The organism is Williamsia sp. Y844, from assembly GCF_056786475.1.
Genome location: NZ_JBXCJB010000006.1, coordinates 172,393 through 230,063 on the forward strand (window position 1 = coordinate 172,393; position 57,671 = coordinate 230,063).

The window sequence follows — 57,671 nt, forward strand, 5'->3', positions numbered from 1 at the left end:
GACCCTCAACAACACCGCCACGTTCCTCGAGGCCAACACCAACACCCTCGGTGGTGCGATGGGCCGGCTGGCCGGACTGATCAGCAACCTGAGCGATTATTCGCGCCAACTGGTCGACACCATCGATGTTGCGCCGTTGGCCTTCGAGAACCTGGCGAACTCCGTGTCGACGGAGCAACGGGCTTGGCGCGCACAGGTTCTGGTGGACAAGTCGCTGCTCGACAACGAGCTCCTCTCGACATTCTGTGAGGCGATCAATTTGCATGCTGACGGTTGCCGGACCGGCAAGTTGACCGGCTTCGGCTCGGACCTCGGTGTGTTCTCGGCGCTGGTGGAGTTGAGCAGATGAGGAATGTGCAGCGCACCGGGCAGAAGTGGACCGGACAGAAGTGGACCGGACATCGACTGCGGGCGACCGTGATCGCCGGCCTGGCAGCAATGATGTTGTTGTCGGGTTGTGGTGCGATCCCGGGGCTGACCATCGAACAGCTCCCGATGCCCGCACCGGGTGGCGTCGGAGACGGCTATGAGATCAAGGGATCCTTCGGCAACGCGCTCAACCTGCCGTCGCGGGCCAAGGTGAAGCTCAACGGCAACGACGTCGGACTCGTGGAGACGATCACCGCCAACAACTACCGGGCAGATGTCACCATGCGCGTTCGCAAGGACATCGAGCTGCCTGTCGGTACCGGCGCACAGCTGCGCCAGGCCACTCCGCTCGGCGACGTTTTCGTCGCGTTGCTCCCGCCGGCCGAGGCCACGTCGGCGGCGTTGATGGCGTCGGGCGACACACTGACCGGTGAGATGACCGAGGCCGCAACGGTGGAGGATTTGCTGGTGACCGCGACCGCGTTTGTCGACGGTGGTGCCATCAAGAATCTGACCGAGATCATCAACGAACTCTCTGATGCGATCGGCGGCAAGTCGGAGGATCTGACCGGTGTGATCCAGGGGCTGACCACCGGTGTCAGCCGTCTTGCGATGAACACCGAGGAGATCGACACCTCGCTCGCGTCGCTGAACGCGGTGACCACCGACCTGGCCGACGGCCGGAATCAGTTGGTGGCGTCGCTCGGCACGGTTGGCCCGGCATTGGACGTCGTCAACGGCCAGATCCCGTCGATCGTGACGACGATGAACAAGACCAAGGCGGTCACCGATGCGCTCAACGACTTCCTGGACAGCCAGAGTCAGAACACGGTCGAGCTGACGAACAATCTCGCCGTCGATGTCGAGGCCTTCGGTCGCGCCGCCGGTGAACTCGGTCCGCTGGCCGACAGGCTCAAGGTGCTGACCCCCAAGTGGGTCGATGCGACACCCGGTAGCGCGGCCACCGTGTCCGCGAGGGTCTGGTACCTGTCGCCGGGATTCGGATTCGATTCGCGCAGCAGGCTTCCCGAGATGGAGGATCTCACCAATGGTGTCAACAGCCTGGAACAGACTCTGACCAGGGTGCTGGCCCGGCTGACCGGTACCCGCGGATGTTGTGGGTGAGGGGACAGCGATGACAGCGTGGTTGCTGAAACACAAGATATTGCTCTCGAACCTTGCCCTGGTGCTCGTGATGTTCGTCGGCCTCGGCTATCTGAGTTTGGGGGTGCTGCGCTGGCGGCCGCTGGATGACACGTACGAGCTGACCGTGGAGTTCGCCAATTCCGGTGGCGTGCAGAGCACATCGGACGTGACGTTGCGCGGGGCCAGGGTCGGTGCGGTCGACCAGATCCGGACCACTCCGACCTCGGTCGAGGTGAAGGTCGTGATCGACTCCAAATACAAGATCAGCAAGGATTCGCACGTCGCCGCGCTCGGTTTGTCCGCCGTCGGTGAACAATACGTCGACTTCCAGCCGAGTACCGCTGACGGACCGTACTTTTCGAATGGTGACAAGATCTCGACCACACAGACGTCGTCGACGGTCGCATTCCCGAAACTGCTCGAGTCGTCGCTCGACGTGGTGCGGCAGATCGATGCAGAGAAGCTGCGCATCACCATCGACGAGCTCGACGTCGCGCTCGACAGCGGTGGTAAGAATCAGTTGCGTGCGCTGTTCAACAGCGGCGGCGTGATCTTTGCCGATCTCTATCGGGTACTCCCGGAAACGGTCACGTTGATCCAGAACACCGGAACGATCCTGGAGACGACGGCCGATATCCAGCCGGATCTGGGAACACTGACCACCGGGATGAGCGAACTGATCGATGCCCTGGCTGCCTCGGATGAGGAGTTGCGTACCTTCCTCGGCCGGGCGCCTGCGCAGCTGACAACCCTGGGCGGATCGCTCAACCAGCTGACCGATCCGTTGTCGGGTGTGCTCACGCAGTTCCTCGACATCGCCGAGCAGGGCGCGTTGCGTGCTCCGGCCCTGGTGAATCTGTTCCCGGCGATCCGCGACGGGGCGATCACCGCGCAGTCGATGTTCCACGACGGCGCCTGGTGGGCTTACGGGTCGATCTATCCACGTCCGTACTGCGACTACCCGGTGTTGCCGGAACCGCCGACCGAAATCCTCGAGGCCTCGGTACCGGTCAACCTGTACTGCGTGACCGAGGATCAGACACAACAGATACGCGGGGCATCCAACGCGCCACGTCCGCCCGGTGATGACACCGCCGGTCCGCCACCGAATTTCGATCCGAATGCGCGTACCGCCCCGTTGGGCTGAGCTGCGAGAGCACCACGCGCCACCGTCCGACAATTGTTATGAGGTAGAAACGCCGTATGGCCGAGAACAACAAACCTGAAACCGAAGGCGAGCCCACCGAGGGTGTCTCGGTGAGCAAGAAGCCGACCGGGAAGCCGCGACGCAAAGCAGCAGGCTCCGAGGCCGACGTCCCGACAGTCGAAGCCGCGGTGCCGGGCCGCGTCGTGAGCGACTCGAATACCAAGGGCGGCAAGCAGATCACCATCAGCGTTGCGGTCGTCGGAAAAATTCTGGCAGGCGCGGTGGTTGTTGCCTTGTTGGGTGCCGTGATCTTCTTCGGCGTCAACTGGAAGTCGGACAAGGCCAAGCTCGATGCGGCATCGGATGCGAAGGCGGCGTCCAACTACTTCGTCACCCAACTGCTCGATTCGATGAACACCACCACCGCCGGTGAGTACGTCAATCGGATGTCGCCGTTGACCACCGGTGCATTCCGGGACAACCTGCTCAACGAGCGGGAGAAGACCCAGACCGACATCGCGTCGATGCAGCTGAAGATCACACCTGAGATCTGGTCGTCGGGTGTGGTGTCCAATACGACCGACACGGCAACCACTCTGGTGGTCGCCGAGATCACCGGCACCAGCAGTGTGGCGACCACCCCGGTCACCAACCTGGGCATGTTCCAGCTGACGCTGGAGAAGCACGACGGGAAATGGCTGGTATCCCAGATGGATCCGGGTCCGTCGAGCACCGGTGTTGATCCGAACGCCACCGCGCCCGCACCGACCACCGCGCCCGCTCCGGCCACCGCGCCCGCTCCCGCCGGCTGACCGGGAAGTACCCCCGAGAGTCAGATTCGTTCGAGGATCGCGACGGCGGTTCCGAAGCGCGCGATCTGCACGGTTCCGGACATGTCGCTGCCGGTGAGCAACTCTCGCCAGGTGCCGGGCGGAAGGTCGAGTGTTGTCTGCTTCCACAGGTGTTCGTCGAGACGCGCGGTCCAGCGGCATCCGACCATGATCACCGAGACGTCCGCGCCGGGCTCACTGCGTCCGAATGCGATGGCGTGTTCAGCTGCCGGGCCGTGCGCAGGCAGCGGGTGATAGTCGCCTGCGGTGAACACCTCGGGGCGTCGACGGCGCAATTGTGCTGCGGTGCGCACGATTGCGACTTTGGGGTGGTCAACGGATCGGCTGTAGTCGATCTGCCGTCGGTTGTCGGGATCAACCAGCGAATCGTCGAACCATTCGGTGCCCTGGTAGACGTCGGGGACTCCCGGCGTCAACATGGCCAGGGCCTTCTGCAGGAGAGCGTCGGATTCGGCATGCGAGCCGACCTCGCCGGTCAGGTCGGTCAGGTCTTTGGCACAGGGCCCGTCGAAGATGTTGTCGATCCACCCATGCACTGCCGACTCGAAGGTGGTGTTGACCTGGGTCCAGGTGGTGCCGACCGCACCTTCGCGGATGGCCTTTGTCGCGTAGTCATGGAAGCGGCCCCGCAGGTCATCGGTGATCACCCCGTCAATCGGCCAGATACCGAAAAGGTTCTGCCGCAGGAACAGTCCGGTGACTCCGTCGGGCGCCGGGTTGCGCGTCTGCGATCGATCCACCAATTCGGTCCAGCGCAGGGGGATCTGGGACAGCACGCCGATGCGGGCGCGGACGTCCTCGCTGCGTTTGGTGTCGTGTGTCGAGAGTGTGGTCAGCGCTCGGGGCCAGGCGGCGGCCCGTTCGACGTTGATGCGGTGGAACTCTTCGGTCGAATCGGCGAATGTCCCCGGATCGCCGCCGACCTCTTGCAGGGCCACCAGTCGGGCGGTTCGGTAGAAGAGGCAGTCCTCAACGCTTTTGGCGGTGACGGCGCCACAGACCTGCGCCAGACGTGCTCTCGCCTCGGCGTCGGAGTCGACGGCCGCACCGATGAGGTCGAACGCTGCACTCAACGCAGGTAGCCGTTGTTTTTTGGTGGCCAGTACAGACTCCAGTGTTCCGGCCAGGACCGGATAGTCGCTGCGGTACACGCCGAGGGAAGCGATGACCGCGCCGATCGCGGAGTCGAGGTCTTCAGCGGAGACCTCTGGGGTGACGGGTGATGTGGCGGCCGCGAACGCCAGGAGTGTGCGCCGGAGTCGGGCGCGTTCGGCGGGGAAGGTGTCGGACAGGATCGACAACTTCAGATGCCGTTCGGCGGCCTCGAGCCACCGGTGATCGCCGCGGTCGCCCGCGTACCGCTGATGGAGATCACCCAGTGGCTCTTCGCCATTCGGGTCGATGAGAACGGCTCCGACGGAACGCAACATCTCGTACCCGGTGGTGCCATCCACCGGCAACGACGGGTCGAGGGGTTCACCTTTGGAGAGGATCTTCTCGACCAGCAGGATGCGGTCCGGTCCGAGGTCGTCACGAAGGTTGCGCAGATACCCTTGCGGGTCTGCCAGACCGTCGGGATGATCAACCCGGATCCCGTCGACCAGGTCTTCGTCGATGAGTTGGCGGACCAGGGTGTGGGTGGCCGCATACACGGACGGATCTTCTTGCCGCAGTCCGGCGAGGCCGTTCACCGAGAAGAAGCGGCGATAGCCGATGACACCGATGTTCCACGGCACCAACCGATATGGCTGTTTGTCGTGCACCGCGACCGCTGATTCCGGCGCCTGTGGGTCGTAAGTTTCCGGAGCGAGTGGAAAGCGGTGTTCGTAGAACGCGAGTTCGGGCTCCGGGCCGGAGGCGTCGATCTCCAGGGCGTCGAGGTCGTCGGGTGAACCCAGAACCGGCAGAGCGATTTTGCCGTCGGCCCCGTTCTCCGACGACCAATCGATGTCGAAGTAGGACGCGTACTGCGAGTTCGCGCCCAGTTGTAGTACGTCCCACCACCACGGGTTCTGCCGCGGGTCCTCGACGCCGGTGTGGTTGGGCACGATATCGATGATCAACCCGATGCCGCGTCCGGCAGCGGCGCGACGCAAATCCCGCAGACCGTCGATGCCGCCGAGGGTGGGGGAGACCTCGGGAGGCGGCACCCAGTCGTAACCGTGCTCGGATCCCTCCTGGGCGGTCTGCACCGGCGACAGGTACAGATGGCTGATCCCCAGTGCCGCATAGTGATCGAGGTTTCCGGCGGCGTCGGCGAATGTGAAACCACTATTCAGCTGGAGACGGTAGGTGGCGGTGGGAGGCAGGATCATCAGTTCACCTTGCGCAGGACCAGCAACGACCTTCCGGTGACCAGGACGGGGGTTCCGGCCTTGGCGATGACGGCGCTGTCACCGAGGGGATGCGCGGTGTCGAGTACGCCCTCCCACTCGTTGGCGTAGAAGGTTGTGGGCAATCCGAACGCGATCGGCTCGTAGTGCGCGTTGAAGCACATCAGGAAGTCGTTGTCCTGGACGACGCGTCCACGAATGTCCTTCTCTCCGATGGCCGATCCGTTCAGGAACACCGCGAGGGACTTTCCGAAACCGCTGTCCCAATCCTCTTCGGTCATCTCGTGGCCCGATGGGGTGAGCCATGCGATGTCGCGAGGTTCGTCGCCGGAGCGGATGGGACGTCCGGCGAAGAACCTCCGACGACGGAACACCGGATGCTCTTTGCGGAGGTCGATCACCCGGGCAGTGAAATCGAGAAGCTCGGAATTCTTCTCTGCCAGAGCCCAATCCATCCAGGCCAGAGGATTGTCTTGGCAGTAGACGTTGTTGTTGCCCTGTTGCGTCCGGCCGATCTCATCGCCATGGGCGATCATCGGGGTGCCCTGACTGAGCATCAGGGTGGCCAGGATGTTCCGCTGCTGGCGAGCCCGCAGGGTTTCGATGACCGGATCATCGGTGGGACCTTCGACCCCACAGTTCCACGACCGGTTGTGACTCTCGCCGTCCCGGTTGTCCTCACCGTTGGCCTCGTTGTGTTTCTCGTTGTACGACACCAGATCACGCAACGTGAATCCGTCGTGTGCGGTGACGAAGTTGATGCTGGCGCTGGGGCGACGTCCGGTCGCCTCGTAGAGATCAGAGGAACCGGTGAGCCGGGACGCGAACTCGCCAAGGGTCGCCGGTTCGCCACGCCAGTAGTCGCGCACGGTGTCGCGGTACTTGCCGTTCCATTCGGTCCACAGGCCGGGGAAGTTACCGACCTGGTAGCCACCTTCGCCGATATCCCACGGCTCGGCGATGAGTTTGACCTGGCTGACCACCGGATCCTGTTGCACGAGATCAAAGAATGCCGACAACCTGTCCACATCGTGCAGTTCCCGGGCCAGGGTCGATGCGAGGTCGAAACGGAATCCGTCGACATGCATTTCGAGAACCCAGTACCGAAGGGAATCCATGATGAGCTGCAGGGTGTGTGGATGCCGGACATTGAGACTGTTACCTGTCCCGGTGTAATCCATGTAGGCCCAGGGCTCGTCGTCGACGATCCGATAGTAGGCGGCATTGTCGATGCCGCGGAAGGCGATGGTCGGTCCCATGTGATTGCCTTCGGCGGTGTGGTTGTAGACCACATCGAGGATGACCTCGATACCCGCGTCGTGGAATGCCCGGACCATCGCCTTGAACTCGGGCACTGCGGCGCCGGCCCGCTTGTTCGACGCGTAGTCGGCGTGGGGAGCCAAGAACCCGAAACTGTTGTAGCCCCAGTAGTTTCGCAGGCCCTGATCAAGTAGCGTCTGGTCCTGCAGGAACTGATGCACCGGCATCAGTTCGATGGCCGTGACACCGAGCTTCGTCAGGTGGTCGATGATCGCCGGATGCGCCAGCCCCGCATAGGTTCCGCGGAGTTGTTCCGGGACCTCGGGATGCGTGGCGGTCATGCCCTTGACATGGGCCTCGTAGATGACGGTCTCGTAGTACGGACGGTTGGGCGCGCGGTCATGCTGCCAGTCGAAGAATGGGTTGATCACGACCGAGGTCATGGTGTGTCCCAACGAATCCAGGCGCGGAGGTTCTCCGAACAATGGGTCGGGCTGCTCGGGATCCGCTTCTGCCTCGGGCTCGGCCCCGGCGTCCTCCGCTTCGGTCTCGGTGACCGTGGTTGCCACCACCGCGACGTCGGTGAGATCGTCGGATTCGCTCGAGAGTTCGGCCGCGGTGTCGGCGACCGGGACCTCGACCTCACTGGCGGCCATTGCCTCGGCGACGGATTCATCTGTTGCCGAAGTGGTTTCGTCGCCTGTCGACTCCCCGGACGATGGTTCGGAAACAGCCGGATCGGAAGCAGGCGGTTCGGGAGCAGGGGGATCGAGAGCGATCGGATACGAGTACAGCGACGCATCGCCGTCGAACTCTCCGTGAAACGACTTGCCGTAGGGGTCGACGAGGAGCTTCGACGGGTCACATCGCAAACCCTGCCGGGGATCGTAAGGTCCGTGGATGCGGTAACCGTATCGCTGTCCGGGAGAGATCGTGGCCAGGTATGCGTGCCAGACGTAGCCGTCGACCTCTTCGAGTTCGATGCGCGTCTCCGTGCCGTCTTTGCTGATCAGACACAGCTCGACCTTGGTCGCCACCTCGGAGAACAGTGAGAAGTTCGTTCCGGTGCCGTCGAACGTGGCGCCGAGCGGGTAGGCCGTACCCGGCCACACCATGAGTTCTTCGACCTCTTCGGTCACGGCGGCGCTGCTCTGCGCCGGCACCGCAGTCGGCGTGTCCGATTCTGGCGTACTCACCTCGGTGGGTACTTCGTCACCGGCGTCCTCCGTGAGCGCACCACCGTCAGGCGTCGTCATCTGCACTCTCGATTACTCATGTCCAAGACCCTACTGGGACGCGGGCCGGGCGGCATTCGGAGCGGGGCGTGGCACCGTGGCCGCAATCTGCTGGTTACGTCCAGGGTAGTGCGGCCTGCATCTGACGCTGCAATTCCGGGATCAGGCTACGGATGAAGGTGGCACTGAGGTGGTGCCAATCCTTGTAGACGGTGATGTTTCCGACAACGGCGGGACATGTTGTGTCGTCGCACAATCCCGCGGTGATATCGAGCGGATGCAGATTCGGGTAGTCGGGCACCACGTCAAGCGCCGGATCGGTAGGCGCCAATGCCCACGTGCGGGACGTACTGCAGTCGTCGTTGGAGCTCTTCGACAGGCAGTCCGGGGTGTTGATGGCTCCGTCATCGTTGTGCGGCCAGGGGGTGTCGCGGATGCCCAGGACCGGGATGTCGGCGGCGGCGAACTGGGCGAAGATCGGCAGGTAGTCGTCGGGGACCCAGTCGCCGGGATCGTTGTCTTTGGGTCGGGTCGAGTTTGTGAACACCGCATCGGGTCGGTCGGCGATGATCATCGGCATCACCTTGTCCACCCACGCGCGGCACTGCGGGTAGGGGACTCCGGACTGCTTCGGTTCTGCTTCGGCCGTCAGCGGGCAGCCCATCTTCAGGTATGTCCTGACCTTGAAATGGTTCTGCTTGCCGAGGATGTCGAGCGCGGTGATCCACATCTCGGCATGGGAACCGCCTGCCAGTGCAATTGTTTTGGTGGCCTGCAGATCTCCGTACTCACCGATGTGGACATCGCCGTCGTCGAAGTCGCTGATGTCGCCGTTGAACGAGGTTGCGGGTAAGTCCATCACCACTGCCAGTGGCGAGGGCTGCGGGTCCACGTGGGGTACCGGGACACCGTCGAGGAGCGCACCGGCGCCGGGGTAGACGCGAGGATCGAGGTTGGTGGTGTCGACGGTCAGATTGGTGGCGTGGCTCTCCCACGCCTTGAACCCGGTAGTCATCACGATGGCGCCGACCAGAAGGAGGCTGCCGGTAATCGTCGAATAGTTCAGCAGGCGTCCACGCCACGGGCGCACGGGCGTGGCATGGGCCGGCTGATGGTGCCGCGACGCCGTCCCTTCGTGCAATGGGCCGTCTTTATCAACACCTTGGCCGGCTCCGGCCCCGCGTACGGGTCCGTGAGCGGACACCGAACGTGGTGCCCGCAGGGGTTCTTCGATATACCGCTTTGTCAGCCAGGCCAACGCGATCGAGAGCGCTATCAAGACGGTGCCCTCGACGATCGATGCGTCGTTCTTGTCGCGCCAGGTCAGATAGAAGATGAGCAGCGGCCAGTGCCACAGGTACAGCGCGTACGAGATCGAGCCGAGCCAGACCATCTGCCTGCCGGCCAGTGCATTGCTGACCGCGGGCCGTTCGACCGATGAGCCACGTCTGACGGCGTTGTTGCCGGACCAGATGATCGCCAGAGTGGACAGCACCGGAACCAGGGCCCACGGTCCGGGATACTGCTCGACACCGACGATCCACCAGCCGCAGCTGATGATCAGGCCGAGCGCGACGATCGCCACCAGGTTGCGGATCGCGTTGGGGACACGCCACTTCGGCATCCACACGGCGAGCAGGCCACCGGCCAGCGGCTCCCAGGCGCGCGAGATGGTGTCGTAGTAGTTGAACTGCTGGTTCACGCCCATCCGCATGTGTGCCCAGTAGAACGACACCGCGGCGACGCCGAGGATCGCCAGACCGATGACCACCCGGATCACCGTCGGGTCGGCAAGCTTCTTGAACCCGGACCGCACCAGCAACTTGATGGCACCGGCAAATGCGAGCGCGGTGAGCATCGTGACCACGAAGAACTGACCCTGCACCGACATCGACCACAGGTGCTGCAACGGACTGTTGGCCGAGCTTGCCGCGGTGTAGTCCTGGGAATTGAAGGCCAGGAACCAGTTCTGGTAGTAGAACAGGCTCGCGATGACCTCGCGTCCGGTGGCGAGCCACCGGGTTTCCGGGAAGATCAGCAGCGTCCCGAGGCTGATGACGATCAGGATCGCCACCAGAGCGGGCAGGAGCCGCCGGGCCAGGCGCGTCAGACGTTGGACCGGATTGACGGTCTTCCACAACGTGGTCCGCTCGTCCTGGCTGACGATGGTGTGCCGCAGCAGCGAGCCGACGAAGAAATAGCCCGAGAGGGTCAGGAAGACGTCGACGCCACCGGAGACCCGGCCGAACCAGATGTGAAAGCAGGCCACGAGGACGATCGCGAGGCCACGGAGTCCGTCGAGGTCGGTCCGGTAGATCGGCACCGTGTCGGGGGGAACCGTGGAGGTCCGCGTGTCAACGCTGGGCGTGGCAGTCAATGGTCTGGTGTCTCATTTGTTCGGGGTCTGCCGCGTGATCGGTCGGATCGCAGCAATTCGTTGGGCTGTCCAGCCACGTAATGTACCTGCCTTAGATCAGAATCCCGGGCTCAGATCCACCGCGCGCCCTCACTAGTGTGGATCCGTGCCCACGTTTCCTGAAGCTTCGAACGAATCGGCTGCGCGCTCCGCAGCGGAGATCAGCAGGCTCGATTCCGAACTGATCTGGCATCCGTACGGCACGATGCCGCATCCGGAGCCGGTCCCGCGGGTGGTGCGCTCGGCGGAAGGCGTGCGTTTGACGTTCGCCGACGGGACCACGGTGGTCGACGGGATGAGTTCGTGGTGGGCGGCCATCCACGGCTACCGCAATCCGGTGCTCGACAACGCTGCGCGCACTCAACTCGACTCGATGGCGCACGTGATGTTCGGCGGTCTGACGCATGAGCCCGCGGCCCGGTTGGCCGAGCTGCTGGTGGAGATGACCCCCGAAACATTGCGCACCGTGTTCTTCTCGGATTCGGGATCGGTATCCGTCGAGGTCGCCGTGAAGATGGCCCTGCAGTACTGGCGGGCTCGGGGCACAACAGGTCGAAACAGGCTCCTGACCTGGCGCGGCGGCTATCACGGCGACACGTTCACACCGATGAGCGTCTGCGATCCCGAAGGTGGGATGCATTCGCTGTGGACTGACGTCCTGACCCGGCAGGTCTTTGCGCCTGCGCCGCCGGTCGATTACGAGGCCGACTACGTCGGTGAGTTCGAAGAGCTGGTGATCGCGCATCGGGACGAGCTGGCCGCGGTCATCGTGGAACCGGTGGTGCAAGGTGCCGGGGGGATGCGTTTCCACGACCCCCGATACCTCGTCGAGCTCCGCCGAATCTGCGACGAGCAGGGGGTGCTGCTCATCTTCGATGAGATCGCCACCGGATTCGGGCGGACCGGAGAACTGTTCGCCGCCGACCACGTGGGTGTCTCGCCCGACATCATGTGCGTCGGGAAAGCGCTGACGGGCGGCTATGTGTCGATGGCAGCAACTCTGTGCACACGTGAGATTGCCGACACCATCTCGGGTTCGGCCGTCGGAGTGCTCGCGCACGGCCCGACATTCATGGCCAATCCGTTGGCGTCGGCCATTGCGGTCGCCTCGACCGAACTGTTGCTCGAATCGCCATGGCGCGATCGGGTCGCCCGGATATCGGCGGCTCTGGCAACCGGGCTGGCGCCGCTGTCGGAGCTGCCAGGGGTGCGGGAAGTACGCGTCCTCGGGGCCATCGGGGTGGTGCAACTCGACGACCCGGTCGACATGGCCGTTGCGACGGATGCTGCCGTGGATGCGGGCGTCTGGCTGCGACCTTTCCGCGACCTCGTCTACACGATGCCTCCATATATCTGCACCGAAGCGGACATCGACACACTGATCGGTGGTGTGAGTGCGTCCGTACGTGCCGCGGTGGCGGGCCATGCCACCACTTCCGGCTCTATGAGAGGCTTCTCACAGTGAAACCGATGACGCCGAACGTGGCCGACACCGACACCGCGCTGGACTGGCTCCATGAGGCCGCCGAGGTTCGCGCGGCAGAGGGTTTGCACCGGACGTTGGTGCCGCGTGGGACCGACGACCGGTTGCTGAACCTGGCGTCCAACGACTACCTGGGATTGTCCCGCCATCCCGACGTCGTGGCCGCCGCACACGAGGCGCTCGATCTGTGGGGTGCCGGATCGACGTCGTCGCGGCTGGTCACCGGTACCACCGAGATCCACGAATCGCTCGAGAACGACCTCGCTGATTTCCTCGGTTATGAAGCGGCCCTGGTGTTCTCGTCAGGCTATGTCGGCAACATCGCGGCCGTGTCGGCACTGATGGGTCGCGGTGATCTGATCGTCTCCGACGGGGGTTCGCACGCATCATTGATCGACGGGTGCCGTCTGTCGCGGGCCCGGGTGGTGGTCGTCGATCGCGGTGACCACGCGGCGGTACGACGAGAATTGGAAGGGCGCAGCGAGCAGCGGGCGATGGTGGTCACGGACTCCGTGTACTCCATCGACGGTGCGATCGCCCCGGTTGCCGAGTTGTATGCCGCGGCCCGCGCCAACGGTGCGGTACTGCTGGTCGATGAAGCCCATGCCTTCGGCGTTCGGGGCACCGGCGGTCGCGGGGTTCTGGACGAAGCCGGACTGGCCGGCGCCCCCGACCTCGTCACCACGGCGGTTCTCTCGAAATCGCTTGGCTCGCAAGGCGGTGTGGTCCTCGGATCGGCGATGGTCCGTGATCATCTGATCGATCGCGCCCGCACATTCATCTTCGACACCGGTCTGGCACCCGCCGCAGCCGGCGCCGCGCAGGCTGCGTTGCGGGTTCTGCGCGCGCAGCCGGACCTGGCAACTCGGGTGCGTGCCAACGCTGCCCGGCTCGCGAGTCTGTGTGGCGGCACGGAGTCGGAGGCGGCGGTTGTCTCGATCATCATCGGCGATCCGGCCCAGGCGTTTGCGGCCGCGCAACGTTGTCGCGACCGCGGAGTGCTTGCCGGGTGTTTCCGTCCGCCGTCGGTGCCGCCGGGTACCTCGCGGCTGCGCCTGACCGTTCGCGCAGATCTGTCCGACGACGAGATCGCCCGGGTGGCAGAGGTTGTCACGGCCGTACTCGCCGAGATCTGAGGGCGCGCTGTGAGACTCGTGATCACCGGGACCTCGACCGAGGTCGGTAAGACGGTGGCAACCGCCGCGGTGGCAGCTGCGGTCATGGCTGCGGGGGCGAGCGTGGCCGTGTGCAAACCGGCACAGACCGGGGTCGGGCCGGGCGAACCCGGCGATGTCGACGAGGTGATCCGGCTTGCAGGTGTCACCGCTACGTCCGAGCTCTACCGTTTTCGTGATCCGCTGGCACCGTCTCGGGCGGCCGTTCGTGAAGGTGCCACACCGGTGGATCTGCATGTGATCATCGACGGCATCCGCGGGTTGGATTCGCACCATCTCACGCTGGTGGAGGGCGCCGGTGGGGTGCTGGTGCGATTGGCGCCCGACATCACCATGCTCGACGTCGCGGCCGGAATCGGTGCGCCGCTACTGGTTGTCGCCGCGGCCGGACTCGGCACGCTCAATCACACCGAGCTCACCACGTCGGCGATCAAAGCCGCAGGCCTCGAGTGCTCCGGCATCGTCATCGGCTCGTGGCCATCGCAGCCGGGTCTGGCCGAACTGTGCAACCTCGACGACCTGCCGGCCCTGACGGGAGTCCCGGTGGTCGGGCGGATCCCCGCAGGGGCCGGAAGCCTACCGCGCAGTAGTTTTACTTCGCAGGCATCTGGATGGTTTGATCCGGATTGGCTTGCGGGTCTGTGACCCACTGCCGGGTACCCGGTGTGCGTGATGATGCACACTGAGACCTCAACGTTCGCGACAAAAGGGAGGCCCCACGTGACCCAGGCGCCAGTACGTACCGACATACTCGACGTCGCACGTGAGCAGGTGTTGGAACGCGGGGAGGGGCTCAGCCAGGAGCAGACGCTGCAGATATTGCAGTTGTCCGATGACCGGTTGACCGACCTGCTGCAACTCGCTCATGACGTACGGATGAAGCACTGCGGCCCCGAGGTCGAGGTGGAAGGCATCATCTCCCTCAAGACCGGCGGCTGTCCCGAGGACTGCCATTTCTGTTCACAATCAGGGCTGTTCGCCTCGCCGGTTCGCAGTGCCTGGATCGACATCCCGGCATTGGTCGAAGCCGCCAAGCAGACCGCCAAATCCGGCGCCACCGAGTTCTGCATCGTGGCCGCCGTACGTGGACCCGACAAGCGCCTGATGGCGCAGGTGGCCGCGGGCATCGAGGCCATCCGGGCCGAGGTCGACATCCAGATCGCTTGCAGCCTTGGCATGCTGACCCAGGAACAGGTCGATGAGCTCAAGGCGATGGGGGTCCATCGCTACAACCACAACCTGGAGACCGCGCGGTCGCACTTCCCGAACGTGGTCACCACCCATAGCTGGGAAGAGCGTTTCGGCACGTTGAAGATGATCCGTGAGGCCGGGATGGAGGTGTGCTGCGGCGGCATCCTGGGAATGGGCGAGAGCCTCGAGCAGCGCGCCGAGTTCGCCGCGGACCTGGCTGCACTCGATCCCGATGAGGTTCCGCTGAACTTCCTGAACCCGCGTCCCGGTACCCCGTTCGGCGACCTCGATGTGTTGCCTGCGGCCGAAGCGCTCAAGGCTGTTGCCGCGTTCCGGTTGGCGCTGCCGCGCACCATCCTGCGGTTCGCGGGTGGACGCGAGATCACGCTGGGTGATCTGGGTGCCAAACAGGGCATCCTGGGTGGGATCAACGCGGTCATCGTTGGTAACTACCTGACAACGCTGGGCCGTCCTGCCGAAACCGATCTGGATCTGCTCGACGAGCTGCAGATGCCGATCAAGGCACTCAACGACTCGATTTGATCAGCGATCAGACGATGAGCGACATCCCGACTCCGCTGGCCGTCCCGATGGTCTACGGCGAGTACACCGGGGTGAAGCTCGATGTCGAGGACCCCGATTCGATTCCGCGGGCGGCGCAGCTCGGGCTCGAGCCGCCGCGCTACTGCGGACAGTGCGGCAGGCGGATGGTTGTCCAGGTTCGTCCTGACGGCTGGTCGGCGCGATGTTCGCGGCACGGTACCGTCGATTCGGTGGAGCTGTATCAACGTTGACCGGCAGGGTTCGGTCTGTGGGCTTTGTCTCGGCAGGTGCGGTACTTGCCGGGGTTTTATGGGGCCTGATCTGGGGTTTGTTGACTCCGGGTATCGAAGGGCGCATGGTCGCCCCGGATCGTGCTGTCGCAACGGGTGATGCCACGTCGGAGTTCACGGCCATCGGGTTGTACTTCTCGGTGGCCCTGATCGCCGGTGTGGTCCTGGCGGTGGTCTTCTGGATGTCGCCGCGACTGCGAGGTCCGGCCGGCGTCACCGGTTTGGCGTTCGGCGCGATCGCGTCCGGTGTGGTCGCGGTCTGGGTCGGAGACCTGGTGGCCCGTCTGCGTTTCCCCGGCCGCGACGGGGTGGCCGTTGGCGACGAGTTCACGCAGGCACCCAGCCTGCGCATCACGGGGGCGTACCTCGACTTCGGTGGCGGGATCGGGTTCTCCTGGGCGTTGTTGGTGATCGCACCACTGACCGCAATGTTGACCTATGTGGTGTTCGTTGTGATGAATCGGTCCGGCGATCTGGGATTTCCGGACGAGGCGGTCGCGCTGACCACGCCACCGGCCCGTGTCGAATGACATGCCGCATAGGTGACCCGCCGCATTCGCAGTAGTTGACAAGTATCACAATTACCAGGTGACCTCAGCAGCGGTGCTCAGTCCGCGTCGTAAGAACGCAATTCTGGTGACCTGCTGTCTGAGCCTGCTGATCGTGACGATGGACGCGACCATCGTCAACGTGGCGATCCCGTCGATCCGTGCGGATTTTGATGCCAGTGCGTCACAGCTGCAATGGGTCATCGACATCTACACCCTGGTGTTGGCCAGCCTGCTGCTCTTGGCCGGGACGATGGCCGACAAGTTCGGTCGCCGCCGCGTCTTCCAGATCGGCCTGATCACCTTTGCGCTCGGTTCGCTGCTCTGCAGTCTGGCCCCGAGCATCGAGGTGCTGATCGCGGCCCGCTTCGTCCAGGCCATCGGTGGTTCGATGCTCAACCCGGTCGCGATGTCGATCATCACCAACACTTTCCCGGGCCGGGTGGAGAGGGCTCGGGCGGTCGGGGTCTGGGGTGCGGTGGTGGGCATCTCGATGGCACTGGGGCCGATCGTCGGCGGGACCGCGATCAAACTCTTCAGCTGGGAAGCGGTGTTCTGGATCAACCTGCCGATCTGCGTCATCGCAGTGGTGGCCACCGCACTTGTTGTGCCCGAGTCGAAGTCGCTGCACGTGCGCAGTCTCGACCCGGTCGGTCAGACGCTGGCGGTGGTCTTCATGGCAGGCCTGGTCTTCGGCCTGATCGAAGGACCCTCGATGGGCTGGACCGACCCGGCCACGATCGGGATCTTCGCGGTCACCGTCATGGCGTTCGGGACGTTCTGTCGCTACGAACTGCGTCATCACGACCCGTTCATCGACCTACGGTTCTTCCGCAGTATTCCGTTCTCGGCCGCCACGGTGACCGGTATCTGCGCTTTTGCGGCCTATGGGGCTTTCCTTTTTGTGGTGTCGATCTACCTGCAGAGCATCCGTGGATTCAGCCCGATCGAGACCGGTCTGATGTTCCTGCCGTTGGCGGCGGGAACGCTGCTCTTCTCTCCGCTGTCCGGGCGGCTGGTCGGTCACTACGGCACCCGGCCGTCGCTGGTCGCTGCCGGGACGCTCCTGACGATTGCGTCCGTGTTGATGTCGACCATCGACGATGTGACACCGATCTGGCAGCTACTCATCACCTTTGGCTTGTTCGGAATCGGTTTCGGCATGGTCAACGCGCCGATCACCACCGGCGCGGTCAGCGGTATGCCGAGGGACCGGGCCGGGGCAGCTTCGGCGATCGCATCCACCAGCAGGCAGGTCGGTGTGAGTATCGGTGTGGCGTTGTCGGGTGCGATGGCGGGTTCGGTGATCGCGGGCGACCACGGAACATCATCGGCTTCGGACATGGCGCCGTTGTGGTGGGTCGCCGCCGGACTGGGGATGGTCATCCTGGCGAGCGGCATCTACTCGACCACGAGGAAGTCGTTGCAGACGGCAGACCGCGTCGCGGACCTGTTCGCCGAAGCGGGGGAGCAGGCGATACCTCAGGTGATGGACAAGTGACACAGCATCTTTGCCCGCTCGAGGGGTCTACAGAGGTGGGCGCAGCGTTGCGAACTCGTCGGTGATGCGCAGTTGCTTGTCGGCAAAGCGGTACAGAGCGGGCGGCCGTCCACCCGACGGGCCGGTTCGGCCGACGGTCCCGGTCGCGGTGATCACGCCGCGTCGCGAGAGGATGCGCAGCAGATTGGTCGAGTCCACCGGATAGCCAAGGGCTGCGCAGTAGATGTCGCTCAGGGCCGACATCGAGAACTCGGCAGGCGCGAGTGCGAACGCGATATTCGTGTACGAGAGCTTGGCAGCCAGCCTCGAGCGTGCCCGTTCGACGATCTTGCGGTGATCAAAACTGATCACCGGAAGGTCTGAGACCGGGTGCCAGCGGGTATCCGGCGGCAGGTTCGGTTGCGAATCCGACGGCACCATGCCGAGGTAGGACGACGCGATCACCCGCGGGCCGGGGATACGGTCGGGTTCGGAGAACACGGACAGCTGCTCGAGGTGGGCCACCTGGCGTAGGTCCACCTTTTCGGCGAGCTGTCGCAAGGCCGACGACTTCAGGTCCTCGTCATCATGCAAATTGCCGCCGGGTAGTGACCACGACCCGGCCTGCGGTTCAAAAGCGCGCTGCCACAACAAAATCGACAGCACGGGCGGCTCGCCGACCTGATGCTCGCGGACTTGGAACACGGCACAGAGGACTTCATGGAAGGCGCTCGGCGACGGCATGGCTGCGAGTGTAGTGCGTGCGCCGTGGGTGCTGGGACCAGGCGTGACCGGGGTATCGCAGGCCGGAGTGTGAGGGTGCGCACATGCCGGGTGTAGGATCGGAGGAGGTTTTCGATCTACAGTCGAAAACCCCCGCCCATAGCCCAGGCCGGCCACCGAAGACCGGCGCCATGAACAGGAGGGTGGTTGTCATGACAACCACGTCACTCACACTCGGATCGACCGAACCCCTTTACACCGGGGTCGAGCCGACGCCGGAATGGTTCGCCGAGATCAAGAGTCTCGCCAAGAAGCGCAACGCCACGTTGCTGGCGCACAACTACCAGCTGCCTGCCATCCAGGACGTTGCCGATCACGTAGGGGATTCGCTTGCCCTGTCGCGGATCGCGGCCGAGGCCGAGACCGACGAGATCATCTTCTGTGGTGTGCACTTCATGGCCGAGACCGCAAAGATCCTGAGCCCGGACAAGCGCGTGCTCATCCCCGACGAGCGGGCCGGCTGTTCCCTCGCCGACTCGATCACCGCGGACGACCTGCGGGCTTGGAAGGCCGACTACCCCGATGCGGTGGTCGTCTCCTACGTCAACACCACGGCCGAGGTGAAGGGGCTCACTGACATCTGCTGCACGTCGTCGAATGCAGTCGATGTCGTCAACTCGATCGATCCCGACAAAGAGGTCCTGTTCCTGCCGGACCAGTTCCTCGGCGCCCACGTCAAGCGGGTGACCGGTCGCGAGAACATGCAGATCTGGGCCGGTGAATGCCACGTCCACGCCGGCATCAACGGCGATGAGCTCACCGCGAAGTCGAAGTCACACCCAGACGCCGAGCTGTATGTACACCCCGAATGTGGTTGCGCCACATCGGCGCTGTACCTGGCCGGCGAGGGTTTTGTACCCGCCGACAAGGTCAAGATCCTCTCCACCGGTGGCATGCTCGACGCCGCCAGGGAAACCGGCGCCACACAGGTGCTGGTTGCCACCGAGGTCGGCATGCTCCATCAGCTGCGCAAAGCTGCACCCAATGTCGACTTCCAGGCCGTCAACGACCGTGCCTCCTGCCCGTACATGAAAATGATCACCCCGGCCGCGCTGCTGCGTTGCCTGCGTGAAGGCAAAGATGAGGTTCATGTGGCTCCCGACGTTGCCGAGAAGGCACGTCGCAGTGTTCAGCGGATGATCGAGATCGGTAACCCGGGAGTGGGCGAGTGACGGACAACCAGGCCGGCACACCCGAGGTTGCGGCGCTCATTGCCACCGCGCTCGACGAAGACCTGCGCTACGGACCTGATGTCACCACAGCTGCAACGGTTCTCGAGGGTGCCGTTGCAACCGCGGTGCTCGCCAACCGGCAACCCGGCGTCCTCGCCGGCCTCGACATCGCTCTGCGGGTCTTCGACACTGTCATCGGTGCCGGTCAGTACGAGGTCCTCGATCGCCTCAAGGACGGCGCGCATCTCGAGGCCGGTACGGCGATCGCAACGCTTCGGGGACCGGTGGCGGGTTTGCTGGTGGCCGAACGAACCGCACTCAATCTCATGTGTCATCTGTCCGGAATCGCCACCGCCACCGCGTTGTGGGTGCAGCAGGTAGAGGGCACCGACGCCGTCATTCGAGACTCACGGAAGACGTTGCCGGGTCTGCGATCTCTGCAAAAGTATGCGGTGCGCTGCGGTGGTGGACAGAACCATCGGATGGGTCTCGGCGATGAGGCGCTCATCAAGGACAACCACGTCGCAGCCGCCGGATCGGTCACCGCGGCACTCAATGCAGTACGTGCCGCTGCCCCGGACATCACCTGCGAAGTCGAGGTCGACAGTCTCGAGCAACTCGACGAGGCTCTGGCTCTGGGTGCCGAACTCGTTCTCCTGGACAACTTTCCGCTCTGGCAGACCCAGATGGCGGTGCAGCGTCGCAACACCAAGTCGCCGTCCACCAAACTCGAGAGCTCTGGTGGACTGACCGTGGACGTCGCCGAGGCATACGCCCGCACCGGCGTCGACTACCTCGCCGTCGGCGGACTCACCCATTCGGTGACCGCCCTCGACATCGGGTTCGACTGGATCGGCGACTGATTTCGTCAATCTCAACAGCTTCTCCGTGTCTGTGCCGGCACCGCTGAAAAAGCGGGGCGCAAACGGAAATGCTTGCGTGGGTGGGGACTGTGGTGCACGTCGCATTCGTTAGCCAAGGACATATGCGTATGTACGCTTGAATGCGCGGTTCAACACCGCGATCCCCACATTCTCGGAGGTTTATCTGTGCCGACCATCAATGCCTACGCCGCTCCATCCGCGAAGGGTGCACTGGTCCCGATGACAATCGAGACCCGTGACGTAGGTCCGGCCGACGTGCGGATCGCCATCGCCTTCGCCGGTATCTGTCATTCCGACATCCACACGGTTCGCGACGAATGGGGCCAGGCGCAGTATCCGGTGGTGCCCGGCCACGAGATCTCGGGCACGGTCGCCGAGATCGGCTCAGAGGTGACGAAGTACCAGGTCGGCGATCGGGTTGGCGTCGGCTGTTTTGTCGATTCCTGCCGCGAGTGCGAGCCCTGCCTGCAGGGAGACGAGCAGTACTGCGAGAAGGGCATGGTCGGCACCTACAACGCGGTCGGCCGGGACGGAAAGGTCACCACCGGTGGCTACGCCCAGGAGGTCGTGGTCGACGAGAATTACGTCCTACGCATCCCCGAGGGGCTGCCGCTGGATGTCGCCGCGCCGCTGCTGTGCGCAGGCATCACCACCTACTCGCCGCTGCGGCACTGGAACGCCGGACCCGGCAAGCGGGTCGCGATCATCGGACTCGGTGGACTCGGACACATGGGTGTCAAGATCGCTCACGCCATGGGCGCCGAGGTCAGTGTCATCTCACAGTCCCTCAAGAAGATGGAAGACGGACTCCGACTGGGTGCGCAGAACTACTACGCGACCGACAACCCCGACACCTTCAGCGAACTCCGTGGGAAGTTCGATCTCATCCTCAACACGGTCTCCGCCAACTTCGACATCAATCAGTACTTGTCGATGCTTGCTGTCGGTGGCACCTTGGTCGAATTGGGCCTGCCGGAGAACCCGATTTCAGTGGAGGCCATGACATTGGTGTCCAAGCGGCGTTCGCTCGCCGGATCACTGATCGGTGGAATCGCCGAAACCCAGGAGATGCTCGACTTCTGCGCCGAGCACAACCTGGGTGCCGAGATCGAGGTGATCAATGCCTCACAGATCAACGAGGCCTACGAGCGGGTGGTGGCTTCGGACGTGCGCTACCGATTTGTGATCGACACCGCAACACTCTGACCGGACTGGGCGACGTCAGCGGTCTTGACGGTCGGGGACCAGTGCCCCGAGCAGGAAGTTGACGACCGAGATCACGATCGAGCCACCGACCGCGGTCCAGAATCCGTCGACGCTCAGGCCGAAGTCGGTGGTCTCGGTGACCCAGGCCGTCAGCAACAGCATCAATGCGTTGATGACCAGGGTGAACAGTCCCAATGTGAGGATCAGCAGGGGGAGAGACAACAGCTGCACAAACGGCTTGATCGCGGTGTTGACGATGGTGAAGACCAGCGCGATGAACAGCACCACCAGGATCTGGGCGCCGGTGTCGCGGCCGTCCGTGGCGATCGATATCCCGTTGATGAGAGCTGCTGCGATCCAGATGGCGACAGCATTGATGAGGAGTCGTGCGGCGAAGACCATGTTGAGATCCTAGGGGCGCTGGTAAAAACTGCTGGCCGGAACGCATATCCTAGAAGTAAGTCCGCAGTGGCCAATCCACGGGCAATGCGGATCGCCAACGATTCGTCAGGAGTTCGTGCTCATGCTTGCCCGCACCGACCTTCGCGGTGCCAACGCCACCACCGCTCAACTACGCCGGACCCTTCCGCGCGGCGCCACCGACGTCGACACGGTCTTGGGCCAGGTCAAACCGGTGATCGAGGCGATCCGCGAGCATGGTGCCTCCGCGGCGCTCGACTACGGCAAGAAGTTCGACGGCGTGGCACCGGAGACCGTGCGGGTTCCCGGCGAGCAGATCGAGAAGGCCTTGGCCGAGATCGATCCCGACGTCCGCGCCGCGCTGTCCGAGGCGATCGACCGGGCCCGTCGGGTCCACGCCGATCAGCGTCGGACCGACGTGAGCACCGAGGTCTCACCCGGTGGAACAGTCACCGAACGCTGGATCCCCGTCGGCCGGGTCGGTCTGTATGTGCCGGGCGGCAATGCGGTCTACCCGTCGAGCGTGGTCATGAACGTGGTGCCCGCCCAGGTGGCCGGTGTTGAATCCCTGGTGGTCTCGTCGCCCCCGCAGGCCCAGTTCGACGGTTTGCCGCATCCGACGATCCTGGCGGCTTGCGCGCTGCTCGGTGTCACCGAGGTCTGGGCGGTGGGCGGCGCACAGGCCGTCGCCCTGCTGACCTACGGCGGCACCGATACCGACGGCGCCGACCTCGATCCTGTCGACCTGATCACCGGCCCGGGCAACATCTACGTGACGGCGGCAAAACGGCTGTGCCGCAGCGTAGTCGGCATCGACTCCGAAGCAGGCCCCACCGAGATCGCGATCCTGGCCGATAGCTCGGCCAGTCCGGTCAACGTGGCCGCCGACATGATCAGCCAGGCCGAACACGACGTGATGGCAGCCTCTGTCCTGGTCACCGACAGCCCGGAGCTCGCCGACGCCGTCGACGCAGAGATCGAGGTTCAGGTCTCCCGGACCAAGCACACCGACCGCGTCCGTGAAGCCCTGGCAGGTCCGCAGTCGGGAATCATTCTGGTGGACAACATCGATCAGGGCCTGCAGGTGGTCAACGCCTACGCCGCCGAACACCTCGAGATCCAGACGCGGGACGCTGCTGCGGTGGCTGCCCGAGTGCGCAGTGCCGGTGCGATCTTCGTCGGTGACTACTCGCCGGTGAGCCTGGGCGACTACTGCGCAGGCTCCAACCACGTTCTGCCCACGTCGGGTTCGGCGCGGTACAGCTCAGGTTTGTCGGTGCAGACGTTCCTGCGCGGCGTGCACGTCATCGACTACGACGAGGCCGCACTCAAGGAGGTCTCCGGGCACGTGCAGACCTTGGCGAAGGCGGAGGATCTGCCCGCGCACGGTGAAGCCGTGCGGCTGCGGTTCGCCGGTTCGGAGGATCTTCGGTGACTTCTTCGACCCCCACCTCCTCCACCAGACGGATCGGGCTTGACGACCTACCGCTGCGCGAGACGCTGAAGGGCCAGTCGCCCTATGGCGCACCGCAACTCGACGTGCCGTACCGCCTCAACACCAACGAGAACCCACATCCGCCGTCGCAGGCACTGATCGACGACGTCGCGGCGTCGGTACGCGAGGCCGCGTCGCAGCTGCACCGGTATCCGGACCGGGACGCGGTCGCGCTGCGTACCGATCTCGCCGCCTACCTCAGCTCGGCGACGGGTGTTGCGCTCGGTGCCGAAAACCTCTGGGCGGCAAATGGATCCAACGAGATTCTGCAGCAGTTGTTGCAGGCCTTCGGCGGTCCGGGCCGCAGCGCGATGGGGTTTGTCCCGTCGTACTCGATGCACCCGATCATCTCCACCGGCACCGACACCATTTGGATCGAAGGAAAGCGCAACGCCGACTTCTCATTCGACCTCGATGGCGCACTCTCGGCAATCGCCGAGCGCAGACCCGATGTGGTGTTCCTGACCTCACCCAACAACCCGACCGGTGGGTCCATCTCACTCGACGACGTGCGCGCCGTGGCTGCTGCGGCGCCGGGCATCGTCATCGTCGACGAGGCATACGGCGAGTTCTCTGCGGCACCGAGTGCGGTCGAACTGATCGAGGAGTTCCCCGCCAAGGTCGTGGTCAGCCGGACGATGAGCAAGGCATTCGCCTTTGCAGGCGGACGCCTCGGCTACCTGGCCGCCGATCCGGCCGTGATCGACGCGCTGCTGCTCGTACGGCTGCCGTACCACCTGTCGGTGGTCACGCAGGCCGCCGCCCGGGCGGCTCTGCGACATGCCGACGACACCCTCGCCGGGGTCGCCGCGATCGTCGCCGAACGGGGGCGTGTCACCGCCGAACTGACCCGGTTGGGCTACTCGGTGGTCGACTCCGACGCCAACTTCATCCTGTTCGGCCCGTTCGCCGATGCAACCGCGAGCTGGCAGAACTACCTCGACGGTGGCGTGTTGATCCGTGACATGCAGATCGAGGGCCATCTACGTGCCACCATCGGATTGCCCGCCGAAAACGACGCGCTGCTGGCCCGCAGCGCCGAACTGGCCCGCACCGACTTAATAGGCCAGACAGACTTGATCGGAGAGCAGAAATGACCGCACAACCGCGCGTGGCCCGCATCGAGCGGACCACCCGGGAGTCCTCGATCACCGTGGAGATCAATCTCGACGGCACCGGGCGCACCGACATCTCCACCGGCGTGGCGTTCTACGACCACATGCTCACCGCTTTTGGTGCGCACGGCAGCTTCGACCTCACGGTGGCGGCCAAGGGTGACGTCGAGATCGAGGCCCACCACACCGTCGAGGACACGGCGATCGTGCTCGGCCAGGCCATCGCGAAGGCTCTGGGCGACAAGAGGGGCATCCGCCGCTTCGGCGACGCCTGGATCCCGATGGACGAGACCCTGGCCCAGGCCATCGTCGACGTCTCCGGTCGCCCGTACTGCGTGTTCACCGGCGAGCCCGAGCACATGCTGACCACCACCATCGGCGGCAATCCCGGCGTGCCGTACCACACGGTCATCAACAAGCACGTCTTCGAAACTCTCGCGATGAACGCCCAGATCGCGCTGCATGTGCGCACGATCTACGGCCGCGATCCGCACCACATCACCGAGGCCCAGTTCAAGGCTGTGGCACGCGCGCTGCGCGCCGCGACCGAATCGGATCCACGCGTGAGTGGTGTGCCGTCGACGAAGGGGGCCCTGTGAGCGGCAGCAACGGCGATCGGACGGTTGCGATCCTCGATTACGGTTCGGGCAATCTGCGTTCGGCGCAGCGGGCACTGGAGCGGACGGGCGCGCAGGTCAAGGTGACGTCCGATTCGGCGATCGCGTTGGAGGCCGACGGTCTCGTGGTGCCCGGCGTCGGCGCGTTCGCGACATGCATGGAAGGTCTGCGCGCGGTCAAGGGCGACCGCATCATCGACGACCGGCTGGCCGGTGGCCGCCCGGTCTTGGGCATCTGTGTCGGTATGCAGATCCTGTTCGAACGCGGTGTCGAATTCGGAGCCGAAGCGCAGGGCTGCGGGCAGTGGCCGGGTACGGTCACTCAACTCCAGGCCGAGGTGCTGCCGCACATGGGCTGGAACACCGTTGAGGCAGAACCTGATTCGATGCTCTTTGCGGGCATGCCCGAAGAGGAGCGCTTCTACTTCGTGCATTCGTACGCCGCGCAGAGCTGGGAGTTGCCCGCGGACGCACTGTTCAAGGCGCCCAAGCTGACCTGGGCCACCCACGGGGGACGATTCCTCGCCGCGGTGGAGAACGGCCCGTTGTGTGCCACCCAGTTCCATCCGGAGAAGTCCGGTGACGCCGGAGCCCGGCTGCTCAACAACTGGGTCGGGTCATTGACGTGAACGCCGTGACAAGCCCTGCGCCGCAATGATGACCGCACCGCGGTTCTCGTTTGCCCGGCTGGCCCTCTTCACCGTGGGTGCCGGAGTCGTGGTGCTGGCCGTCTCGGCGGTGATCGTGATCGGACTGGCGAAGGTGTCACCGGTCGCTGCCCTGATCGTTGCGCTTCTGGCGCTGATACTGGCAATTGTCGCGATGGGTATTGTTGCCAACCGGATGGTCGACCGCGTGGCCCGCGCGATGCGCGAAGAAGCAGACCAATCAGAAATCGAAGGAGATTGATCCCCAGCATGAATGCACGACTTGAACTGCTCCCGGCGGTCGATGTGGCCGACGGCCAGGCAGTACGGCTGGTGCAGGGTGCCGCCGGCAGCGAAACCTCTTACGGTTCGCCCCGCGAGGCGGCCCTGACCTGGCAGCGCGACGGCGCGGAGTGGGTGCATCTGGTTGATCTCGACGCCGCATTCGGTCGCGGCAGCAACCGTGAACTGCTGGCGGAGGTGATCGGTGAACTCGACGTGAAGGTGGAACTGTCGGGCGGAATCCGCAACGACGATTCCCTGAAGGCCGCGCTGGCAACCGGTTGTGCCCGCGTCAATCTCGGTACCGCCGCACTGGAAGACCCGCAGTGGTGTTCACGCGCCATCGCGGAATACGGCGACCGCGTCGCGGTCGGCCTCGACGTTCAGCTGGTCGACGGGTCCTACCGCCTGCGTGGCCGCGGGTGGGTGTCTGACGGCGGCGACCTGTGGGACGTCCTCGAGCGCCTCGAGCGTGATGGCTGCAGCCGCTACGTCGTGACCGACGTGACCAAGGACGGCACCCTCACCGGACCGAACCTGGAACTCCTGCGGGAGGTCACCGCCAAGACGAATGCACCGGTGGTTGCCTCCGGTGGCGTCTCCGCCATCGAGGATCTTGTTGCGATCGCCGGACTGGTTGGCACGGGCGTCGAGGGAGCGATTGTCGGCAAGGCGCTCTACGCCGGGCGCTTCACCCTCGTCGAGGCGCTTGCGGCGGTCGCGTCGGCATCATGAGTTCGGCGCTCGGAGGGACCCTCCCACCCGATCTCGATCCGGAGCAGTTGCTGGCAAGCGCTGCTGCGGTCCTCGATCAGAGCACCGACCGGTTTTTGTCGGGCGTTGGTGCACCCAGCGCGGTGTCCAAGGGGCATAACGACTTTGCCACCGAGTTCGATCTCGAGCTGGAGCGCACGATCTCGGCGGAGCTGGAGCAGCGCACCCAGATCGCCGTTCACGGTGAGGAATTCGGTGGACCGGACCTGACCGAGGGCACGGTATGGGTGGTCGACCCGATCGATGGCACCTACAACTACTCGGCGGGATTGCCGATCGCAGGCATGCTGCTGGCACTGGTCCACGACGGACTGCCGGTACTCGGACTGACGTGGCTGCCGTTGTCGGGCTTGAACTATCAGGGTTTTGTCGACGGTGAACTGCTCTGCAACGGTGTCCCCGTGCCGCCGCGGCCCGAGCAGAAGCTCAGCGAGGCGATGCTGGCGTTCGGAGCGTTCAACATCAACGGTCGCGGCCGGTATCCGGGTGCGTACCGGGTGGAGATGCTCGGTGAATTGAGCAGGCGGACAGCGCGTCTGCGACTGTTCGGCAGCACCGGATTCGACCTTGCGCTCACCGCGGGTGGACAACTCGGTGGCGCGATCACCTTTGGCCACCACGCCTGGGACAACGCAGGCGGTGCCGCATTGGTCCTGGCGGCCGGTGGTCGGATCAGCGACATCGAAGGCCGGCCATGGTCGGTCACATCGCCGTCGATCGTGGCGGCCAGTGCCGGGGTCCACGAGGAGCTGATCGAATTGATCGGCCGGATCGGGGATCCCCAGGCTTTTGAACCTCCGAAGGAGAAGTACATATGACGGTCGCGGTTCGGGTCATCCCATGTCTGGATGTCGACGCCGGCCGGGTGGTCAAGGGCGTCAATTTCCAGAACCTGCGTGATGCCGGAGATCCGGTGGAGCTTGCCGCCGCCTACGACAAGGCCGGGGCCGACGAACTCACCTTCCTCGACGTCACAGCGTCGAGCGGCAATCGCGGCACGATGATCGACGTGGTCAAGCGCACCGCCGATCAGGTCTTCATCCCGCTGACGGTCGGTGGTGGTATCCGCACCGTCGCCGACGTCGACCGCCTGCTTCGCGCCGGCGCGGACAAGGTCAGCGTCAACACCGCGGCCATCGCCAATCCTGATGTGCTCGGTGAGATGAGCAGGCACTTCGGATCGCAGTGCATCGTGCTGTCGGTTGATGCCCGCACCGTGCCGGAGGGTCAGCCCCCGACTCCGTCGGGCTGGGAGGTCACCACCCATGGTGGCCGCGAGGGCACCGGAATCGACGCCGTGGAATGGGCGCGCCGCGGCCAAGACCTCGGGGTAGGGGAGATCCTGCTCAACTCGATGGACGCCGACGGCACGAAAAACGGTTTCGATCTCGCGATGATCACCGCCGTGCGCGCTGCGGTGAAGGTGCCGGTGATCGCCAGCGGCGGTGCAGGCGCGGTGGAACATTTCCCGCCCGCTGTGCGTTGTGGAGCAGACGCGGTGCTCGCGGCCTCGGTCTTTCACTTCGGTGAGCTGACCATCGGGCAGGTCAAGGACGCATTGCGCGCCGAGGACATCCCCGTCCGTTAAGACATGCACTGTGCTGAATCAAGCACTGCACCAATAGGTTTCGTATACGGGAGTGACAACTATGCCGCTGGACACCGGGATCGCCGAGCAGCTCAAACGCAATGCCGAGGGCCTGATCTGCGCTGTGGTGCAGGAAGCCGGCACCGGGCAGGTGCTGATGGTCGCGTGGATGGATGACGACGCGCTGGCCCGCACCCTGGAGACCGGTGAGGCCACGTACTTCTCGCGGTCGCGGGGCAAACAGTGGATCAAGGGTGAGACCAGCGGCCACACCCAGAAGGTGATCGAGCTGCGCCTGGACTGCGACGGCGACACCGTCCTGATGACGGTCGAACAAACCGGCGCGGCCTGCCATACCGGCGACCACACCTGCTTCGACGCCAACGTGCTGTACACCGCACCGGCCTGAGAGCTCGCACATACCCGTAGGTGGTCGGCTGTTTCGACCGCTCCGCCCGTAGTGGGTCAGAAATTGCTGGTCAGGGACTTGTCGGTGGTCGCTGATAGAACTGTTCTATGACGTCGGGGGTGGCAGATCTCATCAACCGTATCGAGGGCATGTCCCTTGATGCGGAAGAGATCGTTGCTGTCCGTGAAGTGTTGTCCCGCAGTCTTGTTGACGTATCGCTGGCGAACCTGTCGGACAAAGAGGCTGTTGAACTCGCGCAAACGATCGAAACCCAAACCCGCCGTGATGAAGCCGTGAAAGTGCGGATCGCAGTGGAGTTGCGGGAGCGGTCGGTCGCTGCCAAACAAGGTTTGAAGCACAACAAGTTTTTGCGGCGCCAGCTACGCATTTCTTCGACCCAAGCCAGTGCACGGTCCAAACGGGCTGAACGCGTAGGGGAATGGCACACCCCGTCTGGTGAAGTACTCGCGCCGATATATCCGCACACCTGGCAGGCGCTGCGCGATGGTGCGATCGGGATAGCGCATTACAGCGTCATCGACGACACGTTGCGTAATCTGCCGGGCAGTATTCGCAGCAACCTCGAATTGTGGTCTGACGGTGAACGGTTGATGGCCGAAGCTGCCCGCACGATGGATCCTGACGAACTCAAGCGGGTCGGGCTGTATCTGCGCGATCATTTGGATCCGGACGGCGATTTCGACGATGCGGACCGAGCCCAGAAGCGCGGGTTGTCGGTGTCCAAGCAGGGTGCGGACAAGATGGCCGAGATCACCGGCACCCTCGATCCTGTGACCAAAGCGCTGTGGGACGTTGTGGCCACCAAGTGGGCTGCGGCCGGGATGAATAACCCCAACGATCCCGAATCGCCGTCCGGACCATCCGATAAAGCCGACAAAGACACCGTGCAGGCCGCAGCCAAACGCGATCACCGCACGCCCGGGCAGCGTAATCACGATGCATTCAAACGGCTGTTGGAGTTGGCTGTCGGACAAGGGACTCTGGGTCAGCACCGCGGGCTACCCGCGCGGGTCATCGTCACCATGACACTGGACCAACTCGAAAAAGAATCCGGTGTCGCGACCACCGCCTCGGGCGGGGTGATGCCGGTGCGTGACGCGATCCGGTTGGCCGGGGTGAACCGTAAGTTCCTGGCGTTGCTCGACGACAAGCACCGCCCCCTGTTTCTGGGTCGGGAACAACGCCTGGCTACTGCTGATCAGCGGATGGCGTTGATCGCCGCTGAGCGGGGCTGCTCACGCCCGGGGTGTGATGCTCCGGCCACTGAGGTGGCGGTCCATCACACGCGGGAATGGTCCAAGGGTGGATGGACTGACATCACTGTGTTGACGTTGGTGTGCGATCCCGACCATGCGCAGGTCCACGATGGTGAGACGGGGTGGATCACGGAGATCATCAATGCAGATACCGGTCCACCGGGCTGGCAGGGCCGGATCGGTTGGCGTCAACGCGGAAGCCTGGATTTGCCGCAGGCCAACAACACTCATTTCCCGGACAAGTACTTCACCAACCCGGAGATGTGGAACCCGAACAGTGACGCTGATGCCGAGTGGTTCATGCAGCGTGCCCGCTCCATCTTTGAGGAGAAGGCTGAGCCGGCACCGGTGTTCAACGTCGACTTCGGCTGGCGCCGCGTCAAATACAACGCTGCTTGACACATCTCACCGCTTGAAACATTTCACCGCCTCGCAAGTGCCATCGACGCTCTCATCTGACTGAATCGCAGCACAGCGCGCTCGCCGATCACCTGCTGGTAACGATCGATCACTTCACCGACAAAACCGTCGACGCCGGCTGCGGGAAGTCGGTCGGTCCAGTCCGTGCCACCGACCGAAAACCATTGTGCGAACGCCTCGGTGGAGTCGAACTGCCAGCGCAGATCCTGCACATCGAGATCGGTGACGGTGAAGCCGGCGGTTGCGGCGAATTCGCGGAACCGGTCTGGTTCGACATGGAAGTACGGAGCCTGGAAGTCGACGAAATGTTCGCGCCACGATGAGCTCGCCGCCACCTCCATGGCCACGTCTTCGATACTGAGACGGTCTGTTGCGCAAACGATCTGGATGACGGCCCGGCCGCCATCGTCCAGACTGCGGGAAATGCCTTGCAGTGCAGCGGTTTGGTCTCCGATCCAGTGCAGCGCGTTGAACGACACCGCGATGTCGAAATCGCGCTCGAACGGCAAGGCCAATGCGTCATCGACATGGAATTGCACCCGGAGCATGCCGACAGGCACTCGGGTGAGGGCCTTGTCGATCATGCGTCGGGAAGCGTCCACACCCACGACCGAACCCGATGGCAACCGCTGGGCAAGTTGCATTGTGATGAACCCGTCGCCGCAGCCGACGTCGAGCAGGCGCTCATCACCGGCGAGTTCGAGATCACCGATCGAGACCTCGGCCACCATTTTCTGCAGCGCACTGACGTCGGCATATCGGTCGCCGTCCCAATCGGCCACGGTCAGCCTCCCTCGCAGGTCATGTACGTGGGGTCAAGTGTGCCGCCGGCGCCGCTCACTCGGTCGCCGTCCCAATCGGCCACGGTCAGCCTCCCTCGCAGGTCATGTACGTGGGGTCAAGTGTGCCGCCGGCGCCGCTCACCTGGTTTGGAATAGGTCAATTCGCCACCCGTCCGCTGAAGTCTGACGTGACTCGTCCGCCTGGTCACCCACTCGGAACCGAGCGGAGTTATGGCACATTCGTTTCATGCCACTCATCCAGATCTCCCAGACACCCGGACTCAGCGATCGGGTCAAGCGTGAAACCATCGCCGCGGTCACCGAGGCGTATGCCCGTGCGACCGGGAAAAACCCCGATTCTGTGTGGGTGACGATCACCGAGGTTCCGCGGTCGCACTGGGGTGTGGGTGGGGAGCCGCTCGGTCAATAGCGAGCGACTGGGACAATCGGAGACGATGGCAAACATGACCACCGCTGCAGCCACTGCAGGCGGCTTCACAGACACCACAACGCTGGCCCAGTTCCTGGAGCTGGCAGCCGACCATCGGGTTGTGCCGGTGACCCGCAAGGTCCTGGCCGATTCGGAGACACCGCTGGGTGCGTACCGAAAACTCGCCGGTGACCGGCCAGGTACCTTCCTGCTCGAGTCCGCGGAGAACGGCCGCTCGTGGTCCCGATGGTCGTTCATCGGTGCCGGCTCGCCCGCTGCGCTGACCTCGGTCGACGGCCAGGCGCAGTGGTGGGGGACCCGGCCTGCCGGCGCACCGTCGGGAGGCGACCCACTTGTCGCCCTCGCCGAGTCGCTGCGAATCCTGGCCACTGATCGGTTCCCCGATCTGCCGCCGCTGACCGGTGGATTCGTGGGCTTTCTGGCCTACGACGCGGTCCGTCGCCTCGAACGTCTGCCCGACACGACGGTGAACGATCTCCAGTTGCCGGAGATGCTAATGCTGCTGGCAACCGACATCGCCGCCGTCGACCATCACGAAGGCACCATCATCCTGATCGCCAACGCGGTGAACTGGGACGGCAGTGCCGATCGGGCCGAGGAGGCGTACGCCGACGCGGTGGGCCGCCTCGACACGATGACGGCCGCGTTGGCCGCACCCGCGCCGTCGACCGTCTCGACGTATCACCCCGCAGAACCGGAGTTCACCGCTCAGCGCACTCGCGAGGAGTACGGGACGATCGTCACCAGCCTGGTCTCCGAGATCGAGGCGGGCGAGGCCTTCCAGGTGGTGCCGTCGATGCGTTTCGAGATGCAGACCGACGCCGATCCCATCGATGTCTACCGCGTCCTGCGAACCACCAACCCGAGTCCGTACATGTACTTGCTGCGGGTTCCGGGCAATGGTGGACCCGACTTCACGATCGTCGGATCCAGTCCTGAAGCTCTTGTCACCGTGAAGGATTCGGTAGCCACCACCCATCCGATCGCGGGTACCCGCTGGCGTGGGGAGACCGAGGCCGACGACCTGCTGCTGCAAAAAGACCTACTCGCCGACGAAAAAGAGAACTCCGAGCACCTCATGCTTGTCGATCTCGGACGCAACGACCTCGGTCGGGTGTGCGAGCCGGGCACGGTGAAGGTGTCGGACTACCGGCACATCGAGCGCTACAGCCACGTCATGCACCTGGTGTCCACGGTGTCGGGGCAACTGCAGGACGGCAAGACCGCCCTCGACGCGGTGAACGCCTGTTTCCCGGCCGGCACCCTGACAGGTGCGCCCAAGGTGCGGGCGATGGAACTGATCGACGAACACGAGAAGACCCGGCGCGGCCTGTACGGCGGCATCGTGGGCTATCTCGACTTCGCGGGTGACGCCGACACCGCCATCGCGATCCGTACCGCGGTCCTCAAGGAGGGACGCGCATATGTGCAGGCCGGTGGCGGCGTAGTGGCCGACAGCGAGGCCGACTACGAGTACAACGAGGCCAGCAACAAGGCGCGTGCGGTCCTCAAGGCGATCGCGGCGGCCGAGACGATGACACCGATCGCGGGTACCGACGATGAGTGAGAGCAAGTCCGCGGGCAAGGCTGCGTCGACCGGTCGGGGAGCGAGTGGTCGTGGCCGGAGGCTGGCGATCATCACTGTCCTGCTCGGATTAGGTGCCTTGGCTTTCTGGGCGGCCTCCCGGATGACCTGGGCCGAACTGATCGCGGCCGACGGCATGGCGCCGCCACGAACGTTCACGGTCAAGGGTTCTGACTGGACACCACTCCTGACCCCGCTGGCGATCGTGTTGCTCGCCGGGATCGCGGCAGCGGCATCATTGCGCGGCTGGGCGTTGCGGATCACCGCGTTTGTCGTCGCGGCGGTCGCGGTCATCGGTTTCCTGCCCGCGTTGACGCTGCTGACCGGAGACGACCACGTCGGCTATGCGGTGGATGTGATCGAGTTGCCGTCCCGCTATGAGGCGCTGCAGGTCGACACCAACACCTTGCCTGGTCTGGTCGTGATCGCGGGAGCGCTGGCCGCCGTGATCGGCGCAGTCGTGATGCTGCAGACCGCGTCCCGGGATGCGCCGATGTCCTCGAAGTACAAGTCACCTGCGGCGCGCCGCGCCGAGCTCGAAAAAGAAGTCTTCGCCAAGCGCGACGCCGAACAGAATGCGGCTGAAAACAGCTCTGGCGAAGCGGGGGCCCCGACCCCCGGCGAGACCGGCTCGACGCCAGGTGACGGCAACGAACGGATGCTCTGGGATGCCCTCGACACCGGCGACGATCCGACCATTGACCCGCCGGATCGCGAAAGGTGACGGTTCTCACTTTGGTTGGCGGTACCCCGAATCCACCGCTAACCGGGTCGCAGCTACCCTTTGTTTACTGAAACACGAGCTGCTGGGGTCTTGCGCGACCGACTATATCTCGTCAGTGGCGTGAGAAAGGGGTTGATGATGAGCAAGCAAACCGTCCTTGATTCGATATTGGCCGGAGTGAAGGCCGATGTGGCAGCACGCGAGTCTGTGATCGACTTCGCTGCCATCAAAGCCGCCTCCGCGGCAGCACCGGAGCCCATCGACGCGACCGCAGCGTTGCGTGAGCCCGGGATCGGTGTCATCGCCGAGGTCAAGCGCGCCAGCCCGTCGAAAGGCGACCTGGCCGTCATCATCGACCCGGCCGCGCTGGCGCAGGCCTACGAGGCCGGCGGGGCGCGGATCATCAGCGTGCTGACCGAGGAACGTCGGTTCCGCGGATCGCTCGCCGATCTCGATGCCGTTCGCGCAGCGGTCCAGATCCCGGTCCTGCGCAAAGACTTCATCGTGGGCCCCTATCAGATCCACGAAGCCCGTGCCCATGGCGCGGACGTCATCCTGCTGATCGTCGCTGCCCTGGAGCAGAACGTGCTCAGCTCTTTGCTCGACCGCACGGAGTCCTTGGGGATGACCGCGCTGGTCGAGGTGCACACCGAGGAAGAAGCAGATCGAGCGCTGCAGGCCGGAGCATCCGTGGTCGGCATCAATGCGCGCAATCTCAAGACCCTCGAAGTCGACCGCGACAGCTTCGCCCGGATTGCTCCCGGATTGCCTTCCAAGGTGATCCGGATCGCCGAATCCGGGGTTCGCGGAACTGCCGATCTGCTGGCATACGCCGGCGCCGGCGCCGATGCGGTCCTGGTCGGAGAAGGCTTGGTCACAGCTGGTGACCCTCGTGCGGCCGTCTCGGAACTGGTGACCGCCGGAACCCACCCGTCCTGCCCCAAACCAGTCCGTTAGGCCCCTGTCTTCATCATGACCTCGCCGTCTGCCGCATCAGCTTCCTTCTATTCCGAACTCCCTCAGGCCAGTGCCGGTCTGGTCAACAGGACATCGGTCGAACCCGATCGCGGTGGACATTTCGGTGTCTACGGCGGACGGCACGTGCCCGAAGCCCTGATGGCCGTGATCGAAGAGGTCACCGTCAATTGGGAGAAGGTTCGTACCGACGACGAGTTCCTGCGTGAACTCGATCGGTTGCAACGTGACTACAGCGGGCGTCCGTCGCCGCTGTACGAGGCCAAACGCCTTTCCGAGTATGCCGGTGGCGCGCGGATCTTCCTCAAGCGAGAAGACCTGAACCACACCGGATCTCACAAGATCAACAACGTTCTCGGCCAGGCATTGCTCGCCAGGAAGATGGGCAAGCAGCGCATCATCGCCGAGACCGGCGCCGGTCAGCACGGCGTGGCGACTGCCACCGCATGTGCGATGTTCGGTCTCGAATGCATCGTCTACATGGGTCGCGTCGACACCGAACGTCAAGCACTCAACGTGGCGCGGATGCGTCTGCTGGGTGCGTCTGTGGTCGCCGTCGACACAGGTTCGGCCACACTGAAAGACGCGATCAACGAGGCCATGCGCGACTGGGTCACCAACGCGCACAACACCTATTACTGTTTCGGCACCGCCGCCGGACCCCACCCGTTCCCGGTGATGGTCCGCGATCTGCAGCGTGTGGTCGGTCTCGAGGCCCGTGAGCAGATCCTGCGCTCCGCCGGCCGGCTGCCCGACGCCGTGGTCGCCTGCATCGGTGGCGGTTCGAACGCGATCGGCATCTTCCATCCCTTCATCGATGACAAAGACGTGCGACTGGTCGGCTACGAGGCCGCAGGCGACGGTGTCGAAACCGGACGCCATGCCGCCACGTTCACCGGTGGAACACCGGGTGCGTTCCAGGGCGCCTACTCGTACCTGCTGCAGGACGAAGACGGCCAGACCATCGAATCCCATTCCATCTCAGCAGGACTCGACTATCCGGGCGTCGGCCCCGAGCATGCATACCTCAAGGACATCGGCCGCGCGGAATACCGTCCGTGCACCGATAGCGCGGCCATGGATGCCCTTGCCCTGCTCAGTCGCAAAGAGGGCATCATCCCGGCGATCGAGTCGGCGCATGCCATTGCCGGTGCGCTCGAGCTCGGCGTCGAGCTTGGGGAGGGCGCGATCATCGTCGTCAATCTCTCCGGGCGTGGCGACAAAGACGTTGACACCGCGGCCAAATGGTTCGGACTTCTAGACGAGGACACAGACAATGCCTGAAGCCGACTCTCGGCTCGGACCACTGTTCAATCGCTGCCGCGCCGAAGGGCGCAGTGCGCTGATCGGCTACCTACCGGTGGGATACCCGGACCTGCCCGGTTCGCTGACATCGATGCGGTCGATGGTCGAAGCCGGTTGCGACATCATCGAAGTCGGGGTCCCGTACTCCGATCCGGTCATGGATGGCCCGACGATCCAGGATGCGGCTGAACAGGCGCTGCGCGCTGGGATCCGGGTCCGTGACGTGTTCACCGCTGTGGAGGCCATCGCCGACGCCGGTGGCAGCGCCGTGGTGATGACGTACTGGAATCCCGTGCTGCAGTACGGGATCGACCGGTTCGCTCGCGATCTGGCCGGTGCCGGTGGTCTGGGTCTGATCACGCCGAACCTCATCCCGGACGAGGCCGACGACTGGATGGCGGCCTCCACCGAACACAAGCTCGACCGGATCTTCCTGGTCGCTCCGTCGTCGACGGAAGAGCGGCTGGCGATGACACTCGAAGCGAGCAGCGGCTTCATCTACGCCGCCTCGACGATGGGCGTCACCGGCGCCCGCGACAACGTGTCGTCGATGGCCCCGGAGTTGTGTGCCCGGATCCGTGCGCATTCCGACATCCCGATCGGTGTCGGACTCGGCGTGCGCAGCAAGGCGCAGGCAGCGGAGATCGCCGAATACGCCGACGGTGTGATCGTCGGCTCGGCGCTGGTCTCCGCGGTGGCCGAAGGTGATGCCGCGCTACGTGGCCTCACCTCCGAACTGGCCGAGGGCGTGCGTATGCGCTCCGGGGTTCGTTCGTGAACACGGAGCCGCTGGCTTACATCCCCAGTCCCTCCCAAGGGGTCTGGGATCTGGGACCCTTCCCGGTCCGGGCGTACGCGCTCTGCATCATCGTCGGCATCATCGTGGCGATCTTCTGGGGCAACAAGCGCTGGGTCGCCCGCGGTGGCCGCGACGGTGAAGTCCTCGACGTGGCGATCTGGGCGGTGCCCTTCGGTCTCATCGGTGGCCGGATCTACCACGTGGCGACCGACTGGAAGACCTACTTCGGCGACGGACCCAAAGACCCGATCGATGCGCTCAAGATCTGGGACGGCGGCCTGGGCATCTGGGGTGCGGTCGCCTTCGGCGCGCTCGGCGCCTGGATCGGTGCCCGCCGGGCCGGCATCAAGTTGCCGCCCTTCGGTGATGCGATCGCTGCGCCGATTCTGCTGGCCCAGGCCATCGGCCGCCTCGGCAACTACTTCAACCAGGAACTCTACGGCGACAAGACCGACCTGCCGTGGGGCCTGAAGATCTACGAACGCGTCGACTCCTCCGGCTATGTCAGCCCGGGCCTGATCGACGGCAAATCCAACGGCGTCGTCTACGCGATCGTGCAACCGACGTTCCTGTACGAGATGCTCTGGAACATCCTGATCGTGATCGCGCTGGTCGTCATCGACCGGCGTTTCCGGATCGGGCATGGTCGACTGTTCGCGCTGTACGTCGCCGGATACTGCGTCGGCCGGTTTGTCATCGAGACGATGCGCACCGATACGGCCTCGCTGATCTGGGGTGTGCGGGTCAATCTGTTCACCGCTGCGGTGGTGTTCGCCTGTGCGGCGATCTACGTGGTTCTCGCTCCGAAGGGTCGCGAGACCCCGTCGGAGATCTATCACCCCGGCGCAGCACCGGATTCGGAGTCCGGGCCGAGCGAGGATCCCGTCGAGGGCTACGTCGAAGACGACCTGACGGACTCTGAGGCGGGGGACCGGGTGGACTCTGCTGACAAGGTACGTAAATCCAAGCCGGACACCGAAAGCGAGACCGGCGAACGCCAGGTTTGACCCCGATGTGAATCAGCCGCCTTTCGGCTTAACTGCTAGCATTAGCAGTCGCACCAACGTCAATTCTCAGGTGCGTGTTCATACCACGGGCCAGTGACGTCCTGAGGATTGTTTGCTGGTTCCCTCGGATGTCCGGGGGCTAGGCGTGGAGGTTGGATTTGCTGTTCTCTCAGCTCCCCAAGGCCCAGGGTCTGTACGACCCTGACTCAGAAGTCGACTCGTGCGGTGTCGCGATGGTCGCCGATATACATGGGCGTCGAACTCACGAGATCGTCGCAGACGGCCTGCTGGCCTTGGAGAACCTGGACCACCGTGGAGCTGCAGGGGCCGAGACCAACAGTGGTGACGGTGCCGGGATCCTGATCCAGGTACCCCATGCATTCCTGCGCAAAGTGGTCGACTTCGTCCTGCCACCCGCCGATCCGATCGCAGGCAACACCTTCGCGGTCGGCAACTGCTTTCTGCCGATGCAGCCGGAGGCGCGGGCCCGTGCGATCGCCCGGGTGGAGGAGATCGCCGCCGAAGAGAACATCACCGTCCTGGGCTGGCGCGAGATGCCGGTCGAGGTCGATGCCGCCGACATCGGCGGTACCGCCCGCGCCTGCATGCCGTACATGAGCCAGCTGTTCGTCTGCGCGCCGCTGCGTGCCGATGACACCGCGCCTGCGGGCCTGGATCTCGATCGCCTCGTCTACCCGCTGCGCAAGCGTGCCGAACGGGTCACGCCGGAGATCGAGGCCGACGGCAGCGGGCTCTACTTCGCGTCGCTGTCGAGCCGGACCATCGTCTACAAGGGCATGCTCACCACCAAGCAGCTGCCGGCCTTCTACACCGATCTGCGTGACGAACGGGTCTGCAGCGCCATCGCGATCGTGCACTCGAGGTTCTCGACCAACACGTTCCCCTCCTGGCCGCTGGCTCATCCCTTCCGATTCGTCGCCCACAACGGTGAGATCAACACCGTGCGCGGCAACCGGAACCGGATGCGGGCCCGGGAGGCGATGCTGGCCACCGAACTGATCCCCGGCGACATCACCCGCGTGTTCCCGATCTGTAGCCCTGACGCCTCGGACTCGGCCTCGCTCGACGAGGTCCTCGAGATCCTGCATCTCGGTGGCCGCAGCGTTCCGCACTGCGTGATGATGATGGTCCCGGAGGCATGGGAGAACGTCACCGACATGGATCCCCGGCGCCGGGCGTTCCTGCAGTTCAATGCCTCGCTGATGGAGGCCTGGGACGGCCCGGCGTGCGTCACCTTCACCGACGGCACCATGGTGGGCGCCGTGCTCGACCGCAACGGACTGCGGCCCGGACGGTGGTGGCAGACCGCGGGCGGCAAGGTGGTGCTGGCCTCGGAGGCCGGCGTGCTCGACATCCCGAACGACGAGATCATCGCCAAGGGGCGGCTGGAGCCCGGCAAAATGTTCCTGATCGACACGGCGGAAGGTCGACTGGTTCCCGACTCAGAGGTCAAGGGACAGTTGATCGGTGAGAAGCCGTATGAGGAATGGCTGCATGCCGGCCTGCTGGAACTGGCACGGCTGCCCGAACGTCCACGGTTTGTCCCGAGTCACGAATCGGTGGTGCGCAGGCAGGTGACATTCGGGTACACCGAAGAAGAGCTCCGGGTGCTGATCACACCGATGGCGGCCTCAGGGTACGAGGCACTCGGGTCGATGGGCACCGATACCCCGATCGCGGTGCTCTCGCAGCGGTCCCGTCTGCTCTACGACTATTTCGTGGAACTGTTTGCGCAGGTGACCAATCCGCCGCTCGACGCCATTCGCGAAGAGATCGTCACCTCGATGGCGCGCGTGATGGGACCGGAGCAGAACGTGCTCGATCCGTCGGCTGCTTCCTGTCGGCAGATCCTGTTGCCGTGGCCGGTACTGGACAACAACGAGCTCGCCAAGATCGTGCACATCAACGACGAGGGCAACCACCGTGGCCTGTCGGCAAAGGTGCTGCGCGCCCACTATCCGGTGGCCGAGGGTGGCCCCGGACTCGAACGTGCCCTGGCGGATCTGCGGGCGCGGGCCAGTGAGGCCATTGCGGCCGGACACTCCACGCTGGTGATCAGTGATCGCGAGACCACGCGTGAGAATGCGCCGATTCCGTCGCTGCTGGCGACCTCAGCGGTTCATCACCATCTGGTCCGCACCAAGGAGCGGACCCGGGTGGCGCTGGTCGTCGAGACCGGCGATGCCCGGGAGGTCCACCACATCGCCCTGCTCATCGGTTTCGGTGCCGCAGCGGTCAATCCGTATCTGGTGTTCGAGACGATCGAAGACCTTGTCGCAGAGGGCGAATTGACGGGTGTCACCCCGTCCCAGGCGGTACGCAACTATCTGCAGGGCCTGGGCAAGGGGGTGCTCAAGGTGATGAGCAAGATGGGTATCTCCACCGTCGGGTCCTACACCGCCGCACAGTGTTTCGAGGCCGTGGGCCTGGCGGGGGATCTGGTTCAGGAATACTTCACCCGCACGAAGACCAGGATCGGTGGCATCGGTCTCGACGAGATCGCCGAAGAAGTCCGGATCCGTCATCACCGGGCCTACCCACCGAACGCGACGGAGCAGGCCTATCGCCCCCTCGAGATCGGTGGCGAATATCAGTACCGGCGCGAAGGTGAGCTTCATCTCTTCAGCCCGGAAACAGTGTTCCTGCTGCAACATGCGGCCAAATCAGGCAGGACCGAGGTCTACCGGAAGTACACCGATGAGGTGAACAGGCTTTCCCGTGAGGGCGGCACTCTGCGTGGCCTGTTCGAGTTCGACTCCGATCGTGAGCCCGTCCCCCTCGACGAGGTGGAGCCGATCGAAGAGATCATGAAGCGGTTCAACACCGGGGCGATGAGTTACGGCTCGATCTCGGCCGAGGCGCACGAGACGATCGCGATCGCCATGAACACCATCGGTGGACGTTCCAACTCGGGTGAGGGTGGAGAGGACACCGATCGGCTCTACGATCCGATGCGCCGCAGCGCGGTCAAGCAGGTCGCCTCCGGCCGGTTCGGCGTCACCAGTGATTACCTGATCAACGCGACCGACATCCAGATCAAGATGGCCCAGGGTGCGAAACCCGGTGAGGGTGGCCAACTTCCGGCGTACAAGGTCTATCCCTGGATCGCCAAGACCCGGCATTCCACGCCGGGTGTCGCGTTGATCTCGCCGCCGCCACATCACGACATCTATTCGATCGAGGATCTGGCCCAGCTGATCCACGACCTGAAGAACGCCAACTCCCAGGCGCGGATCCACGTCAAGTTGGTCAGTGCCATGGGTGTCGGCACGGTGGCCACAGGTGTCTCCAAGGCGCACGCCGACGTGGTGCTGATCTCGGGCCACGACGGGGGTACCGGAGCCTCACCGCTGACATCGCTCAAACATGCCGGAACCCCCTGGGAGATCGGCCTGGCCGACGCACAGCAGACGCTCATGCTCAACGGGCTGCGCGACCGCATCACCGTGCAGTGTGACGGCGCGTTGCGGACCGGTCGCGACGTGATGGTGGCTGCACTGCTGGGCGCCGAGGAATACGGATTCTCCACGGCGCCACTGATTGTCGCCGGTTGCATCATGATGCGGGTTTGTCACCTCGACACCTGTCCGGTGGGGGTGGCGACCCAGAATCCAAAGCTGCGCGCGCGGTTCACCGGCCAGGCCGAACACATCATCAACTTCTTCAAGTTCATCGCAGAGGATGTCCGGGAGCATCTGGCGATGCTCGGTTTCCGCACCCTCGACGAGGCAATCGGACATGCCGAGGCGCTGCACACGGCACCGGGTGTGGCGCACTGGAAGTCGAAGGGGCTCGACCTCTCGGCGATCTTCGCGGTGCCGGAGACGACATCACCCAAGCGTCGGATGCGGGGCCAGGAACATGCGCTCGACAAGGCACTCGATCAGACGCTGATCCAGCTGGCCGAGGGCGCACTCGAGGACGCTCACCGGGTGACCCTGGAGCTTCCGGTCCGCAACGTCAACCGAACCGTCGGCACGTTGCTCGGCTCGGAGGTGACCCGTCGATACGGCGCGTCCGGCCTGGCGGAGGACACCATCACGGTGGCCCTGTTCGGGTCGGCCGGTCAGTCACTCGGTGCGTTCCTGCCGCCGGGCGTGACCCTGGTCCTGACCGGTGACGCCAACGACTACGTCGGAAAAGGCTTGTGCGGCGGCAAGATCGTCGTGCGGCCCGATCCGGACGCACTCTTCATCGCCGAAGACCAGGTGATCGCGGGCAACACCATCCTCTACGGCGCCACCAGCGGCGAGGTGTTCCTGCGCGGACGCGTCGGCGAACGGTTCTCGGTGCGCAACTCTGGTGCCGTCGCGGTGGTCGAAGGGGTTGGGGACCATGCCTGCGAGTACATGACCGGTGGCCGGGTGGTGATCATCGGGCCGACCGGACGCAATCTCGCGGCGGGCATGTCGGGCGGCATCGCCTATGTATACCAACTGGATTCGTCCAAGGTGAACACTGCGATGGTCGACCTGCAGAGTCCGGATCCCGACGACCTGCTCTTCTTGCACGAACGAATCACCAAGCACGTCGAACTGACCGGTTCGTCTGTCGGGGCCTCGATGCTCGCCGACTGGCCCCGGCGCAGCCGAAAGTTCACCAAGGTGATGCCCACCGACTACCAACGTGTCCTCGACGCGGCCCGGATGGCGGAAGCCGAAGGCCGAGACGTGGATTCAGCGATCATGGAGGCAGCTCGTGGCTGACCCGCACGGATTTCTGGAGGTCGACAAGGCCGAGGCCGCGACCCGGCCGGTATACGAGCGCGTCAACGATTGGCGCGATGTATATGCCGATGCAGATCCGCTCATCGAGATCGCCCACGTCTCCGAACAGGCCCGTCGGTGCATGGACTGCGGGATCCCGTTCTGCCACTCCGGAACTGCCGGTTGCCCGTTGGGCAACCTCATCCCGGAGTGGAACGATCTGGTCCGTCGGGGCCGGTGGGATGTGGCCAGTGACCGGCTGCACGCCACCAACAACTTCCCGGAGTTCACCGGGAAGATCTGTCCGGCGCCGTGTGAATCCGCCTGTGTGCTTTCGATCTCGCAGGCCACCACCGGTGGCAGCGTCACCATCAAACGCATCGAGAAGACCATCGCCGACGAGGCGTGGCGCGAGGGATTCGTCCGGCCGCTGACGTCGAAGACCACGTCGGGGAAGTCGGTGGCGGTGGTCGGGTCGGGTCCGGCCGGGTTGGCTGCGGCACAGCAGCTCACCCGGGCGGGCCATGCGGTGACCGTCTACGAACGGGATGACCGACTCGGCGGTCTGCTGCGGTACGGAATCCCCGAATACAAGCTGCAGAAGGCCGATGTCGAGCGCCGCCTGTCGCAGATGCGGGATGAGGGCACCGAGTTCGTCGTCAGCTGCAACGTGGGCGTCGATCTGACCGTTCCCGAGCTACGTGAGCGCTACGACGCCGTCGTGCTGGCTGTGGGCGCGCTGAAGGCCCGCGACAACACCGCGGTGCCCGGCCGTGGCCTCGGTGGTGTGCACTTGGCGATGGAGCATCTGGTGCCCGCCAACAAGGAGTGCGAGGGCGACGGACCGACGCCGATCTCGGCGCACGGCAAACACGTGGTGATCATCGGCGGTGGAGACACCGGCGCGGACTGCCTCGGCACGGCCCATCGGCAGGGTGCGGCCTCGGTGACCCAGCTCGACTACAACCCGGAGCTACCCGAAGAGCGCGACGACGACCGGTCACCGTGGCCGACGTGGCCGCTGATCCTGCGTAGTTCGTCGGCGCATGTCGAAGGCGGAGAACGCCGGTTTCAGGTGGCGGTGCAGCGGTTCATCGGCGATGAGCGCGGCAACGTGGCCGCGATGGTCCTGGCCGAGGTCACCGTCGAGCGCGACGAGGACGGACGCCGCACGATCGTCCCGGTTGGTGACGAGTTCGAATTGCCCTGCGAACTTGCCCTCTTTGCGATCGGCTTCGAGGGTGTCGAGGACATGCAGCTGTTGTCGGATCTGGAGCTTGCGCCCAACCGCCGCGGCGCGCTGGGCTGCGGCAGTGACTGGCAGACAGATGCGCCGGGGGTGTTCGTGTGTGGCGATGCACATCGGGGTGCCTCGCTGGTGGTGTGGGCGATCGCCGAAGGTCGCGCGGCCGCACGCGGGGTCGACGAGTTCTTGATGGGTGAATCGGATCTGCCGTCGCCGGTACATCCGGCAGCACTGCCGCTGTCTGTCCGCTGACCGACAGCGTTGTCCCGGTGAGTGGGGCGTGCCGTTGACATCGAGGGTGATCTGTCTGGAATCTGACGCGTTTATCCCAAACACAGGTGTGGTGCAGAAAACAACTCGTGACGTTCTGGTGGCTCACGTAGAACGGTCCGACGCTGCGGACTAGGCTCGTAGGAGTGAATCGTCGTACCAAAATCGTATGTACCCTCGGACCTGCAACTGCCACTGATGAACGTGTTCAGGAGTTGGTGGAAAGCGGCATGGATGTCGCGCGACTGAACTTCAGTCATGGCAAACATGAAGACCACCGGGAGATGTACAACCGGGTACGGAAGGCCTCCGACGCCACCGGGCGCGCGGTGGGCATTCTCGCCGACCTCCAGGGCCCCAAGATCCGTCTCGGTACGTTCGCCGACGGCCCGGTGCTCTGGCCGGCTGGCAAAGAGGTGCGCATCACCGTCGAGGATTGTGCCGGAACCGCGGAGCGGGTTTCGACCACCTACAAGCAACTCGCCGCTGATGCCACGCCCGGTGACCGACTGCTGGTCGACGACGGCAAGGTCGGCCTGACCGTGGTTGGCGTCGAGGGCAACGACGTCATCTGCACGGTCACCGAAGGTGGGCCGGTCAGCAACAACAAGGGTGTGTCCCTGCCGGGGATGAACGTCTCGGTGCCTGCGATGTCCGACAAGGATGAGGCCGACCTCGAGTTCGCGTTGGCGCTCGGCGTCGATCTCGTCGCACTGTCGTTCGTGCGGTCGCCTGCCGACATCGAACTGGTGCACGCGATCATGGATCGGGTCGGCCGACGGGTCCCGGTCATCGCGAAACTCGAGAAGCCCGAGGCCATCGACAACCTCGAAGCGGTCATCCTGGCCTTCGACGCGGTGATGGTGGCCCGCGGCGACCTCGGTGTCGAACTGCCGCTCGAAGAAGTTCCCCTGGTGCAGAAGCGGGCCATCCAGATGGCACGCGAAAACGCCAAGCCGGTGATCGTTGCAACCCAGATGCTCGAATCAATGATCGAGAACTCACGCCCGACGCGCGCCGAGGCCTCCGATGTGGCCAACGCCGTGCTCGATGGCGCCGACGCCGTGATGCTCTCGGGGGAGACCTCGGTGGGCAAGCACGTCATAGAGACGGTCCTGACGATGGCCCGCATCGTGTCGGCCGTCGAGAACAGCCCACGCACGGTTCCGCCGCTGTCGCACGTGCCGCGGACCAAGCGGGGAATCATCTCGTACGCCGCCCGCGACATCGGTGAGCGTCTGGACGCCAAGGCTCTGGTCGCCTTCACGCAGTCCGGGGACACCGTCCGCCGTCTGGCCCGCCTGCACACGAAACTTCCGGTGATGGCGTTCACGCCGCTGCCCGAGGTGCGCAGCCAGCTCTCGATGAGTTGGGGCACAGAGACTTTCATCGTCCCCGCATGTGACTCGACCGACGCGATGATCCGCCAGGTGGACAAGGCCCTGCTGGAGATCGGTCGGCTCAAGGTCGGCGACCAGGTTGTCATCGTGGCCGGTGCCCCTCCCGGCACCGTCGGCAACACCAACCTGATCCACGTCCACCGGATCGGCGAAGACGACCACTGACCCGGCCGGCGGTGCGGGGCATCCTCTACAGTCTGAGCCTGTGAGTGATGCCCCGGGTACGTCGTCGGATCTGTCCAAGCTGCTCTCGCTGTTCGATCTCGAGGAGCCCGAGCCGGATCTGTACATCGGGGTGCACCCGACACAGGTGGGTGCCCGGACCTTCGGCGGTCAGCTCCTGAGTCAGGGTGTGGTTGCCGCAGGCAGAAGTGTGCCGCGGCCGACGCCGGTCCACGCGATCCATGCGCATTTCATCCGCGGGGGTGATGTGACCAAACCGCTGGAATATCACGTGACCCGCCTGCGCGACGGCAAGCCGTTTGCCAACCGGCTGGTGACCGCGATGCAAGAGGGTGAAGAGATCTTCTCGATGCTTGTCGCCTTCCAGGACAACAAGGCCGGACTCGAACATTCGGTGCAGATCCCCGAGGTCGAGTACCCGGAGGATCTGCCGCCGCTCGGCGAACATTTCAAGGGTTACGAAGACCGGGTCGCGACCTTTGTGAATGCGATGCATCCCATCGACATCCGCTTCGCCAACGACCCGAGCTGGAAGGCCCGCGAAACCGGCGAGCGCCTCGTGCACAACCGGGTGTGGATGAAGACCGACGGTCGCATGCCCGACGATCCGCTACTCCATATCGCGGCGCTGTGTTACGCCTCCGACACCACGGTGCTGGACTCGATCATCACCACCCACGGATTGTCGTGGGGTATCGATCGATTGTTCGCCGCGACCGTGAACCATTCGATGTGGTTCCATCGTGAGTTCCGCTTCGACGACTGGCTGCTGTACGCCAGTGAGTCCCCGGTCGCTGCCGGATCCCGGGGGCTCGGTACGGGCCGCTTCTTCACCAGGGAGGGTGTGCTGGCGACCACTGTGGTCCAGGAAGCGCTCATCAAGTACTTCCCGCCCCGCAACTGATCGACACCGCAAACACCGATCAGGCAGACTCGGGTCCATGCAGCCTGTGCAAGCGGTGCCCCAGTATTGGCCGGCCCCGGGGAATGATCTGGAGCCGCGCAACTGGCAGCGGCGCACCCGCCGACCGGTCATCGTCATCAGCACGGTCGCGGGTGTGATCTTCGCAGTTGTCGGGATCGGCGCGGTCGTGATCGGTTCGCTGCCACGAGATTTCACTGCCGAAGGTGCGGTGGTGCTGACCGCCGGTCAGTACGAGGCATCGGCGGGCGATGTCTGCGGTGGCACCGGCGAGTTCGAAGACATCAGAGCGGGCGCGCGGGTCCGGATCCTCGATACCGACCTGACCATTCTCGAGCAGTCATCGCTGACGGCACCACAGTTGTCGGCCGACACATGCCGGCTCGAGTTCTCGGTCCCGGGTATCCCCGAAGGCCGTGACCGCTACGTGGTGGAGGTCGGCGACACCTTCCGGTATGAGACCACCGAAGACGGACTCGAGCGCGGCATCATCTTCGAGCCGTGAATCGGGCCCGAGTTCAGACCTGACGGTCCTTGAACACCGGGGTCTGGCGCTTCATCCCGGCCTTGCGGGCGATCGCGTGGTTCACACCGCGCAGCAGGCGGAGCTGCAACACCTGCTCGACAGGGAACGAGAAGCGCGGTGAGCGGGACCAGGTCTTCTCGAACAGGCGCTTCGTCGACGACACCGAGTCAGGTGATCGCTCGGCGATCTTCTCGATCAGGTCCATGGCGGCGGCGTGCGGATCGTCGGCCACCCCGGTGACGAGCCCGATCTCCTTGGCCTCGGCCGCCGAGAGCATCTCACCGGTCATGGTCAGGCGTTTGGCGATGTCGATGCCGGTGAGCTGCGACAACGATGCCGAAGCCGACATGTCTGGGATCAGGCCCCACTTGGCCTCGAGGACCGAGAAGTCGGCGTCCGGGGAAGCAAAGCGGAAATCAGCACCTAGTGCGATCTGCAATCCGCCGCCGTAGCAATGACCGTGCACCACCGCGATCACCGGTACCGGGACCCGTCGCCACTGCCATGCCGGATCCTGAAAACCGTTGGACCCCAACAGAATATTGGGAACAAACGTGCGGTAGATGCTCTTTTCCTTGCCGGCGAGGCTGGCGAAGTCGAGGCCCGCACTGAATGACTTGCCCGCGCCGCTGATGATGACCGCGCGCAGTGTTCTGTCCTGTGCGGCCATCTTGGCGGCCTTGGTCAGCCCCGCGAGCAGTGTGAGGGTGAGGCCGTTGTGTTTGTCGGGACGGTTGAGTTGCACGTGAGCGACAGGACCGAAGGTCGTCTGCTCGACCCGGTACGTGACCGAACCGTCCGCGGCGGGGCTCGCTGCCGGGTCGGCTGCGATGGTCAGAGGTGTCGGTCCGGACGTGGCGTCTGGAGTGGACATGACGTGCTCCTTCAGGTCTACGGTACGAAATTTGCGGTACGCGGATCACGGTGTCGCCTCATGCCAGTGTGAGGCGAGATCCAGAACCCACGGAAGCTATGTTACCCACGGGTAACTCTGTCTTGTCGAATCGTGGGTAACCCGAAACCGGCAGCATCGACAAGTCGGCAGGGCTACGTTTTCGGTAAAGGCATGTCCGATACGGCAGCGCGGGGGATGCGGTGCTGGGTCAGCTGTCCGGTCGACCGGACCGTCAAGGAGTTCAGATGAACGAGAACACCACAGACACCGTCTTCCATCACGAGTCGGGGGTCGCTGTCCGCACCACAGTCGAAGCCTTTCAGGAAACGGCCAAAATGCATCCCGACCGGGTGGCACTGCGGACCCCGGGAGGCATCCAGGAGATCACCTGGCGCGAATATGCCGAGCGGGTCGAAGCGATCGCGCTGGGTCTGGCGCGGCTGGGAGTCAAACGCGGTGACACCGTCGGACTGATGCTGGCCAACCGGCCGGAGTTCCACCTGGTCGACACCGCGATCACGCATCTCGGGGCAGTTCCGTTCTCGGTGTACAACACCAGTGCTCCCGAACAACTCGCGTACCTGTTCACCGATTCCGCCACCCGGATCGTGATCACCGAACAAGCTTTTTTGCCGGTGGTCAAACAATCCGGCGTGAAACTGGACCACATCATCACCGTCGACGGCCCGGCCGAGGGGGCACTCGAATTGCGTGAGGTGGAAGCGCAGCCCGATGAGGCGTTCGACTTCCAGGCTTCCTGGCGCGCAACCGAACCCGATGATCTGGTCACGTTGATCTACACCTCGGGTACCACCGGTCCGCCCAAAGGTGTCGAGATCACCCACCGCAACGTGATCGCGGCCGCCGCGTCGGTGACCGACGACGTCGATGCGGGCTTCGATGATCGGATCATCTCGTATCTGCCCGCGGCGCATATTGCGGACAGGGTGTCGACGCATGGGTCAAATCTGTTGCGCGGCGTACAGATAACGTCGGTCGTGGACCCTCGGGAGTTTGCCTCTGCTTTGCCGGACGTGCGTCCGACCGTCTTCTTCGGTGTGCCGCGGGTGTGGCAGAAGATCAAGGCCGGGATCGAGGGCAAGATCGCCGAGGAGACGAGTCCGGTCAAGTCGAAGCTGGCGGCCTGGGCGCTGGATGTGGCGGCCCGGGCAGCCAAAGCGGATCTTGCAGGCAAGCCGCGGGGCAAGGCGCTCGACGTGCAATATCAGCTTGCCGACAGGTTGGTGTTGTCCAAGGTGCGGGCTGCGCTGGGGCTGGACGAACTCAAGGTTGCCATGTCGGGAGCCGCCTCGATACCGGTTGAAGTGATCGAATTCTTTGTCGGACTGGGCATTCCGGTTACCGAGGTCTGGGGGCTGAGCGAGACCACCGGCGCTGCCACGAAGACCTCGGTCGACAACCTCAAGGTGGGGTCGGTTGGCAAGCCGGTCGGGGGAGTGGAACTCAAGATCGCCGATGACGGTGAGGTCCTCGTGCGGGCTCCGATCGTGATGCGGGGCTACCGCAACAATCCGGAAAAAACTGCAGCCACGATCGATGCCGATGGTTGGTTGGCGACCGGCGACGTGGGCACGATCGATGCCGAGGGAAATCTGACCATCGTTGATCGCAAGAAAGAACTGATCATCAACGAGTCGGGAAAAAACATGTCGCCCAGCTCCATCGAGAATGCGGTGAAGGCTTTCTCCTCACTGGTGAGTCAGGTGGTTGCGGTAGGCGATGACAAGCCCTACATCACTGCGCTGGTGGTGCTCGATCCCGACGTGGCCGCTTTGCTGGCGAAATCGCTGGGGATTCCGAATGCCCAGATCGCGGATCTGGCCGCCCATCCGGCGATCGTCGATGAGGTCACTGCGGCGGTCAAGGCCGGAAACGCGAAGTTGTCGCGGGTTGAACAGGTCAAGCGGTTTGTGGTGGTGCCGACGGCATGGGATCCCGGTGGCGACGAGCTCACTCCGACGATGAAGTTGCGGCGCAAGCCGATTGCGAACAAATATGCCCAGACGATCGTCGACCTGTACGCCGACCCACCCGGGCCCGGCGTCATCACACTCAGCTGAGCAGTGCCGACGGACAAGATCTCTTTTGGTCCGCGGTGTGGTTCAAATGGGTGGTGTCCCAGTGGCAGTGGCCTGCAGCATCGCTTGGGCCGACCATCGTTGAAGAGCGACGGCGTCGCGGCGGGAGAGGCCGGCGATGTCGGTGAGCCACACCAGCGCTTCGATCCCGACTGCGCTCCGGATTGCCAGTACTAATCGCCGCAACTGTTCATCGTTGATCTCTCCGTGCAGCGGTGTGAGGGCCTCCTGTATCCAGCCGATGGCGCGACCCTGACGCAGGGGCAACGCGTCACGCTCGGCCTGCGTCGCTTCGAGGGATAGTCGCAGCATGGTCCGCTGCTGGGCCTCGGTGTCGACAATCAACTGGGTGAATGTCTCGATGACCTCGGCGAGGCGTCCGGCGGCGTCCGCGGGTGGATCGGATCCGAGTAGGGACTCGGCGGCCGTCTCGGGGTGGGCCGCGGCCAGTAGGGCGCGTTGATTGGGGAAGTAGCGATACGCAGTGGTACGGGAGATGTCGGCGGTGGCCGCGACCTCGTCGATGGTCGGGGTCTCGCCCGCGGCGACGAGCGCTTTCGCTGCGCCGACGAGGGCATCCCGGGTGCGCTGTTTCTGGGCTGTGCGCCCGGTGGATTCGTAGGAGATCGACACGCCTTCATGGTACCGTAGTCCCTACATGGGACATGTGTTCCATGAAGGCAGATGAGGTGCCGCGATGACTACAGCGAGTTCATCCGTTCCGATCGTCCGGGCGGCAGTCGATGGCGACAAGCGGTGGTTCTACGGCGGTGGTGTCCATACCTGGAAGGCGACTGCCGAGGAGACGAATGGGCAATTCCTCCTGTTCGAAGATCTGATGGATCTGGGGAAGGCGACCCCGCTGCACACACATCCCGCCGACGAGATGATGTATGTGCTCGAAGGTGAGATCCGCGTATATCTTGACGGGGCCGAATACTCGCTCAGCACAGGTGGATTCATGTTCGCCCCGCGCGAGGTCCCGCATGCTTTCCTGGTTGCCTCCGACGTTGCGCGGCTGCTGTTTTTCCACACCCCCGGTTGTTGCCAAGGGTTCTATCTGGGGGCCAGCGAATCGCTCGACGACGGGCATGCAGGAGGGGTCGTCGATTTCGACCGTATCCGCGTATCCGCGCAGGAGAACGGCGGGATCGAAATCCTTGGGCCGCCTCCGTTTTCGTAACCGTGAATCGCCGGATTCGAGCCGACTGGACTTTGTGGGAGATGATGGACCGGTGATCGAAGCAGTGGTGTTTGACATGGACGGCGTGCTGATCGACTCCGAGCCGATCTGGGAACAGGTCCGGCGGGAGGTGGTCGCCGAATACGGCGGTACGTGGCTTCCGGAAGCGCAGACGGCGTTGATGGGGATGAGCACCCCGGAATGGGCTGCCTACCTCAGCGCCGACCTCGGGGTGGGCAAGCCTCCGGCCGAGGTGGCGCAGATTGTCATCGACCACATGGTTGCGCGATACGAAGAGCACCTGCCGGTGCTGCCGGGCGCCGATGAGGCGGTCCGCCGATGTGCCGGCCGGTGGCGGCTGGGGCTGGCGAGTTCGTCGCCGCGCAGGTTGATCGATGCGGTCCTGCAGACCGCGGGATGGACCGATCTCTTTGCGGTCACGGTCTCCACGGAAGAACTCGATCGGGGCAAACCTGCCCCGGATGTCTATCTGCATGCGGTGGCCGCACTCGGCGCCGAGCCCACTGCCTGCGCCGCCATCGAGGACTCGTCGAACGGTATGCGCTCGGCAACCGCGGCCGGGCTGGTGCTGATCGCTGCCCCGCGCCCGGAATACCCGCCCGCAGACGATGCTCTCGAGCCGGCTGCGATGGTCATCGGGGGTATCGATGAACTCGACGTCGACGCGGTGGCGGCGTTGGTCTGAGCTACCTCGGCGTGATGGGTGGCATCGTCGACCACGGAAAATTGATCCACTTGTCGGTGTAGCGCCAGGTGTAGTCGGCGCGGATGACCGATGCCGGCTTCTCGTACAGCACCGCTGTGCGGACTTCGGACGCGTGGTCGCGACAGAAGCTGTGGACCAGTTCAAGGGTTCTTCCGCTGTCGGCGACGTCGTCGACCACGAGAACGCTCAGTCCGTCGAGTTCGGTGGCATCGAGGATCGGCGGCAGGATCACCGGACTGTCCAACGTGGTGCCCACGCCCGTGTAGAACTCGACGTTCATCGTGAACAGCGCTTTGCAATCGAGGGTGTAGGCCAGTGCCCCGGCCGGAAGCAGGCCGCCGCGTGCGATCCCGAGGACAACTTCGGGTACGTAACCGGAGTCGGCGATCGTTTGGGCGAGTTCGCGGCTCGCATGGCCGAACAGGTCCCATGTCAACACTTCTCGATCCGTCATCGAGCTATCGTTGCACGCCCGGCCCGTTTCGCGATCTGCTGGGCATGATTTTGAATCGGTCGCGAGCGCGTCCGGCATCAACCCGATCGAACTCGCCAAGTGCACAGTGGGACTCGTGGAATGCCCGGTGAAAATGCCTAGTGGAGTCGCGAATTGATATCGAAGAGCTTGCCGAGAGCGACGAGTTCGGTGGTCAGAACCAGGGCCGTTGAGCACACCGCGAGTAACGAAATCAGTACGAACAGTTGCATGACCGCGGCATCGGCCGGGGACGCCCCGCCGAGCACCATGCCGACAAACGCCCCCGGAATCGTCACCAGCCCAACAGTTCGGGTCTGGTCGATGGCCGGCACGAGCGCGGTCGCCGCTGCCGTGCGGCAGATCTCCATCCGGGCGTCATATGTGGAGAACCCCAGGGACAGTGCCGCTTCGACTTCGCCGTGACGAGCCTTCAACTCGTCTGCCGCGCGGCGCCCGGTCAACGATGTGGTGTTCATCGCGCCACCGATCATGATGCCCGCGCTCGGAATCACGGCCAACCCCGACGCAGGCAGTACGCCAACGAGCACCAGTGTGCCGACCACAACGATCGTCATCGCCGCCACCGGAAGCAGAGTCCGCCAGATCTCGCGAAGGGTGGGCCGGTGACCGGTGACCCGGCCTGCGGCGGTCCACGCCGCGATGATCGCCATCAAGAGAACGAATCCGGCCGACGCCCACAGATTGCGCATCAGCAGCCCCAGAACGAGTGCCAGCACACCCAGTTGAACCGTTGCGCGAAGTGACGCCCGGGCAATGGCCCATGGCAGTCGGGTTCGTCCCGCATAGGCCACGAGTACGGCGGTGACGGCCAACAGGGCTATCGCAACCACGAGCACGGGTCCGATGCGAATAACCGTATCCGACATCACACCCCCTGACCTTTCGACAAAATCAGCCGGTACCCGAGCCCGGTCCGCGCGTTGTATCCGACCGTAGTCCCTGGTGATTTCGATGTTCCGCGCTGCATCGGCCCGACGAATTCTCGCTGCGAAGGCCCAATGACACTTGGCATCAGGGCCTCGACCACAGACACTGGAAAGACGAGACACGATACACACGTGCGAGTCACACATTTGCTCGCCTGAAAGGTGCTGCCATGTCGCAGGTTCAGCGAATCATCGTTGGTGTTGACGGATCGGAACATTCTCTCGAGGCGGTGCGCTGGGCCGCCCTTGACGCTGCACTCAGGGGAGCGTCTCTGACCATCGTCACGGTGATGCGGGATCGATTGCCCAGCCTGGCCGATGCGATCAATCTGAGGTCAGACCGTTCCAGAAGTCTTCGGCGCAAGACCGAAGAGACCCTGGAAGTGGCAGCCGAGGCGGCGCGGCAGGCTGCCGGTACCGGAGATCTCGAGGTCAACACCGCGATCGAGGTGGGTGAAGCAGCAGACGTGATGCTGAAGTTGGGTGAGCAGCAGGTGATGCTCGTGGTCGGCTCACGAGGACTCGGTGAGTTCACCGGCGGGCTCATCGGATCGGTCAGCACGCACATCGTCACGCATGCCCGGTGCCCGATCGCCGTGGTGAAGTCGGGCGACCACACAGCGCGACAGTCCGTGTTGCCGGTGGTGGTCGGGCTCGACGGCACCGAGCACAGCGAACCGGCGTTGGCCCACGCACTGACCGAGGCCTCGATCCGTGGCGTCGAATTGGTTGCGGTTCATGCCCTGATCGATTTTGATCCCGCTCACGCCAACTCGGGTGGATTCGCTGATCCGAAGCTGCCCGCCGACCCGGGCGACGACGTGGTGCTCGCCGAGAGCCTGGCCGGATGGCAGGAGCAGTTCCCGGATGTACGTATTCGTCGAGAAACGGTCCGGGACCGCCCGGTACGTCACCTGGTGCGCGAAGCCGATCAGGCGCAGTTGATCGTGATGGGAAGCCGTGGTGGGGGCGGGCTGCCGACGATGCTTGTCGGTTCCACCAGCCAAGCGGTGCTCCATACCGTGCAGACCCCGGTGCTGATCGTGCCCACGGCCCGGTGACATGCGGTGCCGTCTCGTGCAAAGGTGGCCGGTATCAGTGTTGCTGAAGTGAAGGTCGCAGGACGGCTGCGCCGGCGAACCGTCCGGCCTTGAGGTCGCGTAGCGCGGTATGCGCCTCGGCCAGTGGATATTCGGTCGTTTCGATCTGCAGTTCGTATTCGTCGGCGAAATTGAGAAATTCGCGTGCGTCGGCCCGCGTGTTGGCTTCGACGCTATGAATGTTCTTCTCGTGGAAGAGATGTCGCTGATAGTTGAGAGCAGGTGTGTCGCTCATGTGGATGCCGGCCAGTGACAATGTTCCCCCGCGGTCGAGCGCTTCGAGTGCGGTGGGCACGATGTCGCCGACAGGGGCGAACACGATGGCGGCGTCGAGGGGTTCCGGTGGTGGGTCATAGGCGCCCTGGACGGAGGCGGCACCGAGGTCGAGAGCGAGGTCTCGTGCCTCCTGACCGCGTGTCATCACATGCAGGGTCGCGCCCAGATGCAGCGCGACCTGCGCCACCAGGTGGGCACTGCCGCCGAAGCCGTACAGCCCCAGACGTCCTCCCGGTGGCAGTGCGGCTCGTTTCAGTGCCCGGAAGCCGATGATCCCGGCACACAGCAGTGGCGCCAGTTGTGTGGGGCTGTAGCCCGTCGGGAGGGCAAGGGCGTAGTCGGCAGGTGCAACCACGTAGTCGGCATAACCACCGTCGCGGTCCCATCCGGTGTATAGCGAACTCAGACAAAGATTCTCAGAGCCCCGACGGCAGTAGTTGCAGATTCCGCAGGTGTACCGGAGCCAGGGGACGCCGACCAGCTCGCCGACCCGAAAGTCGGTTGTGGTGCCGGGAGCAATCTCCACCACGCGACCGACGATCTCGTGACCGGGAACAATGCCGCGGCGGTGCACGGGGAGATCGCCTTCGGTGACATGGAGATCGGTTCGGCAGACCCCACACGCCTCGACCGCGAGTAGGAGTTCACCGGCGTTCGGGGTCGGTCGAGGTTCGTCCACCCACTCGATCGGCGTATCTTCCACAGGTCCTGGAGTTCTCACTCGCCAAGCGTGCATCTGGTCTACCTCCGGCCTCGAAGGGCTTGTTTACAGGACAGATTCGGTCTCAGCGGTTCGTGCTTTCGTCGTCACCGTGGGTGGCCCGCAAGTGCCTGCCGCGCTCGACGAACTTCGCGTCGGTTTCGGCGTTCTTGTCGGACGCTGTGGTGTCGCGAGGCGGAAGCTGTATTGACTCTTCGGCCGCCAGGCCTGCCTGTAGTTGTCTGCCGCGCTCGAGTTCCGCATCGAATTCGGCCCCGAACAGCAGCGCCAGATTGGTGATCCACAGCCACAGTAGGAAGACGATCACGCCGGCGAGTGCGCCGTAGGTCTTGTTGTAGCTGCCGAAGTTCGAAACATAGAGGGCGAAGAGCACCGACGCGACGATCCAGGTGAGGATGGCGATGACGGCGCCCACGCTGATCCACCGGAACTTCGGCTGTTTCACATTCGGGGTGGCGTAATAGAGGATCGCCACGGTCAGCACCACGAACAGCAGGACAACGGGCCAGCGGGCGATGTTCCAGATCGTCAGTGCGGTGTCCCCGAGTCCGATGGTGTCGCCGATCGACGAGGCGACGGGACCGCTGACTGCGAGCATCAGCCCGACGGCTGCGGCCATCAGCAACGCGCCAAGCGTCACCAGCAACATCAACGGTCGCAGCTTCCAGATCGGTCGGCCTTCTTCGACCTCGTACATCCGGTTCATCGCCCGGCCGAAGGCGCCGACGTACCCCGATGCCGACCACAGTGCACCGACCAGACCGATGACCAGAGCGAACCCGGCAGACGGTGCATCGACCAATTGCTCGACCGGACCTCGCAACGTGTCCACTGCCGATGAAGGCCCGAGGTCATCGACCATCTGCAAGACGGAGTCGACTGTCTTCTCGCCCTGTCCGAAAATGCCCAGCAGTGAGACGAGGGCGAGGAGTGCGGGGAACAGTGAGAGCACGGCGTAGTAGGTGAGTGCAGCGGCGAGGTCCGTGCATTGGTCCTTTGAGAACTCGCGAATCACCTTGCGCATGACATAGAAGATTGACGGCTTCGTCAGGTCTGTCGGCGACTCGGGTTTGCGCGGATCGTCAGGTTCGGGTGTCGAGGTTGCGAACGCTTCGTCGTCGTGTGTGCTGGGCATGTCCACAGGTACCCGCGATGGCGGGCTGTGAAACTGCTGATCTCAGAGCAGATCCAACTCTGTCAGCGCGGTGAAGGCTTCGTCGGCGGTGTACCACAGCGCTGTGATGTTGTTGCGAGCTTCGAGGGCTGTTGCCGGATTCTGCAGACTCAGCCCGTTGGTGAACGTCAACACGTTGTAGCCGACGTCGGCAGCGCGCAGCATCGCTCCGGTTGCCACGCCTGCCCCGACAAGACGGTCGAGCCCCTCGCCGACGAAATAGAAGCGGAAGAGGGGACCGAGGTCTGCGGCCGGCCCGTAGGCCGCAATGGTTTCGTTGACGATCGAATCGCCGTGGATCGCGATGGTGTCGACGATCGTGAAGTAGTCGCGGGCCTGTGCCGGTGTCGATCTCGCGTCGGCAACCGCATAGGCGAGATCCACCGTCAGGTGAGCGTTGTAGCCGACCATCGCGGTCCGGGCCGGGGAAGCAACACAGTCACGAGCGAGGTCGAAGTAGCGTTCCCACTGCGGCGGCACTGCTGTGCCGGTGAACTCCGCGTGCAGGGCGTCGAGGAAGCGGTTGAGCAATGCCAGACTGATCACCGGTGCCCACTGCGGATGTTCGAAGGCGTTCTCGGTGTGCTGTAGCGGCGCGACGGCATCACGCTCCACG

The 57,671-nt window shown here is 64.3% G+C and carries 52 protein-coding genes and 1 pseudogene (2 of these 53 only partly in view); 40 read left to right on the forward strand and 13 right to left on the reverse strand.

All coding sequences use genetic code 11. The features are described 5' to 3' along the window. The 4 genes in view from AC1TQG_RS27490 to AC1TQG_RS27505 are tightly spaced (at most 56 nt apart) and all read left to right on the forward strand, a layout consistent with a single transcriptional unit that may run on beyond the window. A protein-coding gene (locus AC1TQG_RS27490) for an MCE family protein (protein ID WP_482142094.1) crosses the window boundary here: on the forward strand, positions 1-349 show its 3' end. It extends 776 nt beyond the left edge of the window; 349 of the gene's 1,125 nt are visible here — the last part of the coding sequence; the start codon falls outside the window, past its left edge; it ends in the stop codon at positions 347-349. Further along, a complete protein-coding gene (locus AC1TQG_RS27495) occupies positions 346-1,494 on the forward strand; it encodes an MlaD family protein (protein WP_482142095.1) in 1,149 nt (382 codons plus the stop codon). Before AC1TQG_RS27490 ends, AC1TQG_RS27495 begins: the two co-directional genes overlap by 4 nt. Positions 1,495-1,504: 10 nt before the next feature. After that, entirely contained in the window at positions 1,505-2,662 is a 1,158-nt protein-coding gene (locus tag AC1TQG_RS27500; RefSeq protein ID WP_482142096.1) for an MlaD family protein, read from the forward strand. A gap of 56 nt (positions 2,663-2,718) precedes the next feature. Beyond that, on the forward strand, positions 2,719-3,474 hold the full coding sequence (locus AC1TQG_RS27505; RefSeq protein ID WP_482142097.1) for a hypothetical protein: 756 nt from the start codon (positions 2,719-2,721) through the stop codon (positions 3,472-3,474). Positions 3,475-3,494: 20 nt separating this feature from the next. On the opposite strand, the gene treY is transcribed toward AC1TQG_RS27505, so the two are convergent. From treY to AC1TQG_RS27520, 3 genes are all read right to left on the reverse strand, one after another. Then, positions 3,495-5,828: a malto-oligosyltrehalose synthase gene (gene treY / locus AC1TQG_RS27510; protein ID WP_482142098.1), complete on the reverse strand. Its 2,334-nt coding sequence runs from the start codon at positions 5,826-5,828 to the stop codon at positions 3,495-3,497. Continuing rightward, complete coding sequence (gene glgX, locus AC1TQG_RS27515) at positions 5,828-8,362, reverse strand: glycogen debranching protein GlgX (RefSeq protein WP_482142099.1); 2,535 nt, start codon at positions 8,360-8,362, stop codon at positions 5,828-5,830. The genes treY and glgX overlap by 1 nt, the downstream gene beginning before the upstream one ends. A gap of 94 nt (positions 8,363-8,456) precedes the next feature. Beyond that, positions 8,457-10,718: an acyltransferase family protein gene (locus AC1TQG_RS27520; protein ID WP_482142100.1), complete on the reverse strand. Its 2,262-nt coding sequence runs from the start codon at positions 10,716-10,718 to the stop codon at positions 8,457-8,459. Positions 10,719-10,863: 145 nt separating this feature from the next. Here AC1TQG_RS27520 and AC1TQG_RS27525 point away from each other — a divergent pair, with 145 nt between their 5' ends. The 7 genes from AC1TQG_RS27525 (at position 10,864) to AC1TQG_RS27555 (ending at position 17,488) form a co-directional block, all read left to right on the forward strand. Continuing rightward, positions 10,864-12,222, forward strand: a complete 1,359-nt coding sequence (locus AC1TQG_RS27525; RefSeq protein WP_482142101.1) for an adenosylmethionine--8-amino-7-oxononanoate transaminase — start codon at positions 10,864-10,866, stop codon at positions 12,220-12,222. A gap of 5 nt (positions 12,223-12,227) precedes the next feature. Further along, positions 12,228-13,376 carry an 8-amino-7-oxononanoate synthase gene (locus AC1TQG_RS27530; protein ID WP_482142102.1) on the forward strand — a complete coding sequence of 383 codons (1,149 nt, stop codon included), beginning with the start codon at positions 12,228-12,230 and terminating at the stop codon, positions 13,374-13,376. An 18-nt stretch (positions 13,377-13,394) separates the two neighbouring features. After that, complete coding sequence (bioD, locus tag AC1TQG_RS27535) at positions 13,395-14,060, forward strand: dethiobiotin synthase (protein ID WP_482142156.1); 666 nt, start codon at positions 13,395-13,397, stop codon at positions 14,058-14,060. A 75-nt stretch (positions 14,061-14,135) separates the two neighbouring features. Then, entirely contained in the window at positions 14,136-15,149 is a 1,014-nt protein-coding gene (bioB, locus tag AC1TQG_RS27540; RefSeq protein ID WP_482142103.1) for a biotin synthase BioB, read from the forward strand. Positions 15,150-15,163: 14 nt separating this feature from the next. Further along, complete coding sequence (bsaP, locus tag AC1TQG_RS27545; RefSeq protein WP_482142104.1) at positions 15,164-15,400, forward strand: biotin synthase auxiliary protein BsaP; 237 nt, start codon at positions 15,164-15,166, stop codon at positions 15,398-15,400. A 17-nt stretch (positions 15,401-15,417) separates the two neighbouring features. Continuing rightward, a complete protein-coding gene (locus AC1TQG_RS27550) occupies positions 15,418-15,969 on the forward strand; it encodes a DUF2567 domain-containing protein (protein ID WP_482142105.1) in 552 nt (183 codons plus the stop codon). 58 nt (positions 15,970-16,027) lie between these two features. Next, on the forward strand, positions 16,028-17,488 hold the full coding sequence (locus tag AC1TQG_RS27555; RefSeq protein ID WP_482142106.1) for an MFS transporter: 1,461 nt from the start codon (positions 16,028-16,030) through the stop codon (positions 17,486-17,488). Between the two features lie 27 nt (positions 17,489-17,515). Here AC1TQG_RS27555 and AC1TQG_RS27560 read toward each other — a convergent pair whose 3' ends face one another. Continuing rightward, on the reverse strand, positions 17,516-18,211 hold the full coding sequence (locus AC1TQG_RS27560) for an NUDIX hydrolase (protein ID WP_482142107.1): 696 nt from the start codon (positions 18,209-18,211) through the stop codon (positions 17,516-17,518). Between the two features lie 191 nt (positions 18,212-18,402). Between AC1TQG_RS27560 and nadA the strand changes: the two genes are divergently transcribed. The 3 genes from nadA (at position 18,403) to AC1TQG_RS27575 (ending at position 21,512) form a co-directional block, all read left to right on the forward strand. Further along, positions 18,403-19,422, forward strand: coding sequence for a quinolinate synthase NadA (gene nadA / locus AC1TQG_RS27565; RefSeq protein WP_482142108.1), 1,020 nt, complete (start codon positions 18,403-18,405; stop codon positions 19,420-19,422). After that, on the forward strand, positions 19,419-20,285 hold the full coding sequence (gene nadC, locus AC1TQG_RS27570; protein WP_482142109.1) for a carboxylating nicotinate-nucleotide diphosphorylase: 867 nt from the start codon (positions 19,419-19,421) through the stop codon (positions 20,283-20,285). The genes nadA and nadC overlap by 4 nt, the downstream gene beginning before the upstream one ends. 186 nt (positions 20,286-20,471) lie before the next feature. After that, on the forward strand, positions 20,472-21,512 hold the full coding sequence (locus AC1TQG_RS27575) for an NAD(P)-dependent alcohol dehydrogenase (protein WP_482142110.1): 1,041 nt from the start codon (positions 20,472-20,474) through the stop codon (positions 21,510-21,512). Positions 21,513-21,527: 15 nt separating this feature from the next. Here the strand turns inward: AC1TQG_RS27575 and AC1TQG_RS27580 are convergent, their stop codons facing one another. Then, positions 21,528-21,914, reverse strand: a complete 387-nt coding sequence (locus tag AC1TQG_RS27580; protein WP_482142111.1) for a phage holin family protein — start codon at positions 21,912-21,914, stop codon at positions 21,528-21,530. Between the two features lie 121 nt (positions 21,915-22,035). Between AC1TQG_RS27580 and hisD the strand changes: the two genes are divergently transcribed. From hisD to AC1TQG_RS27630, 10 genes are all read left to right on the forward strand, one after another. Then, positions 22,036-23,367 carry a histidinol dehydrogenase gene (hisD, locus tag AC1TQG_RS27585; RefSeq protein WP_482142112.1) on the forward strand — a complete coding sequence of 444 codons (1,332 nt, stop codon included), beginning with the start codon at positions 22,036-22,038 and terminating at the stop codon, positions 23,365-23,367. Beyond that, entirely contained in the window at positions 23,364-24,524 is a 1,161-nt protein-coding gene (locus AC1TQG_RS27590) for a histidinol-phosphate transaminase (protein WP_482142113.1), read from the forward strand. Before hisD ends, AC1TQG_RS27590 begins: the two co-directional genes overlap by 4 nt. Beyond that, positions 24,521-25,141 (forward strand): imidazoleglycerol-phosphate dehydratase HisB, encoded by a 621-nt coding sequence (gene hisB, locus AC1TQG_RS27595; protein ID WP_482142114.1) that lies wholly within the window; start codon positions 24,521-24,523, stop codon positions 25,139-25,141. Before AC1TQG_RS27590 ends, hisB begins: the two co-directional genes overlap by 4 nt. Then, positions 25,138-25,788, forward strand: coding sequence for an imidazole glycerol phosphate synthase subunit HisH (gene hisH / locus AC1TQG_RS27600; RefSeq protein WP_482142115.1), 651 nt, complete (start codon positions 25,138-25,140; stop codon positions 25,786-25,788). The genes hisB and hisH overlap by 4 nt, the downstream gene beginning before the upstream one ends. Positions 25,789-25,813: 25 nt before the next feature. After that, complete coding sequence (locus AC1TQG_RS27605; RefSeq protein WP_482142116.1) at positions 25,814-26,068, forward strand: hypothetical protein; 255 nt, start codon at positions 25,814-25,816, stop codon at positions 26,066-26,068. 8 nt (positions 26,069-26,076) lie between these two features. Continuing rightward, complete coding sequence (priA, locus tag AC1TQG_RS27610) at positions 26,077-26,823, forward strand: bifunctional 1-(5-phosphoribosyl)-5-((5-phosphoribosylamino)methylideneamino)imidazole-4-carboxamide isomerase/phosphoribosylanthranilate isomerase PriA (protein WP_482142117.1); 747 nt, start codon at positions 26,077-26,079, stop codon at positions 26,821-26,823. Next, entirely contained in the window at positions 26,820-27,680 is an 861-nt protein-coding gene (locus AC1TQG_RS27615) for an inositol monophosphatase family protein (RefSeq protein WP_482142118.1), read from the forward strand. The genes priA and AC1TQG_RS27615 overlap by 4 nt, the downstream gene beginning before the upstream one ends. Next, positions 27,677-28,450 carry an imidazole glycerol phosphate synthase subunit HisF gene (hisF, locus tag AC1TQG_RS27620; protein WP_482142119.1) on the forward strand — a complete coding sequence of 258 codons (774 nt, stop codon included), beginning with the start codon at positions 27,677-27,679 and terminating at the stop codon, positions 28,448-28,450. The genes AC1TQG_RS27615 and hisF overlap by 4 nt, the downstream gene beginning before the upstream one ends. Positions 28,451-28,511: 61 nt before the next feature. Next, positions 28,512-28,859, forward strand: coding sequence for a phosphoribosyl-AMP cyclohydrolase (gene hisI / locus AC1TQG_RS27625; protein WP_482142157.1), 348 nt, complete (start codon positions 28,512-28,514; stop codon positions 28,857-28,859). A gap of 107 nt (positions 28,860-28,966) precedes the next feature. Beyond that, positions 28,967-30,535: an HNH endonuclease signature motif containing protein gene (locus AC1TQG_RS27630; RefSeq protein WP_482142120.1), complete on the forward strand. Its 1,569-nt coding sequence runs from the start codon at positions 28,967-28,969 to the stop codon at positions 30,533-30,535. A 23-nt stretch (positions 30,536-30,558) separates the two neighbouring features. On the opposite strand, the gene AC1TQG_RS27635 is transcribed toward AC1TQG_RS27630, so the two are convergent. Continuing rightward, positions 30,559-31,338: a class I SAM-dependent methyltransferase gene (locus AC1TQG_RS27635; RefSeq protein ID WP_482142121.1), complete on the reverse strand. Its 780-nt coding sequence runs from the start codon at positions 31,336-31,338 to the stop codon at positions 30,559-30,561. Positions 31,339-31,585: 247 nt separating this feature from the next. Between AC1TQG_RS27635 and AC1TQG_RS27640 the strand changes: the two genes are divergently transcribed. From AC1TQG_RS27640 to AC1TQG_RS27695, 12 genes and pseudogenes are all read left to right on the forward strand, one after another. Beyond that, positions 31,586-31,768, forward strand: coding sequence for a tautomerase family protein (locus AC1TQG_RS27640; protein ID WP_028462844.1), 183 nt, complete (start codon positions 31,586-31,588; stop codon positions 31,766-31,768). Positions 31,769-31,802: 34 nt separating this feature from the next. Next, positions 31,803-33,356, forward strand: a complete 1,554-nt coding sequence (locus AC1TQG_RS27645) for an anthranilate synthase component I (protein ID WP_482142122.1) — start codon at positions 31,803-31,805, stop codon at positions 33,354-33,356. After that, entirely contained in the window at positions 33,349-34,098 is a 750-nt protein-coding gene (locus AC1TQG_RS27650) for a TIGR02234 family membrane protein (protein ID WP_482142123.1), read from the forward strand. Before AC1TQG_RS27645 ends, AC1TQG_RS27650 begins: the two co-directional genes overlap by 8 nt. A 138-nt stretch (positions 34,099-34,236) precedes the next feature. Then, positions 34,237-35,055 carry an indole-3-glycerol phosphate synthase TrpC gene (trpC, locus tag AC1TQG_RS27655; RefSeq protein ID WP_482142124.1) on the forward strand — a complete coding sequence of 273 codons (819 nt, stop codon included), beginning with the start codon at positions 34,237-34,239 and terminating at the stop codon, positions 35,053-35,055. Positions 35,056-35,070: 15 nt separating this feature from the next. Beyond that, entirely contained in the window at positions 35,071-36,357 is a 1,287-nt protein-coding gene (trpB, locus tag AC1TQG_RS27660) for a tryptophan synthase subunit beta (protein ID WP_482142125.1), read from the forward strand. Further along, the gene (gene trpA, locus AC1TQG_RS27665; RefSeq protein ID WP_482142126.1) at positions 36,350-37,156 is read left to right on the forward strand and encodes a tryptophan synthase subunit alpha; all 807 of its coding nucleotides are present in this window, start codon (positions 36,350-36,352) and stop codon (positions 37,154-37,156) included. Before trpB ends, trpA begins: the two co-directional genes overlap by 8 nt. Beyond that, positions 37,153-38,095: pseudogene (gene lgt, locus AC1TQG_RS27670) on the forward strand (prolipoprotein diacylglyceryl transferase); the annotation flags it as partial. The gene trpA and the pseudogene lgt, both read left to right, overlap by 4 nt. 247 nt (positions 38,096-38,342) lie before the next feature. Continuing rightward, on the forward strand, positions 38,343-42,911 hold the full coding sequence (gene gltB / locus AC1TQG_RS27675; protein ID WP_482142127.1) for a glutamate synthase large subunit: 4,569 nt from the start codon (positions 38,343-38,345) through the stop codon (positions 42,909-42,911). After that, the gene (locus tag AC1TQG_RS27680; RefSeq protein WP_482142128.1) at positions 42,904-44,409 is read left to right on the forward strand and encodes a glutamate synthase subunit beta; all 1,506 of its coding nucleotides are present in this window, start codon (positions 42,904-42,906) and stop codon (positions 44,407-44,409) included. Before gltB ends, AC1TQG_RS27680 begins: the two co-directional genes overlap by 8 nt. 164 nt (positions 44,410-44,573) lie before the next feature. After that, entirely contained in the window at positions 44,574-45,992 is a 1,419-nt protein-coding gene (gene pyk / locus AC1TQG_RS27685) for a pyruvate kinase (protein WP_482142129.1), read from the forward strand. 40 nt (positions 45,993-46,032) lie between these two features. Beyond that, positions 46,033-46,914: an acyl-CoA thioesterase gene (locus tag AC1TQG_RS27690; protein WP_482142130.1), complete on the forward strand. Its 882-nt coding sequence runs from the start codon at positions 46,033-46,035 to the stop codon at positions 46,912-46,914. 37 nt (positions 46,915-46,951) lie between these two features. After that, a complete protein-coding gene (locus AC1TQG_RS27695) occupies positions 46,952-47,437 on the forward strand; it encodes a hypothetical protein (RefSeq protein WP_482142131.1) in 486 nt (161 codons plus the stop codon). A gap of 13 nt (positions 47,438-47,450) precedes the next feature. Here the strand turns inward: AC1TQG_RS27695 and AC1TQG_RS27700 are convergent, their stop codons facing one another. After that, entirely contained in the window at positions 47,451-48,332 is an 882-nt protein-coding gene (locus AC1TQG_RS27700) for a crotonase/enoyl-CoA hydratase family protein (protein WP_482142132.1), read from the reverse strand. Between the two features lie 266 nt (positions 48,333-48,598). Between AC1TQG_RS27700 and AC1TQG_RS27705 the strand changes: the two genes are divergently transcribed. After that, positions 48,599-50,434 (forward strand): AMP-dependent synthetase/ligase, encoded by a 1,836-nt coding sequence (locus AC1TQG_RS27705; protein ID WP_482142133.1) that lies wholly within the window; start codon positions 48,599-48,601, stop codon positions 50,432-50,434. A 42-nt stretch (positions 50,435-50,476) separates the two neighbouring features. Here the strand turns inward: AC1TQG_RS27705 and AC1TQG_RS27710 are convergent, their stop codons facing one another. Continuing rightward, the gene (locus AC1TQG_RS27710; protein WP_482142134.1) at positions 50,477-51,085 is read right to left on the reverse strand and encodes a TetR/AcrR family transcriptional regulator; all 609 of its coding nucleotides are present in this window, start codon (positions 51,083-51,085) and stop codon (positions 50,477-50,479) included. A gap of 64 nt (positions 51,086-51,149) precedes the next feature. On the opposite strand from AC1TQG_RS27710, the gene AC1TQG_RS27715 reads away from it, so the two are divergent. Together AC1TQG_RS27715 and AC1TQG_RS27720 are read left to right on the forward strand one after the other, a co-directional pair. Further along, a complete protein-coding gene (locus AC1TQG_RS27715) occupies positions 51,150-51,635 on the forward strand; it encodes a cupin domain-containing protein (protein WP_482142135.1) in 486 nt (161 codons plus the stop codon). A 52-nt stretch (positions 51,636-51,687) separates the two neighbouring features. Then, positions 51,688-52,341 (forward strand): HAD family hydrolase, encoded by a 654-nt coding sequence (locus AC1TQG_RS27720; protein ID WP_482142136.1) that lies wholly within the window; start codon positions 51,688-51,690, stop codon positions 52,339-52,341. A gap of 1 nt (position 52,342) precedes the next feature. On the opposite strand, the gene AC1TQG_RS27725 is transcribed toward AC1TQG_RS27720, so the two are convergent. Continuing rightward, positions 52,343-52,816 carry a phosphoribosyltransferase gene (locus tag AC1TQG_RS27725; protein ID WP_482142137.1) on the reverse strand — a complete coding sequence of 158 codons (474 nt, stop codon included), beginning with the start codon at positions 52,814-52,816 and terminating at the stop codon, positions 52,343-52,345. Between the two features lie 137 nt (positions 52,817-52,953). Further along, a complete protein-coding gene (locus tag AC1TQG_RS27730; protein ID WP_482142138.1) occupies positions 52,954-53,724 on the reverse strand; it encodes an ABC transporter permease in 771 nt (256 codons plus the stop codon). 230 nt (positions 53,725-53,954) lie between these two features. Between AC1TQG_RS27730 and AC1TQG_RS27735 the strand changes: the two genes are divergently transcribed. Then, a complete protein-coding gene (locus AC1TQG_RS27735) occupies positions 53,955-54,845 on the forward strand; it encodes a universal stress protein (RefSeq protein WP_482142139.1) in 891 nt (296 codons plus the stop codon). Positions 54,846-54,879: 34 nt separating this feature from the next. Here AC1TQG_RS27735 and AC1TQG_RS27740 read toward each other — a convergent pair whose 3' ends face one another. The 3 genes in view from AC1TQG_RS27740 to AC1TQG_RS27750 are tightly spaced (at most 49 nt apart) and all read right to left on the reverse strand, a layout consistent with a single transcriptional unit that may run on beyond the window. Then, complete coding sequence (locus AC1TQG_RS27740; protein WP_482142140.1) at positions 54,880-55,896, reverse strand: zinc-binding alcohol dehydrogenase family protein; 1,017 nt, start codon at positions 55,894-55,896, stop codon at positions 54,880-54,882. A 49-nt stretch (positions 55,897-55,945) separates the two neighbouring features. Continuing rightward, positions 55,946-57,016 carry a YihY/virulence factor BrkB family protein gene (locus tag AC1TQG_RS27745; RefSeq protein WP_482142141.1) on the reverse strand — a complete coding sequence of 357 codons (1,071 nt, stop codon included), beginning with the start codon at positions 57,014-57,016 and terminating at the stop codon, positions 55,946-55,948. Between the two features lie 42 nt (positions 57,017-57,058). Further along, positions 57,059-57,671: the 3' portion of a DUF5995 family protein gene (locus tag AC1TQG_RS27750; RefSeq protein WP_482142142.1), read on the reverse strand. 287 nt of this gene lie beyond the right edge of the window; only the last 613 of its 900 coding nucleotides appear in the window; its start codon lies off the right edge, out of view; the stop codon is at positions 57,059-57,061.

What these genes read in the sequence shown, in the direction of transcription:
- AC1TQG_RS27495 (WP_482142095.1), top strand. Translation starts at nt 346, where the DNA reads ATGAGGAATGTGCAGCGCACCGGGCAGAAGTGGACCGGACAGAAGTGG.
- AC1TQG_RS27500 (WP_482142096.1), top strand. Translation starts at nt 1,505, where the DNA reads ATGACAGCGTGGTTGCTGAAACACAAGATATTGCTCTCGAACCTTGCC.
- AC1TQG_RS27505 (WP_482142097.1), top strand. Translation starts at nt 2,719, where the DNA reads ATGGCCGAGAACAACAAACCTGAAACCGAAGGCGAGCCCACCGAGGGT.
- treY (WP_482142098.1), bottom strand. Translation starts at nt 5,828, where the DNA reads ATGATCCTGCCTCCCACCGCCACCTACCGTCTCCAGCTGAATAGTGGT.
- glgX (WP_482142099.1), bottom strand. Translation starts at nt 8,362, where the DNA reads ATGACGACGCCTGACGGTGGTGCGCTCACGGAGGACGCCGGTGACGAA.
- AC1TQG_RS27530 (WP_482142102.1), top strand. Translation starts at nt 12,228, where the DNA reads ATGACGCCGAACGTGGCCGACACCGACACCGCGCTGGACTGGCTCCAT.
- bsaP (WP_482142104.1), top strand. Translation starts at nt 15,164, where the DNA reads ATGAGCGACATCCCGACTCCGCTGGCCGTCCCGATGGTCTACGGCGAG.
- AC1TQG_RS27560 (WP_482142107.1), bottom strand. Translation starts at nt 18,211, where the DNA reads ATGCCGTCGCCGAGCGCCTTCCATGAAGTCCTCTGTGCCGTGTTCCAA.
- nadA (WP_482142108.1), top strand. Translation starts at nt 18,403, where the DNA reads ATGACAACCACGTCACTCACACTCGGATCGACCGAACCCCTTTACACC.
- AC1TQG_RS27580 (WP_482142111.1), bottom strand. Translation starts at nt 21,914, where the DNA reads ATGGTCTTCGCCGCACGACTCCTCATCAATGCTGTCGCCATCTGGATC.
- hisD (WP_482142112.1), top strand. Translation starts at nt 22,036, where the DNA reads ATGCTTGCCCGCACCGACCTTCGCGGTGCCAACGCCACCACCGCTCAA.
- hisB (WP_482142114.1), top strand. Translation starts at nt 24,521, where the DNA reads ATGACCGCACAACCGCGCGTGGCCCGCATCGAGCGGACCACCCGGGAG.
- AC1TQG_RS27605 (WP_482142116.1), top strand. Translation starts at nt 25,814, where the DNA reads ATGATGACCGCACCGCGGTTCTCGTTTGCCCGGCTGGCCCTCTTCACC.
- priA (WP_482142117.1), top strand. Translation starts at nt 26,077, where the DNA reads ATGAATGCACGACTTGAACTGCTCCCGGCGGTCGATGTGGCCGACGGC.
- AC1TQG_RS27615 (WP_482142118.1), top strand. Translation starts at nt 26,820, where the DNA reads ATGAGTTCGGCGCTCGGAGGGACCCTCCCACCCGATCTCGATCCGGAG.
- hisF (WP_482142119.1), top strand. Translation starts at nt 27,677, where the DNA reads ATGACGGTCGCGGTTCGGGTCATCCCATGTCTGGATGTCGACGCCGGC.
- hisI (WP_482142157.1), top strand. Translation starts at nt 28,512, where the DNA reads ATGCCGCTGGACACCGGGATCGCCGAGCAGCTCAAACGCAATGCCGAG.
- AC1TQG_RS27630 (WP_482142120.1), top strand. Translation starts at nt 28,967, where the DNA reads ATGACGTCGGGGGTGGCAGATCTCATCAACCGTATCGAGGGCATGTCC.
- AC1TQG_RS27640 (WP_028462844.1), top strand. Translation starts at nt 31,586, where the DNA reads ATGCCACTCATCCAGATCTCCCAGACACCCGGACTCAGCGATCGGGTC.
- AC1TQG_RS27645 (WP_482142122.1), top strand. Translation starts at nt 31,803, where the DNA reads ATGACCACCGCTGCAGCCACTGCAGGCGGCTTCACAGACACCACAACG.
- AC1TQG_RS27650 (WP_482142123.1), top strand. Translation starts at nt 33,349, where the DNA reads ATGAGTGAGAGCAAGTCCGCGGGCAAGGCTGCGTCGACCGGTCGGGGA.
- trpC (WP_482142124.1), top strand. Translation starts at nt 34,237, where the DNA reads ATGAGCAAGCAAACCGTCCTTGATTCGATATTGGCCGGAGTGAAGGCC.
- trpB (WP_482142125.1), top strand. Translation starts at nt 35,071, where the DNA reads ATGACCTCGCCGTCTGCCGCATCAGCTTCCTTCTATTCCGAACTCCCT.
- trpA (WP_482142126.1), top strand. Translation starts at nt 36,350, where the DNA reads ATGCCTGAAGCCGACTCTCGGCTCGGACCACTGTTCAATCGCTGCCGC.
- AC1TQG_RS27695 (WP_482142131.1), top strand. Translation starts at nt 46,952, where the DNA reads ATGCAGCCTGTGCAAGCGGTGCCCCAGTATTGGCCGGCCCCGGGGAAT.
- AC1TQG_RS27700 (WP_482142132.1), bottom strand. Translation starts at nt 48,332, where the DNA reads ATGTCCACTCCAGACGCCACGTCCGGACCGACACCTCTGACCATCGCA.
- AC1TQG_RS27705 (WP_482142133.1), top strand. Translation starts at nt 48,599, where the DNA reads ATGAACGAGAACACCACAGACACCGTCTTCCATCACGAGTCGGGGGTC.
- AC1TQG_RS27715 (WP_482142135.1), top strand. Translation starts at nt 51,150, where the DNA reads ATGACTACAGCGAGTTCATCCGTTCCGATCGTCCGGGCGGCAGTCGAT.
- AC1TQG_RS27725 (WP_482142137.1), bottom strand. Translation starts at nt 52,816, where the DNA reads ATGACGGATCGAGAAGTGTTGACATGGGACCTGTTCGGCCATGCGAGC.
- AC1TQG_RS27730 (WP_482142138.1), bottom strand. Translation starts at nt 53,724, where the DNA reads ATGTCGGATACGGTTATTCGCATCGGACCCGTGCTCGTGGTTGCGATA.
- AC1TQG_RS27735 (WP_482142139.1), top strand. Translation starts at nt 53,955, where the DNA reads ATGTCGCAGGTTCAGCGAATCATCGTTGGTGTTGACGGATCGGAACAT.
- AC1TQG_RS27740 (WP_482142140.1), bottom strand. Translation starts at nt 55,896, where the DNA reads ATGCACGCTTGGCGAGTGAGAACTCCAGGACCTGTGGAAGATACGCCG.
- AC1TQG_RS27745 (WP_482142141.1), bottom strand. Translation starts at nt 57,016, where the DNA reads ATGCCCAGCACACACGACGACGAAGCGTTCGCAACCTCGACACCCGAA.